The following is a 47332-nucleotide window of genomic DNA, read 5'->3' on the forward strand; positions in this document are numbered from 1 at the left end:
ACCTGTGCTGTACCCGATTTACCGGCGCTGGTGTACTCGGCTCCCTGAAATGCTCGTCGGGCTGTTCCTCTCGGACCGTTATTCACTAGATACATGCCATGAATAGCAATATTCCAGTATTTCTCTGGTACATTCTCGATCGGCGGGAATGTCTCAACACTTGATGAAACTTGAGCAGAGAATGGCTTTCCATTATCGATAGTCGCTTTCAAAAAGTGCGGTGCGAGTACTTTCCCGTGATGAACTAAAACGGATGTTGCTTTGGCAATCTGCATTGGCGTCGCCGTCCAGTAACCTTGACCTATCCCTACAGGAATTGTATCTCCTTGATACCAAGGGGTTCGATGGCGTGACATTTTCCATTCTCGTGTTGGCATATTCGCTTCACTTTCTTCGAAAATATCGATGCCCGTATATTTGCCATAACCAAACTTGCTCATCCAGGTCGATAATCTATCGATGCCCATGTCATAAGCGACCTGATAGAAGAACGTATCGACAGATTCCTCGATTGCCTTGGTGACATTCACTTTGCCATGGCCCCAACGTAGCCAGTCTCGATAAGGTTTCGCAGCCTTCGCGTTCGGTATACGCCAATAGCCAGGGTCATTTCGGGTTGTTGATGGGGTAATCACGCCTTCTGTTAACGCAGAAACGGCGATGAGTGGTTTTACGGTCGACGCTGGTGGGTAAATACCTAATGTGGCTCGGTTTACCAATGGCCGGTCTTTATCATTGAGCAAGGAGCTATATTCCGCACTAGAAATACCGTGAACAAACGCATTAGGGTCATAACTGGGGTTGGAAACCATTGCCAACACACCATTATCTTTTGGATCGAGTACAACGGCTGAACCGCGATAGTCTTGGAGTAACTGATGGACATAGATTTGGAGATTGATATCGATGTTAAGAACCAAATCTTTACCGGGTACCGGAGGGACGTATTTCAGCGTACGAATAACACGACCCCGGCTATTAACTTCAACTTCCTGATAACCGGGCATACCGTGAAGAATTTCCTCATAGTATTTTTCTATGCCTAATTTCCCGATATCACGAGTTGCTTTATAGTTTGCGGACTTTCCTTCCCGATCGAGCCTTTGTAAATCTCTGTCGTTAATACGCGAAACATACCCAATAGCATGGGTTAGTACTTCACCAAAGGGGTAATAACGCTTCAGTGTCGCCGTTACTGCAACACCTGGGTAACGATATTGATTCACCGAAAACTTAGCCACTTCTTCTTGGGTTAATTGGGTAAGTAATGGTACGGAGTTAAAACGCCGTGTTTGACGCAGCTCTTTCTTAAATTGTGTAATCTTGTCATCTGAAATATCGAGAATTTTTTTCAGACGTTCAATCGTTTCATCGATATTATCGACTTGCTCTGGCGTGATTTCTAAATTGAATACAGGGCGGTTTTCAGCTAATAGTACGCCATTACGATCATAAATAAGGCCACGATTCGGAGCGATTGGGACGATTTTAATGCGGTTATCGTTAGAGCGGGTTTGATAATCCTGATACTGAACAACCTGGAGGTTATATAAATTCAATATTAATACGCCGACTAGGATAACAATCCCTAGAAAAGAGAAGACAGCTCGATTACGAAATAATCGAGCTTCTGCAGCATAATCTCGAATAGGACTGCGCTTACCTAACATTCACCTATTCCCTGTGATATGGGTGATTAGTAGTCACACTCCAGGCACGGTATAAACTCTCTGCCATAATAACTCTTACCAGCGGGTGCGGAAGAGTTAGAGGGGAGAGAGACCAGCTCTGTTCTGCGGCTTGTTTACATTCAGGAGACAGTCCTTCCGGTCCGCCTATAAGAATAGATACATCTCTGCCATCAAGTTTCCAGCTTTCAAGCTGACTTGCTAATTGGTGGGTATCCCAAGGTTTCCCCGGAATATCAAGAGTTACAATGCGGCTTCCTTTGGGAATGGCTGCCAGCATGGCTTCTCCTTCTTTGTTAAGAATCCGAACTATATCAGCATTCTTGCCACGCTTACCCGCAGAAATCTCCACCAACTCGAGTGGCATATCGCTTGGGAAGCGACGCTGATATTCTTTGAATCCTTCTTCCACCCACTTGGGCATTTTTGTACCCACGGCGACGAGCTGTATCTTCAATGTCTAGCTCCAGAGTTTTTCGAGTTGATACGTGTCACGAAGTTCTTCCTGCATAACGTGAAGCATTGATGAACCCATGTCCAGTACAACCCATTCTCCTTCGTTTTCACCTTCGATACCAATTGGTGCCATGCCCAGTTTTTTTGCTTCAATAGCAACATGACTGGCAATAGATGATACATGACGTTTAGAGGTGCCAGTGCAGATAATCATGTAGTCAGTAAGTGACGATTTATCTTTCACGTCAAGAGTGATGATGTTTTCGGCTTTCATATCATCGGCTTTATCGGCCAGAAATTCTTTTAACTCGTGTTGCTGCAAGGGAGTTGTTCCTCTAAAACTAAATAAAAAGGGTTAATTAATTATATTAAACTGATTATACCACGATTGTGCGAAGTGTCTTATCTTGGCTGTGTCGCTGTACTCATTTCGACACTCAGGTTCTTTATGAGTAACCATGGCTCATCTGAATACTGCGTTTTGGACAGTATCTCTATTTGGGCCAGCTCATGAAGTAGTGCTTTGAGGCGACTCTGAGAAAGGCGATTTAAAGCCTGAGAGTAGTACGGTCTGCGGTTTTGCCACACTTTAAACTGATCAAATATTTCGCGGGTAGAGCGAGTTGATTGTAAAGCTTTCATTTGCCATAGAAGCAGAAGTTCTTTTTGAACCGTTCTTAGCAGAATAATGACCTCAACACCTTCCGATTCGAGCTGGCGTAAAATTCTCTGTGCTCGATTGGCTTTACCCTCTAACACTGAATCGATCCAATGGAACGCCGTAAAGTGATTATGTCGATTTAGCGACTCTTCCAATCTGACAAGAGTAAGTTGACCATCGGAATACTGTAGAGCGAGCTTTTCAAGACTCTGAGTCAGCGCTAAAAGATTACCTTCATGCCATTGTGCGAGCATTTGCAATGCTTCGGAATCCGGTTTGAGACCGAGTTTTTGACAGCGCATGAGAACGAACTGAGGGAGGCGCTGAACATCCGGCGTTAGACAGTTAACGACACAAGCAGACGAGGTTAGCGATTTAAACCACTGAGTGTTTTCTTGTGCACGAGTCACTCTTGGCCCCTGAATAATTAAAATAATATCGGGGTTATTGAGTGCCAAAAGTTCGGAGATTTGCTTACCAAACTGGGCATTTAAACCGCTATCCGGGACAAACAATTCGATCACTTGGCGAGATGAAAATAAGCTCATTGACTGAAATTGATCGTAGACATCATTCCAATCGAGTGAATTATCCGCCGTATAACGGTGAATTTCATCGAATCCACTTTTCTTGGCCGATGTCTCGACTAAATTTCGGCTTTCTTCCAGCAACAGCGGTTCGTTTCCAACCAGTAAATATAGAGGATGGAACTGCTTAGATAGAGTGTCAGCTAGCTTTTCAGCATAAATGCGCATAGAAATAATCGTCTATCTCAATACTATTCAGACTGAGTTTCTTTAGTTGAAACCTTATATTGTTTTTCCATGTCGTGTACTTCGTCTGCGGCATCCTTCTGTTCGAAGTCCACTTTTAGACGTGCCATTTGACGAATAACTTGCTGTGCTGCCAGCTTACGCATTTCGTCGGTAATCATCGATTTTTCCATTGATTTTGCGAGCGCTGCCAGAGGGTTATCCAAATAACTGCGTGTTACGCTGGTCGTGAAATGACGTTGGCCAATATTCGGGATAGTAATACGATAATTAATAGTTAAGGTCAGCTCGGTTTCTGCTGTTCTTGTGTTCTGATACACAGACAATGTACGGGAACTAAGAGACTCAGAACTTAAATGCAAATTCGGTGTGTTTTCCGCTGGCGATACAATGTCAACGTTACTTTGAGTCAACTGCTTTTTCACAAGTCGGGTAAACGTACTGTATTGGTCGTAACTGGTTACTGATAGCTTATCTAGCTGCTCTGGGACACTGTAATCACCACGCAAATGAAAGCCACATGCACTGAGTAGTGATGTAACAAGTGTAATAAACAGAAACTGGCGAATATAGGATACGTTTAATTGCATTCGTTCTAAATCTCGTTATGACTAAAAACTTATCTAAATCAGTTTCGAATAACTGACTTAGATAAGTAAACAGGAGTGCAATCCTGTTTACTTGATAGTTGGACATTATTGCGTGAATTAGTTCGCAACAATATTCAAAAGTTTACCCGGAACATAAATCACTTTACGTACGGTTAGACCTTCCGTGAATTTCTTCACATTTTCATCGTCAAGTCCAAGTGCTTCGACTTGTTGTTTCGAAGCATCAGCAGCTACCGTTAGCTTACCACGAAGTTTGCCATTTACTTGAAGCACGATGAGTTTTTCATCTTCAATGAGTGCTTTCTCATCGAAATTTGGCCATGCAGCGTAGTCGACATTCTCTATCGAGAGTGCTTGAGCCATTTCAAAACAAACGTGAGGAGTAATTGGGTATAGCATTACTACGATCGCTTTCAGGGCTTCGTCCATGATCGCGCGGTCTTGCTCTTCAGTCAGTGGTGCTTTCGCCAACTTATTCATCAACTCCATAATCGCCGCGATTGCTGTGTTGAAAGTTTGTCGACGAGCAATATCGTCTGAAACCTTGGCGATTGTTTTATGAATTTCACGACGAAGATCTTTTTGTGCTGCAGAAAGCGAGTCAACATTGACCGCAGATGCTGGACCTTGTTCGCTGTGTTGTAGTACCAGTTTCCAAACACGTTTTAAGAAGCGGTTGGCACCTTCTACACCCGACTCTTGCCACTCAAGTGTCATGTCTGCTGGTGATGCAAACATCATGAATAGTCGAACAGTATCTGCACCGTATTTATCAACCATCTCTTGTGGGTCAATTCCGTTGTTTTTAGATTTAGACATTTTAATCATGCCTGAATGCTCAACAGCTCGACCTTGGTCATCAACGGCTGACGTAATGCGGCCTTTACCATCGCGTTCTACGCTTACATGTGTCGGAGAAACCCATTCTTTGGTGCCTTTCTCGTTTACGTAATAAAACGCGTCAGCCAAAACCATGCCCTGACATAGTAGTTGTTTGAATGGCTCGTCAGAGGTCACGTAGCCAGCATCACGTAATAGCTTGTGGAAGAAACGAGAGTACAACAGGTGCATACAAGCGTGCTCAATTCCGCCCACATATTGGTCTGCTGGTAGCCAGTAGTTTGCCTGCTCTGGGTCAAGAATGTCATTTGCTTTTGGCGAACAGTAACGAGCGTAATACCAAGACGATTCCATAAAAGTATCAAAAGTATCGGTTTCGCGTAGCGCTGGCTCACCATTAAATGTTGTCTTTGCCCATTCCTTATCGGCTTTGATCGGGCTAGTTACGCCGTCCATAACCACGTCTTCTGGCAGAATAACAGGTAACTGCTCTGCTGGTACCGGATGAACCTGACCATCTTCCGTTGTGACCATAGGAATTGGAGCACCCCAGTAACGCTGACGAGACACACCCCAGTCACGAAGACGGAAGTTAACGGTTTTATTGCCTTTACCTTCTGATTCCAATTTGGCTGAGATAGCATCAAAGGCGTCAGAGAAGCTAAGGCCATCAAATTCACCTGAATCGAACAGCACACCTTTTTCTGTGTAAGCCGCTTCACTGATATCGACATCTGAACCATCTTCAGGTTTGATCACAGGGATGATGTCCAGACCGTATTTGGTAGCGAATTCATAGTCACGTTGGTCGTGAGCTGGAACGGCCATTACAGCGCCTGTACCGTAGTCCATCAACACAAAGTTGGCGATATAAATTGGCACTTCACGTCCGTTAAGAGGATGAATGGCAGTTAGACCCGTGTTGATGCCTTTCTTCTCCATTGTTGCTAGTTCAGCTTCAGCAACTTTGGTGTTTTTACATTCTTCGATGAATTTCGCTACTTTAGGATCGTTGTTACCTGCGATTGTCGCAAGTGGGTGTCCGGCAGCAATACCTACGTAAGTCACACCCATTAATGTGTCTGGGCGAGTGGTATAGACTTCAAGGTCTTGGTGACCTTCCACTTTAAATTTAAGCTCAACACCTTCTGAGCGGCCGATCCAGTTGCGCTGCATGGTTTTTACCATTTCAGGCCAACCTTCAAGGTTGTCTAGATCATCAAGTAATTCCTGAGCGTAAGCAGTAATCTTAATAAACCACTGAGGAATTTCTTTTTGTTCTACAGGCGTATCGCAACGCCAGCAACAGCCGTCTTCTACCTGCTCGTTCGCTAGAACGGTTTGATCGTTCGGACACCAGTTTACTGATGATGTCTTTTTATAAACCAACCCTTTCTCATAAAGTTTGGTAAAGAACTCTTGCTCCCAGCGATAGTATTCTGGAGTACAAGTGGCAAATTCACGAGTCCAATCGTAGCCAAAACCAAGCAGCTTAAGCTGGTTTTTCATGTATTCAATATTTTCGTAAGTCCAAGGTGCTGGAGCCGTGTTATTTTTGACTGCCGCATTCTCAGCAGGAAGACCGAATGCATCCCAGCCAATAGGCTGCAGCACGTTCTTACCTTGAAGACGTTGAAAACGAGATATAACATCACCGATAGTGTAGTTACGCACATGACCCATGTGCAGACGACCACTTGGGTATGGGAACATGGAGAGACAGTAGAATTTCTCTTTGTTTGGGTCTTCAGTGACTTCAAATGTTTTGTTTTTTTCCCAGTACTCTTGAACTTTCTGTTCAATTTCCTTTGGATTATATTGTTCTTGCATCGATGATTTCCGGTTATCTTGGAATTTGTGAGTTCAATTAGAACAGATACTAGTAGATCCGCATAGAATACCTAAAGCGGGACAGCACAACAATAGCCAATATAGATTGTGGGAGATCTGTTATGTCAAAACGTCAAAGTCAATACGAAAAATTAGTATCGGAAGTGATAGAAGCGTTGAAACAAGGTCCTAAAGAGATCGAACGCATTCTTGATACGTCAGAGAAAGTAGCAGAAGCAGCTTCCGATATGACCAAAGATGAGTTAGCACTGATGTCCGCCTATATCCGGTCAGACTTAAAAGAGTTTTCCGATAGCTTTGAAGAAGGGAAAAATGGACCCTTCTACTTGATGATTGAAAACTCTTTGTGGGAAGGACTAACTTCGATTTCGGATACGACTCAACTAGAGTGGAATGAGGTTTTCAGTGAACTCGAACAACGTGGAGAGTACAAAGTCGGTGACCTGATTAGTCTCGGTACTCTGATATGTGAGAAATGTGGTCACAAAGAAGAATACAATCACCCTTCAGAGGTGATTGCATGTACCCAATGCGGCCACGACACATTCAGCCGCATCGGTGTTAAAAAACGATAGGGTGAGTCGTGAGTAACACGCTATCGTTTACTTAGTGGCTCTACGATGAATCAGAAGAGCCACTATCAGCAGTAACCCAGCCCATAAATAAAGTGGTATCGAGCCGAACATCCTGTACGGAGTGCTTCCTGTCGATGAGGTTACTGTTGCCTTTAAAACCGCGGTCTCAAACTGAGGTAGTTGTTTGATAACGTACCCTTTGTCATCGGTAATTGCTGTGACGCCATTATTGGTGACTCGAATTAGAGGCTTGCCTAATTCTAACGCTCTCATACGTGCAATTTCCATATGCTGAAGTGGGCCATTCGAGTGACCAAACCATGCATCGTTGGAAAGGGTGAGTATAAAATCTGTTTGGTCAGTAGTATTGGCTCTAACTTGCTCACCAAAAGCGATCTCGTAGCACAGTGCTGATACAAAGCGACGACCATTGACGTTTAGGTTCGTTTGAATATAAGCGCCTTCCGAAAATGCGGACATCGGTAAATTGAACAGTGGTGCGATTGGTCTTAACCATTTCTCGAACGGAACAAACTCACCGAAAGGTAGAAGGTGATGTTTATGATAGCGATGATTGATATCGAGCCGGTAAGGATGCTCAGCGCCCTCTCCGAGAGTCAACACACTATTATAAAGTGCATTGCTGTCCGTCCGGTTCAATATACCAGTTATAAAGCCCGTGTTGCTCTCTCTTGCTGAAGAATCTAGATCAGACAAGAAACTAGGAATTTGATATTCGAAAGCTGGAATAGCCGCTTCAGGCCAAATAATGATGTCGGCGTCCCAGTTTTTCTGAGTCAGTTCGGCGTATTTGATGATAGTAGGCCAACGCTCACTTGGCTTCCATTTGATCGCCTGGTCAATGTTACCTTGAATAAGAGCAAAGGTTGTTTTTTCTGAGTTTGGTTTTACCCAATCAACCTTTTGCAACAAATCCCCACCGCTCCAAAGTACCAGCGGAAGCGCAATCCAAACAAGTTTTCGGCTTAATATTGCGTATGCAAGCGCACCGGAAACTAGCGCTATAATATAGCTGATTAACTCAACCCCGCCGATAGGGGCGAAGGAAGAGAAAGAAGAGTCAATTTGGCTGTATCCGACCCACAGCCAAGGAAAACCAGTAAATACCCATCCCCTAAGCCATTCATTTATCAGCCATAAAGCGGGGCCGGCAACAATGAGTTTTACGAATAGGCTCTTATTGAAAAATCGGTTTATTGTCCAACCAAATAAAGCAGGGTAGAGAGCTAGGTACGCGGAAAGTATTAACATCAACGAGAAGCTGATGAATTTAGGAACCCCACCGAAAGTGTCGATACTGACATGCACCCACGAGATGCCAACGCCGAAGTAAGCTAAAGCCCATAGAAAGCTGAGTTTGAATGATGACTTAGCTGGGCGGTTGTGAATTAGTAACAAAAGTCCGGCCAAAGAAATGAAGATCACTGGCCAGTAGGAATAGGGCGCAAAAGAGAGCGGGGCACTCGCACCTAAAAGAACGGCCAGTATAGGCCGTTGATATCGTGTTATTTTCTGCATAAAAGACTGAGCTAGTACTGGGAATGAGCCAAACTATATCAGTCGGGTGACACTTCTGTCACACTTTCTGTGTCAGGAATTGTCACCTGCAATTGAATAATTCTGCGGTTGTCTGCACTAGACACTTTGAACTGATATTCACCGATGTGGACCACTTCACCACGACTTGGCAAATGGCCAAATGCTGTCATAACAATGCCACCAATGGTATCCACTTCTTCATCGGAGAATTCAGTGTGGAATACTTCGTTGAAGTGCTCGATCTCGGTGAGAGCATTAACGGAGAAGGTATGTTTACTGAGCTGACGAATCTCTTTTGCTTCCTCATCGTCAGTTTCATCTTCGATGTCACCTACGATTTCTTCGAGAATGTCTTCAATTGTCACCAAGCCAGATACACCGCCAAACTCATCGACAACAATGGCCATGTGGTAGCGTTCTTCGCGGAACTCTTTGAGTAAACGATCTACACGCTTACTTTCCGGGACTACCACGGCTGGACGAATGACTTCTTCGATGTTAAATGGGGTAGATTCTGAACCAAGATACTTGAGTAGATCTTTTGCTAGTAGAATACCTTCTACGTGGTCTTTATCTTCACTAATGATTGGATAGCGGGAGTGTTGGGCATCGGTAATTAACGCAATTAAGGAATCCAGACTGTCGTTTCTATCGATAGTGACCATTTGTGAGCGCGGTATCATAATGTCCCGAACTCTCATATCAGCGATTTGCATGACGCCTTCAAGCATACCTCTGGTATCGTGGTCTATTAAGTCGTTCACTTCGGAATCGCGAATAACTTCTACAAGTTCTTGTCTATCTTTAGGGTCACCTTGGAACAGTTGACCAATACGTTCAAAAAACGTCTTTCGACTCGGACCATCCGAATTTTGCGAATTATCTTCGTTCATTTTTACTCTATGAAATAGCGCTATCAAAAGTGTGATAGCTCACATCGTAAATCGGATAACCGCTTGACCGTTGCGGTTTCTTCGACGATTTACAGTTTCTCTATTAAATATGGGTCTTCAAACCCCATTTTCAATAAAATTTCTGCTTCGAGAGACTCCATTTCTTCAGCTTCATCGTCTTCGATATGATCATAACCTAGCAGATGAAGACTACCATGTACAACCATATGAGCCCAATGTGCCATCAACGTCGTATTTTGTTCCAGAGCTTCTTTCTCTACAACTTGTCGACAAATGATGAGATCTCCCAATAAGTTGAGTTCAACACCAGGAGGGGCCTCAAAAGGGAAAGATAACACATTTGTTGACTTATCTTTGCCTCGATATTGATAATTTAGCTGATGACTTTCTTCTTCATCAACGATACGAATGGTAACTTCTGCTTCTTCTTGGAATGGTTTTATCGCCGAAGAAAGCCACAATTCAAATGATTCAAAGGAAGGCAAGCCTTCCTCTGATCGTGATGCGATTTGTAAATCCAAATCTATACTCATGATTCGCTGGACTCTTTTTCTGAACTTGCGTTAGCAAGCTCGGTTTTCTGAACATCCATTACTTTAGCTTCGCGTTCTTCTCTGCGGCGCTGCTCATAAGCTTTACGCTCTTTTTGATCCTGGAGCTCCCACTTTTCATATGCCGTAATAATACGAGCAACAACAGGGTGACGGACCACGTCGTCAGCCTGGAAAAAGTTAAAGCTGATTTCCTCAACATCACTTAAGACCTCAATGGCATGGCGCAAGCCTGATTTCGCACCACGAGGCAAGTCTATCTGAGTGACATCTCCGGTAATTACCGCACGGGAGTTAAAGCCAATACGGGTTAGGAACATTTTCATCTGCTCGACAGTCGTGTTCTGACTTTCGTCTAAGATGATAAAGGCATCATTTAACGTACGACCACGCATGTAGGCCAGAGGTGCCACTTCGATTACATTACGTTCAATGAGTTTTTCAACACGCTCAAACCCGAGCATTTCAAATAATGCATCGTACAAAGGACGGAGGTAAGGGTCGACTTTCTGGCTCAAATCACCAGGTAAGAAACCTAACTTTTCACCTGCTTCAACCGCTGGACGAGTCAACAAGATACGACGAATTTCCTGACGCTCTAATGCATCAACCGCGGCGGCTACTGCCAGATACGTTTTACCTGTACCAGCAGGGCCGATACCAAACGTAATATCATGTGTCACCATGTGCATCAGGTATTGAGCCTGATTGGGTGTCCGCGGTTTTATAATGCCTTTCTTCGTTTTCACGAAGACTTCTTTACCGTGGGTAATGGTTGATTCAGTACTTTGTTCCAGAACACCACTTTCTTTAATGGCAAGATGGATTTGTTCTGGTTCGATATCAGGGATATTGCCACGAACGGGTGCTGTATCCACGTAAAGTGTCTTGAGGATATCAATTGCAGCGCTCGCTGTATGAGGTTTACCCAAAACAGTAAAAAAGTCGCTACGGTGATTGATCTCTACACCAAGGCGGCGTTCTAGTTGCTTAATGTTGTCATCGAAAGGACCGCACAGACTAGACAGACGGCGGTTGTCGGATGGTTCTAAAGTAACTTCTAGAGTAACGATTTTATTGCTCAAATTAGCCTCTCTGTTTTGTCATTATGGAAACCCGATTACGACCGGGTCTCCAATGACAATGTATCGCAGATTAAGGAGTAAAGGTAGCTACTCCTAGTTCATCTTCACGTTTTGTTTTCTGCATCATTTCAGCAGGACTTACGACAACACGAAGATTCATGTCTTTTTCTGTTCGGATTAATTCACCGCGTAGTGAGTTCGGGAATACATCGACAATGTTAACATCAACGAATTGGCCGATAAGCTCTGGTGAACCTTCAAAGTTTACAACCCGGTTGTTCTCAGTTCGTCCACGTAACTCCATCACATTTTTCTTCGACGGGCCTTCAACCAGAATACGTTGAGTCGTACCCATCATAAGGCGTGAGTAGCGCATCGCTTGAGAATTAATGGTTTGTTGTAACTCGTATAAACGCTCTTTTTTCACTTGCTCAGATAAATCACACGGATAGTCAGCAGCAGGCGTTCCCGGACGCGGTGAAAAGATAAAGCTAAAGCTCATATCAAAATCAACGTCGCGAATTAGTTTCATCGTATCTTGGAAGTCTTTGTCAGTTTCTCCAGGAAAGCCGACGATAAAGTCAGAGCTGATTTGAATATCTGGTCTTGCTTTGCGTAGTTTACGAATAATGGACTTATATTCGATAGCCGTATGAGGGCGTTTCATCATCGTAAGAATACGGTCTGAACCACTTTGAACCGGTAAATGAAGGAAGCTTACGAGTTCTGGAGTGTCTTCGTAGACTTCAATGATATCATCAGTAAATTCTAGTGGGTGACTGGTTGTAAAACGAATACGGTCGATACCATCGATTGATGCTACTAGACGTAATAACTCAGCGAACGAACAGATGTTGCCGTCAAACGTTGGGCCTCTGTAGGCATTAACGTTTTGACCCAGTAGGTTAACTTCACGAACGCCTTGCTCTGCAAGCTGCGCGATTTCGTAAAGCACGTCATCCATTGGACGACTGACTTCTTCACCACGGGTATATGGAACAACACAGTAAGTACAGTATTTAGAACAACCTTCCATAATGGAAACGAATGCAGTTGCTCCTTCCGCTTTTGGCTCGGGAAGACTGTCAAACTTTTCAATTTCTGGGAAAGAAATATCCATCACAGGACTTTCATTAACCTGAGACTGTTTAATCATTTCTGGAAGACGGTGCAATGTCTGTGGACCAAAGATAACGTCGACAAAAGGTGCACGTTCTCTAATGTGATCGCCTTCTTGTGTCGCTACACAACCACCGACACCGATAACAACGCCTTCCTTCTTATCTTTTAAGGTCTTCCAACGCCCGAGCTGATGGAAAACTTTCTCTTGCGCTTTTTCTCGGATCGAACAGGTGTTGAGTAGTAGGACATCTGCTTCCTCTGGCTCTTCGGTCAGTTCATAGCCTCCTGCTGCGTTGAGTAGGTCGGCCATTTTAGATGAATCATATTCATTCATCTGGCAGCCCCAGGTTTTAATTAGCAGTTTCTTACTCATCTCACTTTCGCTCGTTCAATTATTTTCAAGTTAAAGAGCCTTTGCTCATAGTATATACGTTACACCGACATTTCGGTAAGCGGCGTATTGTACTGCTTTAAAAGTCGGCTGACTAGTCGATCACTTAAATCTATTCCGGGTTAAATTAATTTTGTTCTAACCCTTGATTTATTTAGGGTTAAAGAGAAAACATAGTCGCAATTATTATCTGATAAAGTACAATTTACTCTTAACAGAGATAACCCTTTGAGCAGTGGTCATAAATGAAAGAACATCAGATTGTCATCGTGGGCGGAGGTATGGTTGGTGCGGCAACGGCGCTTGGGTTTGCCCAGCAAGGGCTAGACGTCGCGATAGTTGAAAATAAAATACCGCTACCATATGAACCAGAGCAAAAAGTGGATTTACGAATCTCTGCAATATCTATGGCGACAGTCAACCTATTGCAAGATCTGGGTATATGGTCCACGCTTGAGTCGATGCGGCTTTGTCCGTATCGACGCTTAGAAACTTGGGAACATCCAGAGTGTCGTACACGATTTCATTCTGATGATATTGGTGAAGAACAACTCGGCTACATGGTTGAAAATCGCATACTTCAATTGGCGCTTTGGGAGCATATGCAGAAGCTGCCATCACTTTCTTTATACTGTCCGGACAGTTTGCAAGATATTATCGATGATAGACAAAGTGATGCGGTGATAGTCTCGTTAGATTCAGGTGAAAAAATTCGTACTCAATGGGTTATCGGGGCCGATGGGGCAAATTCTAAAGTACGACAGTTATCTGGTATCGGTGTTACGGCTTGGGATTATCGTCAACATTGCATGCTAATTAACATTGAGACTGAAAGTGATCAGCAAGACATCACCTGGCAACAATTTTTCCCATCTGGCCCTCGCTCGTTTCTTCCTTTCGTTGGTCATCAGGGGTCGCTAGTTTGGTACGATTCTCCAAATAGAATTAAGCAGCTGATGGCGATGAATAATTTGCAGTTGAAGCGAGAAATAGAATCGTCATTTCCTGATGAACTTGGGGCTTTTACAGTATTAGATAAAGGGTCCTTTCCTCTGACACGGAGACATGCGCAGACCTACTACAAAGGAAGAGTGATTATTATCGGAGATGCCGCACATACTATAAATCCACTCGCAGGGCAGGGAGTGAACCTTGGCTTTAAGGATGTGTCTGTGCTACTTGAAGAGTTTAGAAAAGCTGGCGATGTTTCTGAAAGCGTGGCTCGTCAGTATTACCGACGTAGAGTCGTGGATAACCTTGCGATGCAAAGTGGTATGGATTTCTTTTATAAGACGTTTAGTAACAATTTACCACCGCTGAAGTTTGCAAGAAATGCGTTGCTTAAACTGGCTGAGTTGTCTGGTCCGGTAAAAAAAGAAGTACTTAAATACGCGATTGGACTGAAGTGAGTTGTTATTTCGTTTAGTCATTAAAAAAGGCGCTATACGCGCCTTTTTTAATTGGGTAAGCAAGTAAGTCGATTACTTAGTTACACGCAGAACTGGAGTTTCGCCAACAACAACTTGACCAGAAAGTTTATTCAACTCTTTGATTTCGTCCATGTTAGAGATAACAACTGGAGTCAATGTTGATTTTGCTTTTTCTTGTAGAAGTGCAAGATCGAATTCGATGATTGTATCACCAGCTTTAACAGTTTGACCTTCTTCAGCAATACGTTTGAAACCTTCGCCTTTAAGTTCAACAGTGTCGATACCGAAGTGAACGAATAGTTCAACGCCGTCTTCAGATTCGATAGAGAAAGCGTGGTTAGTTTCAAAGATCTTACCGATAGTTCCGTTAACAGGAGCCACCATCTTATCACCAGATGGTTTTACAGCAATGCCGTCACCAACGATTTTCTCAGCGAAAACAACGTCTGGCACGTCTTCAATATTCACAATTTCACCTGAAAGAGGTGCGATGATTTCAATTGCACCTGCTTCAGTACTCTCGTCTGAAACTAGCTTTTTAAGTTTGTCGAACAGCCCCATTAGTTCATGCTCCTAAAAGTTAGAATAATTGTGTGGTTATAGTATACCAGTCATATGCAATAGACGAGTAGTTTTCTCGTCTATTGCCTTGCTGAATATATCTTATTGTGATTTTTCAGCGATAAATTTGTCAACACACTCTTGGATTTCGTCCGCAGTTGGCAGAGACAGGGCGTGTTCCGCCATTGCCTTCACTTCTGCGAAGTTAGAGTTGCGGATAATTTTCTTAACTTTAGGGATAGAAATACCGCTCATTGAAAACTCATCAAGACCCATACCTAATAGAAGCAGAGTTGCTCGATCGTCACCAGCAAGTTCACCACACATACCAGTCCATTTACCTTCAGCGTGAGAAGCATCAATAACCTGTTTGATTACTGACAGAACAGCTGGAGAGAGAGGGTTGTAAAGGTGTGAAATCATTTCGTTACCACGGTCAACCGCCAGAGTATACTGAGTCAGGTCGTTTGTACCGATAGAGAAGAAGGCCACTTCTTTTGCTAGGTGATGAGCAATCGCAGCGGCTGCAGGAGTTTCCACCATAACGCCAATTTCGATGTTTTCATCAAATGCAAGGCCTTCAGAACGAAGTTCTTCTTTGTATTGCTCAATTGCCGCTTTAAGTTCACGAATCTCTTCTACAGAGATAATCATTGGGAACATAATGCGTAGTGTACCGTGAGCAGATGCACGTAGGATACCACGTAACTGGTCACGTAAAATTTCACGACGATCTAAGCTGATACGCACTGCGCGCCAGCCAAGGAATGGGTTCATTTCTTTAGGCAGGTCCATGTATGGTAGGTCTTTGTCACCACCGATATCCATGGTACGGATAATAACTGCCTGATCACCCATTGCTTCTGCAACTTCTTTATAGGCTTCGTACTGCTCTTGCTCTGTAGGAAGAGAGCTACGATCCATAAATAGGAATTCAGTACGGTACAGGCCAACACCTTCACCACCGTTACGGATCACACCATCACAGTCTTTAACGGTACCAATGTTACCGCAAAGTTCTACTGTGTGACCGTCGGTTGTTTCTGCATGAAGGTCTTTTAATTTAGCTAGTTCCGCTTTTTCTTCCAGAACATCATTGCGTACTTTTTCTGCTTCCGCTAATTCTGCTTCTGAAGGATTTATAATAATTTTGTTGTTGATCGCATCAACAATCAGGGTGTCGCCATTCTTAACTTGCTTAGTGATATCGTTGGTACCAACAATAGCAGGAAGTTCTAGTGAGCGAGCCATGATAGAAGTGTGAGACGTTCTACCACCGATATCTGTTACAAAACCAAGCACGAAATCAAGGTTGATTTGCGCCGTTTCTGATGGTGTTAAATCATAAGCAACGAGAATAACTTCTTCGTTGATAGAGCTTAAGTTAACAACATTGATGCCTAGTGCATTCTTAACAAAACGAGAACCGATATCACGGATATCAGTTGCACGCTCTTTAAGGTACTCGTCGTCTAAAGATTCTAGTGCTGCTGCTTGCTCTTCAATCACAGTATGAATTGCGTTATCAGCAAACAATTTGTCGTCTTTGATCAGAGTAATAATTTCTTCTTCTAGCTCTTCATCTTCAAGAAGCATGATGTGGCCTTCGAAGATTGCTTCTTTCTCTTCACCGAAAGTTTCTAAAGCTTTCTGCTTAATTACTTCCAGCTGATCTTTAGATTTGTTACGCGCGTTGTAAAAACGCTCAACTTCAGTTTCAATCTGACTTTCAGAAATAGAGCCTGTGTTTAATACAATTTCATCTTCTTGAAGTAGTAGTGCTTTACCAATCGCAATACCTGGAGATGCTAGGATGCCTGAAATCATAGCTTTACCTTAAAATGGTCAACTTTAAATCGTTTTATAAAAAAATAAGTACCAAATTTATCATTCGGCAAAAATGAAAAATGTCATTTATACACAAGGCCATGTAGCAGAGCTATATGGCCTTGTAAGTATAGGACATGAATTACTCTAAGTGGTCCATAAGGGCAACTAGGTGATCAACTGCTTGTTGAGCCTGTGCACCTTCTGCAGAGATAGTCACAACTGTGCCTTTAACAAGACCTAGAGTTTGTAGTTTAAACAAACTCTTTGCACTTGCGCTTTTGCCGTTAGAAGTAACAGTGATTTCTGCATCGAAACCTTTTGCTTCTTTAACGAACTGAGCCGCTGGACGAGTGTGAAGACCGTTTTCTGCAGTGATTTCTACTTGCTTCTCGTACATTTTATATACCCCAATATAATTTATTTTTGTTTATTTTAAGTTCGCTAGACTAACCGATTAGTGGGTAAGTTGCTGTTTGTCAAACCTACTTGTCGTATCCGTGAACCTTTAACTCTTCCGCCAGTCATCATTTTCGTGACTGTGTCCGGATATTGAATATTGAATCTTTATTTTGAAGCTTAAAATAAAGTATGACGATATTACCAAAGGTGTGCCAAGGATCAACAAAAAAGCCCCTGAAAGGGGCTTTTTTTCGTGGAAATTTGATTTGACCACATATTACTGTTGGTTTTCTTTCTCTGTAAACAAGCCAGCAAATAGGGCTGTACTAAGGTAACGTTCACCTGAGCTAGGAAGGATAACAACGATGTTTTTATCTTTAAATTCAGGTAGTTCAGCGAGACGATTTGCTGCAACAACAGCTGCGCCTGATGAGATACCAGCTAAAATACCTTCTTCTTCCATCAGACGACGAGCCATTTCAATTGCATCGTCAGATTTAACTGGTTCAACGCGGTCAATCAGGCTTAAGTCTAGGTTACCCGGAATAAATCCAGCACCGATACCTTGAATTTTATGAGGAGCAGGTTTGATTTCTTCACCAGCGAGCGCTTGCGCAATTACTTGAGATTCTGCTGGTTCAACAGCAACAGCTACGACGTCTTTACCTTTGGTTTTTTTCAGGTAACGAGTTGTACCAGTCAGAGTACCACCCGTACCTACACCCGCGATGAATACATCAACATTACCGTCAGTCGCTTCCCAGATTTCTGGACCTGTTGTTTTCTCATGAATTTCTGGGTTTGCTGGGTTATCGAACTGTTGAAGCATTAGATATTTCGCTGGATCACTTGCAACGATTTCTTCCGCTTTAGAAATAGCGCCTTTCATGCCTTTAGCCGCTTCGGTAAGCTCTAATTTAGCACCTAGTGCTTTCAGCAGTTTACGGCGTTCTAAACTCATAGATTCAGGCATTGTTAAAGTCAACTTGTAACCACGTGCTGCAGCAACAAACGCTAAAGCGATACCAGTGTTACCACTTGTTGGTTCAACCAGCTCTACACCTGCTTTCAATTTGCCTGATTTCTCAGCATCCCAAATCATGTTAGCGCCGATACGACATTTAACACTGAAGCTAGGGTTGCGTGATTCAACTTTAGCAAGGATATTTCCTTTGCTAACTTTGTTTAAACGTACTAGTGGAGTGTTACCAATTGTTAACGAGTTATCTTCGTAAATCTTACTCATTGTTATATTCCTTCATTACACGTAGATGCCTTGAAATCAGGCTTAGTGTTCACTGTAGTGAAAACTCAGTCAATTCACACCACAGTGAACACCTATTAAATTCTAATTGTAGAGCTTAGGCGCTCGGCAAAAATCGTAAAGGATTAAAAAGTTATATCTTATAGGAACAGAGGATACCAAATCACATAACTTTTATGATGCATGCTGCTTTTTAAATACTTCAACCCACATTGCTGTTGCGCCACATACGGCGACTGGCATAACAAACAAGTTTATGAAGGGAACTGTAGTAAAGAAAGTCACCAACATCCCGAAGCTATATGCGCAGCCCTGTTTTTGTTTCAAATTATTTCTCATATCATTGAAACTAACTTTGTGGTTATCGAACGGGTAGTCACAATATTGAATGGCACACATCCACGATGCAAATAAGAACCAAACGATAGGTCCAATAGTCTGACCAAGCCCTGGGATCAAAAGTAAAATAAACAGGCCAATCATTTTGGGTAGGGTGTATATCAACTTGCGCCACTCGCGGGCAAAAATGCGCGGCATGTCTTTAAAAAATGCAGCAAGTCCTTCATCTTCAGGCGTGTGTCCATCCAGCATATTTTCAACTTTCTCTGCCAAAAGGCCATTAAATGGAGCTGCAATAAAGTTTGTCAGTGTTGTGAAGTAGTACATAGAGACAACAAGGATAGCGATAACCATCAATGGGAATAGTAAGTAATGCAGCCAAGAGAGAAAGTCGGGTAGTAAGCTCATGATATCATTCACCCAAATATCCATTTGGCTAAGTACGTAATATAAGCTAGCGCCGATGAGAATAATATTGGCAAGCAATGGAAATAATACAAATCGGCGAAGTCCCGGAGTGGTTGCGAGTTTTATCCCGTAGAAAAAATAACCAAACCCCGAACGTTTATTCATCGACATCCCTAAATTCCTATAGATAGATTAATTAAAGAAAAACAGTCTAGCGTATTCTATAACACTCAAATGGGATTAAAAGTTAGAAAAATATAAACTTATACTTAAGTTCTTACATTAAATTGTTCAAATCTGGGCTGAAATTTTGGTAAAGTGAACAGATCGATAAAACAGATGCTTAGGTTATACTGTTTTACATAATTATGTTGATCTTAATAAATCATCGGAAACTGAGAGTTTAAAATGCAGGAATTGCGATTCGTACTCATCGTCGTCGGCTTGTTAGCGATTGCAGCGTTACTTTTCCATGGATTATGGACAAGTAGAAAAGAAGGCAAGTCGTCGAAGTTTAGCGATAAGCCACTAGGCAAAATGGAAGAAAAGAGAGCCGCACGAAAATCAGCAGAGAAAGAAAAGCCTTCTCGCTCTTTCTTCTCTTTTAAAAGTAAAGACGAATCCGAAACTCCTAAAATTAAGAAGAAGAGAAAAGAGCCAGGGTTTGAAGTTGAAGAACAAACTCATGATCCTTTAATCGACCCTTCATTTGATAATATTGATGACCCTCTTTTATCCTCATCAAGCCGCTCAGAAGACAATTATCTGGCGAAAACTGTAGATGAAGTAGAACATGAATTAGATGAAGAAGATGTTGTTTCGGAACCTGTTGCCAGTACTAAGACTGTTCAACCTGAACCGCATCAAGACGTTGAGACTCCGGAAGATGACGAAGGATTTGAAGTTATTGTCTTAAGTGTCCATTGTTCAGGGAATACGCCTTTTGTTGGAACGGAGCTGTTCGATAGTATGCAGCAAAATGGATTATTGTACGGCGAGATGGATATCTATCACCGCCATGCTGATTTGTCGGGAACAGGAAAGGTACTGTTTAGCGTAGCGAACATGATGCAACCTGGTACTTTGAAACATGATGATCCTGAGACGTTTACCACCAAGGGTATTTCTTTCTTTATGACGTTGCCATGCTTTGGCGACCCAGAACAGAATTTCAAACTGATGTTGAAAACGGCGCAGCAAATTGCCGATGATCTTGGAGGAAATGTCCTTGATGAGCAGCGTAATTTGATTACTCCTGATAAACTGGACAAGTGCCGTAGACAGATCCAACAGTTTAAAGCCCGATCCGCCAAATAATGATTAGGTGTTTAAATTAAGGCTCCGGTTTGGAGCCTTTTTTCATCATCTCAAGAGAAAAAAGATGTCAAACGCAGAACAAAGAATTCAAGAATTAAAAGATACACTTCATCATCACTCAATTCTTTACTATGTCGAGGATAACCCTCAAATACCTGATGCCGAGTACGACAGGTTAATGCGTGAGCTTATTGAACTGGAACACCAACATCCAGAATTTATGACGGCAGATTCTCCTACTCAGAGAGTTGGTGGCGCTCCGTTGTCTGGTTTTTCTCCAGTTCAACATGAAATTCCCATGCTTTCTCTTGATAACGCCTTCGATGATGAAGGTATTGATGGATTTTTCCGTAGAGCATCAGACCGATTACGTGGGCAGAAGATTGATTCTTATTGTTGCGAGCCGAAGCTTGACGGGCTAGCTGTTAGTATCTTGTATGAAGATGGGGTTCTCACTCGAGCGGCGACTCGTGGTGATGGTGCAACTGGAGAGAATATTACTGAAAACGTTCGGACAATCAAATGTATTCCTCTTAAGCTCCGTGGCACTGACATTCCCCAAAGAATTGAGGTGCGTGGCGAAGTCTTTATGCCCAAAGCAGGATTTGATGCCTTAAATGAAGCGGCTGCTAAAAAAGGTGAAAAGACATTCGTTAATCCACGTAATGCTGCTGCAGGAAGCTTGCGTCAGTTAGACTCAAAAATTACCGCTAAGCGTCCTTTGAGTTTTTATGCGTATGGGGTCGGTGTGGTAGAAGGCGTCGAATTAGCTGATTCTCACTTTGGCCGCCTGGAACAGTTGAAGCACTGGGGATTACCTATGTGTCCCGAGACCCAAAAGGTTACTCATAATGACGATGTAAAAGCCTATTACAAGGCAATAGGCGAAAGGCGCAATTCGCTGTCGTATGAGATCGATGGTGTTGTTATCAAAGTCAACGATATTGGGTTACAGGAAGATTTGGGATTTGTATCTCGAGCTCCTCGTTGGGCTATCGCCTATAAGTTCCCTGCTCAGGAAGAAATGACGTTGCTTAACGATGTTGAGTTTCAGGTCGGACGAACAGGGGCGATAACTCCAGTGGCTAAATTGAAACCCATATTTGTTGGTGGTGTTACCGTCAGTAATGCGACCTTGCATAACGCGGATGAAATTGAGCGTCTGGGCGTTAAAATTGGAGATACAGTCATAATCCGTCGAGCTGGTGATGTTATTCCTCAGATTGTGTCAGTTGTGACTGAACAGCGTCCAGAAAACGCAAAGGACATTGTTTTTCCAACGCATTGCCCGGTTTGTCAATCAGACGTTGAACGTGTTGAAGGTGAAGCTGTTGCGCGCTGTACTGGCGGACTGGTATGTCAGGCTCAGCGTAAAGAAGCATTAAAACATTTCGTATCTCGTAAGGCTATGGACGTCGATGGACTGGGGGTTAAAGTCATAGAGCAGTTGGTTGATAAAGAAATGATTAAGTCACCTGCAGACCTCTACCGTCTTTCTGCAGGGCAGTTGACTATTCTTGAGCGAATGGGTCCTAAATCGGCACAAAACGCCGTTGATGCCCTCAATCAATCAAAAGAAACTACGTTGCCACGTTTTTTATATTCTTTAGGTATTCGTGAAGTTGGAGAGGCGACCGCAGCGAACCTAGCTAAGTATTTCGGAACGCTTGAAGCTATTATGGATGCTTCGCTAGAACAACTAGTCGAAGTTCCGGATGTCGGTAATATTGTTGCCAGCCATATCACAGGCTTTTTTGCAGAAGAAAACAATCTTGCAGTCGTCAACGATTTAATCAGTCAAGGGGTTCATTGGAATGACATCCGTATAGATGAGAAAGATGATACTCCGAAACCATTGGATGGTATGGTGGTGGTATTGACAGGATCTCTATCCCAGTTATCCAGGAGCGATGCAAAGACCGCTCTCGAAAACTTAGGTGCAAAAGTGACAGGCAGTGTCTCGAAGAATACAAATATTGTATTTGCGGGTGAAAACGCAGGCTCAAAACTCACGAAAGCCGAAGAGTTAGGTATTGAAGTCAGAACGGAACAAGATTTGCTGGACTTAATGAGTTAATTGCAATTTGTCTCATTTGGAGGTGGTGGAAATGAATATTAGTGAAGTCTCGAAAGAGACCGGATTAACGGCAAAATCGATTCGTTTATATGAAGAGAAAGGCCTCATTACACCACCATCCAGAGAGCTTAACGGCTATCGTGCCTATGGACGTTCTCATATTGAAGAGCTTCAGCTTATAGCACGAGCGAAACGCGTTGGATTTAGTCTTGAGGAATGTCGTGCTTTGGTTAATCTTGCAAAAGATCCCACGAGGAAAAGCGCGGCAGTCAAAGAGAAAGCCCAAGAAAAACTCGATGAAGTAAAAACTAAGCTAAAGGAACTAGAGCAGATAAGAATACAGCTGGAACACTGGGTCGATGAGTGTCCCGGAAATGACGAGAGTGAGTGTCCAATTATTGATGAGCTAAAAGGCTGTTGCCATCATACCAACGAGTCGAATTAGCTGGACTTAACAATTAACCTAAATCCATCATGGTCATAAACCGTGACAATAGAACCTGCGAGTATTGGCGTCTGAGTAATAGCCAACCACTTGGTTTGCTCTATCTCAACGTTGAATTCACCCTCGAGTACACTTTCTTCCAAACGAAAGGTTTGTCCCAGCAATTGCTCTGGGTTAATTCTCTGATAGGCCTCATTTTTTACTGGCTTACGGTAAAAGTTTTTCTTCCAACATAACCAGCATGTTAAAAAAGCAAAACCACAAAATGCCTGCCATTGAATATCCCAAGGCACATCACGAATGCAGAGCACAATACCAATCGATAACGCTGAAAATCCGAGCCACAAAAAATAACCGCCAGTACCGATCAGTTCAAGAGTGAGTAGAACGAGTCCCAGACTTAGCCAATGAAGAAAATTAATTTGAGCAAGAAGTTCGGTCATATACATTCTCCTTATCCCAAACGAAGGCTACCGCCTAAGCGGGCGCTAAAGTAGGTAGTAAAGGAAAATGGGGGAAAGATAATATTTGCTGTTCTGTAACTAAGATTATTCATGCTTCACTTCAAATGCGATCTGACTATTATGAAATTTTTATTATTTGGATAGGCACATTCTCTTAGATGATGAGTGAAAGGTACATATTCAGAATTGAGACAGGGCTAAATAAAAAGCCAGTAATCGAAGAATTGATACTGGCTTAACTTTATCGACCTAAATGTACTAATAAATGAGTTAGTACATCATGGAATATAATTGGCGACGGTATTTACCGGAAAGTGGATTCCCTTGACCAAGCGCACTCAGAATGTCCATGAAGACTCGCTTCATTTCACCATCTAATGCGTTCAGGTCTCGACTCAGGAATATCCATAACATTTCCAGAGCTTCTTCATCTCTGTTGACCTCATGATATTTAGCGGCCAGTTCTTTTGCCAGAGAAGGATCATTGTTGGACTGTTGAAAGGCTGTTTCTAAAGCCGTGATTTCTGGACTGTTCGCGGCTTCTTGATGCAGTTCCAATTTTGCGACAAGCCCTTTGTAATAATTATCTTTGTATTCAAGAGGGATGTTTTGTAATTGTTGCTCGGCGAGTTCAAACTGGCTAGTTTCAAGATAACATTCAGCGAGAGCGAGCTTTGTTTCACCTTTCGTTTTTAGCTCGTCGGGTAGAGCATTGAGTAAGGTCAGAGCATTGGCAAAATCACCCGAGCCGACTAATGTGAGAGCTTGAGTAAGGTTCATTTCATCGGCACTTGGTAAGTGCTTATCTAGCATACTTTTTACTGCTTCTATGGGTTGCGGGCCGCCAAGGCCATCAACAGGCTGACCATTAGAAAATAGAGCTAAGGTCGGCAGCTGTTGCACACCACATTGCATCGCGATAGCCTGATCGGCTTGGCAATCCAGTAAAGCCAGTTTAAATGCCCCATTATATTGCTCGGCTAACTGTTTCAGCGGTCCAATTAAATGCTGACTTTCTTCACTCGCTGGAGCCCAAAAATACAATAAGACAGGTTTTTGCAGAGATTCAGTAATAACAGCACGGAAGTTTTCTTGATTCACTTCCACATAATTTGCACCATGTTGAGGTTGCATAGAGGCTCCTTGGGATCTTTTAATCTTTCTATTAGCCATAAAGTATGGGCGGAATGTGCTGATTTCAAGAGATAAAAAAGCCGTCTATATGACGTAGACGGCATTAATGATAATTAGTTTGTAGTGCGAACGCTTTATAAAGCGATTATGACAACGATCGCTATAAAGAGCCCCAACCAATTCAATTTATTTAAACTCATTGGGTCAATCCGAAAATGATTCTGACTAAAACATCATCAATATAACGGAGAAATATGAAAGATTGATGACGTTTTAGGCTGCTTTGAATAAAATTTTATCTATGACTCTTGTCGGTAAGATGCGTTTTAATACAGCGAAAACCTTAGTCGGTGTGGTCACACGATAGCGAATTTTGGGCTTAGGCGACTCTAATGCGTGTATCAGCGGTTCCATACAGGACTCAGGTGGCAAGGTAAATTTGTTGGACGATTTATCTTTGCTAAGTCTGGCCAGTTGTTGTTCATACTGACTTTTATGAACGCTATTCTCTACGTCGATCCATCGCTGAAACTCTTTTAATGCATTGGGACGAAACTGAGTCTCTATAGGACCAGGTTCAATAAGTGAGATGTGAATACCACTTCCCATCAGTTCCAGTCTCATGGTATCAGTCCAACCTTCCAAAGCAAATTTAGACGAGTTATACGCGCCACGATACTTCATTGCAGCGAAGCCCAGTATTGAGCTGTTTTGTATGATGCGACCCTGACCTTGTCTTCTGAAATGAGGAATTAACTTGGTCGTAAGTTCGTGCCAACCAAAAAAGTTGGTTGTAAACTGAGCCTTTAATGCCTCAATCGGTAAGTCTTCTAAAGCACCGGTCTGTCCATAAGCACCGTTATTAAAAACCGCGTAAAGTTGATTGTTTGAGCGCTGTAAAGCGTCTTCTACACCTTGTTTTATACTCTGAGAGTCCGCTAGATCAATCTGAATACAATCTATTCCCAGACTAATCAGCTTATCTACATCCTTTTGTTTACGGCATGAGGCGATGACCTTGTAGCCTCTTTCCTTTAGTGTCAACGCGGCACAAAGACCAATACCGGATGAGCACCCCGTGATCAGAATATATTTCGACATAATCGTTGCCAGTGTTATTTATGATTTCTCAGGATATCGTCTAAAGCGGGTCTAAGTCTAGGGAAGTCGAACGTAAAACCTAAATCAGTCAACGCCTTAGGCTTTGCTCTGGCACTATCAAACAGTAATTTAGATGATTCTCCCATAACCATTGAAATAAGCCACTGAGGTGTTTTTAAAAAATGAGGTCTATTTAGAGAATGGGCTAAAGATTGGCTGAAGCATTTGTTGGTCACCGGGTGCGGAGCACAAAGATTAAAAGGCCCGTGAGCATAGTCCGTATTCATTAGAAACAAGATGGCCTTAACCATATCGCGTATATGAATCCATGGAAAGTATTGTTCGCCGTTTCCCAAGCTTGAGCCCAGACCCCATTGATAAGGGAGGAGCATTTTTTTTAGCGCCCCACCTTCAGCAGATAATACTACACCCGTTCTCAGCAGGCAGACTCGAGTTTGATCGGATGCGGCATTAAGTGCGATCTTCTCCCACTCAATGCATACCTTATGTGCGAATTCGTTATTATGAACTCGTAAGCTCTCATCGAAGGGATGAGATTGCTGATCTCCATAATAGCCGACCGCTGACCCACTGATAAAAACCGTAGGAGGATTAGTGCTGGCATGTATCAGAGAGACTAACTGCTTGGTTATATCCCAGCGACTATTGCAAATTCGCTCCTTTTGTTCATTACTCCAGCGTTTATCTGCGATTGGCTCTCCTGCCAGATTAATAACGACATCGTAGTTATTTAGGTCAGATAAACTTTGCAGGTCATCCAAAAATGACAACGTGGCTGAGGGCAAATGGCGTAGCGTAGATTTAGCTTTACTTATATTACGAGTAACCACACAAATATCATTGGGGCTGAGTAACTTTAATAGTGCCGACCCTATGAGGCCAGTTCCGCCAGTAACCAGAATTTTCACGCCGTTATCCTTACTGCAAATCGATTAATTATAAGAATAATGGATCGTGCATTATCTACCAAATACTAGTTTTTATGATCCTGATTTTCTTTTATTAATTTTAGATCACACCCTATCTAAATATCGTTTGCCATACTTTTTTTGCTAAATGCTAAATGCTAAATGCTAAATGCTAAATGCTAAATGCTAAATGCTAAATGCTAAATGAGATAGGAAGCGTGTATTGGCAATGAATAGGGGAGGCTGATGAGACCAATAATTGCTCTTTTTTCTGCCATGATTGGAAGTTTGAGAGATTTACTCCCGATTATTTTCGTAGTGAGTTTTTTCCAGTTGGTAGTTTTGCAGCAACCCATGCCTGATTATTCAAAGATTTTGGTTGGTATCGTACTGGTAGTAGTGGGTTTAACTTTTTTTATCTTTGGACTAAACATGGCACTTTTCCCTATTGGTGAGACCCTAGCTCATGGGTTAGCGCGAAAAGGCAGTGTCACTTTTTTACTCCTGTTTTCATTCCTCTTGGGATTCGGGACTACGATTGCTGAGCCAGCACTGACATCGATTGCAGAAAAGGCTGCAGAAATAGCCGCGGATGGGGGCATGATTGGCTCAACGTTGTCTGCACAAAAAGACTACGCACAAGGATTAAGATTTACGGTTGCGTTATCCGTTGGGGTAGCAATAGTGCTTGGTGTTATGCGTATATTAAAAGGATGGCCAATCCATATCATTATTATTGGTGGTTATGTGTTAGTGGTCGTATTAACGGCCTTTGCTCCCCCGTCCATCATTGGTATTGCATATGACTCAGGCGGAGTAACCACATCCACCATTACCGTTCCTTTAGTGACCGCATTAGGCGTCGGTCTTTCTTCGGTGATTAAAGGAAGAAATCCGCTCGTCGATGGGTTTGGGTTGATTGCCTTTGCATCTTTATTGCCTATGATCTTTGTGATGTTGTATGGGATGACTGTATGATTTTGGGATTAGGCGAATTTTTGGATACACTGGTTTCGACTCTGTCGGATATTTTACCCATTGCCTCGGTTTTATTCATTTTTCAGCTCATTATTTTACGTAAGCCAATTCATCAATTTCCCAAGATTTTACTGGGATTTATCTATGTTATCCTTGGCCTAGCACTATTTCTCATGGGGCTTGAGGTGGCTTTATTTCCGTTAGGTGAAGCAATGGCTCAGCAGCTTACACATCCCGCTTTTTTAGCTGAGTTCAAATTAAGCGAGGGACCGACTATTACCTGGTTAGATTACTACTGGGTTTACTGCTTTGCTTTTTTTATTGGTTTTAGTACGACTATCGCTGAACCTTCTTTAATTGCAGTTGCGATAAAAGCTAATCAGGTTTCGGGTGGAGCAATTGGGACGTTGGGCTTGAGACTCTCTGTTGCTATGGGTGTTGCTGTCGGTATTTCTTTGGGATGTTATCGGATTGTCGTTGGTGATCCGATTCAATATTACATCATCGCGGGGTACTTGGTTGTGGTGATACAAACTCATTTTTCACCTAAATCTATTATTCCATTAGCTTACGATTCTGGTGGAGTAACCACCTCAACTGTCACGGTTCCTATTGTTGCTGCACTGGGACTTGGTCTTGCTTCTACTGTTCCAGGTAGAAGTCCACTACTAGATGGCTTTGGATTAATCGCTTTTGCTAGTCTGTTCCCAATCATTTCAGTCATGGGGTATGCGCAAATATCACAGTGGATTAATCGGCAAAATAAAACTGAAGAGGAGAACAATGATGCGATTTAAATTAATTATCGCGTTCGTTGAAGATACGAAAACGGAACAGGTATTGGATGCTGCAAGGGAGGCGGGTGCAACTGGTGCTACGGTTATTAATAACGCGAGAGGTGAAGGTGTCAATAAGAAGAAAACCTTTCTCGGTTTAACATTGGAGGTTCAGCGTGACGTCGTACTATTCGTGGTCGAAGAACACTTAGCAAGGCACATTTTAGAGACTATTGATAATGTCGGTGAGTTTGATTCTGAGTCAGGACAGGGGATAGCGTTTCAAATTGATATAGAGGATGTTGTAGGTATTTCTCATCAGGTAAAAAAACTAACTAAAGTTGTCGAGGATGAACTATGACTGATCACTCCAAAATTAAAGTGCGCGATGTAATGACTGATACTTATGCCATTATTGATGGTTTAACCACAGTCCATGAAGCGATTAAAATTGCACGGCAAACGTCAGTGAAAGCGCTGATTGTTAGAAAGCGTCACGAGGATGACGAGTTTGGCATCGTGCTCATGAACGATATAGCAAAAAAAGTTCTCGCGCAAAATCGTTCGCCAAAAAGAACAAATATTTATGAAATCATGACGAAGCCTGCTTTGTGTGTTCAGCCTGATATGAGAGTGAAGTATTGTGCTCGTCTGTTCGAGCGATTCGGTATCAGCCGTGCCCCAGTGGTAGAAAAAGGCGAAATCGTCGGTATGGTCAGTTACAACAATATCGTAATGAACGGCATGATAACGGATGACGAGGAGAACTAATTCCCATACAATATTTATGGTTTTTTTGGGTGTGGGTATTTTTATGAAATTGTTGATTGCCTCAGATATTCATGGTTCTTTGCCCGCAGTGGAAAAAGTGCTGGCGGCATATACTGCGTTACGGGCTGATTATCTGGTCTTGCTTGGGGATTTACTAAATCATGGTCCAAGGAACTCGATTCCGCTGGGGTATGACCCTGCGAGTGTTGCTGAACGGTTAAACTATTTTTCCGACAGAATCGTTGCGGTTAGGGGAAACTGTGATAGCGAAGTTGACCAGATGTTGCTCGAATTTCCTGCACTGTCTGATTTCTCATGGGTGCTTTTAGAATCTGGTCATCGTTTGTTTCTTACTCATGGTCATATATACAATCCATCAAACCATCCGAGATTGGGTGAGACCGATATATTAGTGCATGGTCATACCCATATTCCGGTTGCAGGTAAGGTAAACGATGTAACGGTTTTTAACCCTGGCTCTCCAACTTTTCCTAAAGAGAATCATCAGCCAAGCTTTGGATTCTATAGTGACGGAGCATTGGAAATCCTAGATTTTGATTACCAGCATTTGATGGGGCTAGAGCTAACAAACTGACCATTATTTTCGGTCTGAATGGCCTAGATCTCTCTCTGGGTCGATAATGTCCCTAACTCGTTGTTTAAGAACTTTCGCTTCAGGGAAACCGCCATCAGTCTTTCGTTCCCAAATTCTCGTTCCGTTGCAAAAGATTTCAAAACGTCCGCCTGTGTCTGGGTGAAGACTAACTTGAGAAATTTCTTCACTAAATGTTTGTAATAACTCCTGCGCCAGCCAAGTCGCGCGCAACATCCAATTACATTGACGGCAATAGTATATATCGATGTTTGCTTTATCCATCATTACACCAACAGTTTTATTCCAATAACGAACGTGAGAATTTCAAAGGCAATTTTTATAACACGATTGCTCAATCGTTTAACTAAGTATGCTCCCAGACTTCCGCCTAAGAATGAACCCGCTAATAGTATAGGCAACCACGGCCAGTAGATATGGGCACCGGCTACGGTAACGGCAATTCCACCGATACCGTTCCAGAAAAAACCGACACTAATCATTGTTAAAGCGATTGCTTGTTTGTAGCTGAATCCAAACCAACGAACGAGAAAAATGGTGACGAGTAACCCTGAGCCAGCAGCAATAGACCCGTTGATAATTCCAATGATGATCAAAATGATCGATCCAACGACATAACCTATTGGAGTTCGATTCAATAATAATGATTCCTGACCTAGCTGCTTTTTAAAGCGGGAATAAATCCCAAGGCCCAGAATAATGATGCCTAATAATTTTCTTGCGATTTCATCAGGTACCATAACGATAACATGAGCGCCAATAATAACGCCGATTGTCCCAACTAAAACGAGATAAAGGGTGAACTTAAATGGAAATCGTCCCGTTCTCATATGGGTTACCGTTGCTCCCAGTCCAAGAGCCACACTGGCCACTTTATGCGTTGCCAATGCTACGGAAAAAGGTAAACCAAGAAAAATTAATAAAGGAAACTGTATTAGTCCAGCACCGCCGCCTGACATCGCTGCCAACGTGTTTGATATAAGAGAGCCAATAAATAGCCCTATAGAGCTCAGTATGTCCATGATTATTCAGAATAAAGTAAAGTGGAGTCGTGATTCAGACTTGTGAGCAGCATGGTATGATCATCGACAATATCAACTCGTCTACTCTGCTGAGCATCCATTTTGAAAAATTGAGTAACTAAGTCGAGCTGCTCTGGAGTGAAGTCCTTACTCTGTTTAGACGAAATATCTTTGAATTCCGTAGGAGAAATTAAAAGATAATTTTCACTGAGTTGCCACGTTCCTGACTCCGAAACATCAATAGTCGTCTCTGGATCTTGACCCGCTTCATCAGAATACAGTTTGAGCACAGATACTCGTATATAGGTTTCATTGGGCAAATACTTAACGTTTGATGTAACGTCGACACGTTTCAGAGGGCCTACTGACTCTGCATCGTTACTGTGCTCTATGAGTGTGACAATTCTTGATTGCCATTCTCTAGACGTAACAAGCTGTTTTAACTTGTAGTTGCTACCCCAGTATAACCAGCAACTGAGTCCAAGCGAAATGAGTAAGAGTGTGGCTGCTATCTTTTTATTCATCATTCCTACCGACATAGTTTAGACAGATCGCTTTGAGTCCCGAGAACACTAATGGTTACATTACGTTCTTCGTCCTGCTGGTCGAAAATATAATTTAGGTTCAACTTATCTTCGACTCCGCCAGTTGCAATGATACGGACAGGCATCCCTTGATTAGGATGGCGCTCTTTATATTTACCAAGGCATAGTTTGATCGTTGGTATCCATTGCGACAAATCTGGGTGGTTCACCGGTGTTTCGATTGCGACATTTTCATAAGTAGCGAGAGTATTAAACTCAGTTATTTTGGGTTGATCAGATATAAAAGCAACAACAGGAATCAATAGGGTCAGTAGGAGACACAACTTGATACTCAAAGACCACTTCTTTATCGGAGAAACGGTACTGCTACTGCTTTCTTGCGGACTTACATTATTGCTAGTTATCACGGGCTCAACCGATGACACTTGAGCTAAGGCCTCAGTGGTGTCAAGTTCGGAGACTGTGTTCTGTTCTCCGGAAGATAGCTCAACATCACTAGTTTGTTGCTCAGAAGTAAGCGGTGTGACGTCTTCTTGCTTCTCTTTTGCCTGTAACGTCCCTTTTGCGGCTGTTGTTTTCTCAACATCCGAAATAAACTGATATCCACGTTTAGGAACAGTTTTTATAAACTGTGGTGATTTAGTGGAGTCATTTAGGATTTTACGTAATGTTGATATAGCTTGAGTCAAACTCGAGTCATCGACCTCAAAGCCTTGTTGCCTCCAAACAAAGTCATGTAATTCATCTCTTTTTATGACTTCTGATGGGTGGAGAACAAACATCAAAAGTATACGACTTTCATTGCTGCCGAGTCGCACAGATTCGTCACTGCTTCTATCAAACAACGTATTGCTGTTCGGATCGAATACATACTGGTCTGCTAAGATGAACTTGGTGCCTAGTGTATTCATCAATATCTTCTTTTTGTTCTTGTTGTCAAACTGACTAATTATGAATTAATTATGCTGGGTTATGAGTTAAGGACGAGTTAATAGTCGATGTTTACTGTCCATTATTGAGAGATATCATATTACATGCGTATACAGGATACTGATAAAAATTAAAAAAAACAGCGTTTTTTAACTTTTCTAGCTTGAAATCCATATTTCCAACCTCATCTTACTAGCAACGGTACGTTGTCACTAAGTAAAAGTTTGACGATGTCATCCAAACGAGAATAGTTATGGAGTACAAGATGAGCGAAACTGCTGCAAACAACAAAGAAACACGTGGGTTTCAATCAGAAGTAAAACAATTACTGCATTTAATGATCCACTCTCTTTATTCGAATAAAGAGATATTTTTACGTGAGTTGATTTCAAATGCGTCTGATGCTGCTGACAAATTACGCTTTCAGGCGCTTTCTAACCCTGATCTGTATCAGGGTGATGCCGATTTATCGGTTAAGCTTTCTTTCGATGAAGAAGCAAACACGCTGACCGTTTCCGATAATGGTATCGGTATGAACCGAGAAAGTGTTATCGAAAACCTGGGTACCATTGCGAAATCTGGCACCAAAGAGTTCTTCTCCCAGCTTTCGAATGACCAAGTCAAGGATTCTCAATTGATCGGTCAGTTCGGTGTTGGGTTCTATTCAGCATTTATTGTGGCTGATGCGGTTACTGTTCGTACTCGTGCTGCAGAAGACAGTGTCGATCAAGCTGTGCAATGGCACTCTCAGGGAGAAGGTGAATACTCTCTTGAAACCATTACCAAAGAAAGTCGTGGTACTGACATTATTCTGCATATGCGCGATGAAGGTAAAGAATTCCTGTCAGAATGGCGTCTTAAAGAGTTAGTTTCGAAATATTCTGACCACATCGGTATTCCTGTTTATATTCAGAGCATCAAACGCGATGAGGAAGGCAAAGAGACAGGTGAGAAAGAGTGGGAAAAAATCAACAAAGCGGAAGCGCTTTGGACCCGCAGCAAGTCAGAGATTACAGACGAAGAGTATCAAGAGTTTTACAAGCACGTTTCCAACGATTTTGGTGACCCATTAGTTTGGAGTCATAATCGTGTTGAAGGTAAAAACGATTACACGAGCCTACTTTATATCCCTGCTAAAGCACCTTGGGATATGATGAATCGCGATCATCGCCGCGGATTAAAACTCTATGTTCAACGTGTCTTTATTATGGATGACGCTGAGCAGTTCATGCCTTCTTACTTACGTTTTGTTCGCGGGCTAATCGATTCGAATGATCTGCCTCTAAATGTCTCACGTGAGATTCTCCAAGACAATAAAGTGACGCAATCTCTGCGTAATGCATGTACTAAGCGTGTTCTAACCACGCTGGAGCGTCTAGCTAACAATGATGAGGAAAAATACCAAAATTTCTGGAAAGAATTTGGTCTGGTCATGAAAGAAGGCCCAGCAGAAGACATGACAAACAAAGAGAAAATCGCTGGTTTGTTACGTTTCGCTTCAACTCACAATGATAGCTCTGAACAAAATGTAAGCCTGAAATCCTACGTTGAGCGTATGAAAGAAGGGCAGGATAAAATTTACTACATCACCGCAGATAGCTATGCGGCGGCGAAAAACAGTCCTCACCTAGAGCAGTTTAAGTCAAAAGGCATTGAAGTTATTTTGATGTTTGATCGCATTGATGAGTGGTTAATGAACTATCTCACTGACTTTGATGGTAAATCTTTCCAATCTATTACCAAAGCAGGCCTTGATTTATCAAAATTTGAGGATGAAGCGGAAAAAGAAAAGCACAAAGAGACTGAACAAGAGTTTAAGTCTGTTGTAGAAAGAACCAAGTCCTATTTGGGTGAGCGAGTTAAAGAAGTCAGAACGACCTTTAAGTTAGCGTCGACTCCCGCCGTTGTCGTTACAGATGACTTTGAGATCGGTACTCAAATGGCAAAACTGCTTGAGGCTGCAGGTCAGGCGGCGCCAGAGGTTAAATATATTCTCGAACTTAACCCTGAGCATACGCTAGTTAAGAAAATGGCTGATGAGCCTGATGAAGAACTCTTTGGTCGCTGGGTTGAGCTTCTGCTCGGTCAGGCGATGCTTGCGGAGCGTGGTTCTATGGACGACCCTTCTCAGTTCTTATCTGCGGTTAACGATTTACTCGTTAAAGCTTAATAAGTTAAGGTCAATACCTAGAAAGCTCGCCGGTTAGCGGGCTTTCTTTTTTAGGGCTCGAAATAAATTGGGTAGCATAAATCTGACTTTATAAATGGAATCTTTAGTCTAATTTCGATCCGAAATGATTTTTTTTATGATAGTATTCGTGCCCTGAATTTCTTTGTTTTACAGAATTCGATTTTCTGTAGAGATGATTCGTTGCAATCTCTGTTATACCGAAACTTATCGTTTTTCATTTATTTCGCAGTGAGCTTCGGTATAAAACAATATTTTCTTAAAGAGGATTTAACATGCGCATCATTCTTTTAGGTGCTCCAGGTGCAGGTAAAGGTACACAAGCTCAATTCATCATGGAAAAGTACGGCATCCCTCAAATCTCAACTGGGGATATGTTACGTGCTGCAATTAAAGCTGGTACTGAACTGGGTAAAAAAGCGAAAGCTGTAATCGATGCAGGTCAACTTGTGTCAGATGATATTATTCTGGGTCTGATTAAAGAGCGTATCGCACAACCTGATTGCGAAAATGGTTTCTTGCTAGACGGTTTTCCTCGCACGATTCCTCAAGCTGATGGTCTCAAAGAATTAGGTGTTAACGTAGATTACGTTATTGAATTTGATGTTGCAGATGACGTTATCGTTGAACGTATGGCTGGTCGTCGTGTTCACTTGGCATCAGGCCGCACTTACCACGCTGTTTACAATCCACCAAAAGTGGAAGGTAAGGATGACGTGACAGGTGAAGAACTGGTTATTCGTGAAGATGATAAAGAAGAAACTGTTCGTGCACGTCTAGACGTATACCATAATCAAACGGCTCCACTTATCGAGTACTATGGTAAAGAAGCTGCTGCGGGTAATACCACTTATTTGAAATTCGATGGTACTAAACCTGTTGATCAAGTGAGTGCGGATCTGGAAAAAGCACTTTCTTAAGATTGATTTGCTCAATAAAAAAGCGACCGATACCAGGTCGCTTTTTTTATATCTCAAGCATGATATATTTTCTCTTAAGAGTCCGTTGAATCGGGGTTTTTACTCACAGGAGCATTTATGCAGCCAGGCAAGACCGGTGTTTTGATTGCTAATTTAGGAACACCAGAACAACCAACACCTAAAGCAGTTAAGGCCTTTTTGGGGCAGTTTCTACATGATCAGAGAGTGGTGGATCTAACGCGCTGGCTTTGGTGTCCAATTTTACATGGTATTATTTTGCCTATCCGTTCACCTAAAGTGGCAAAATTATATCAGTCCATCTGGCTAGATGATGGATCTCCCCTGATGGTTTATTCTCAGCGGCAGAAGGTGAAGTTAGAAAAGCAGCTTGATATCCCAGTAGAATTAGCCATGACTTATGGCTCACCGTCGGTCGAGCAGGGGATGAAAAGATTAGCTGAAAAAGGCGTCGAATCCGTCGTTGTATTACCGCTCTATCCGCAATATTCTGCTTCGACAACGGGGTCTGTGTTTGATGCTCTTGCAAAAGTGTTATCAAAGCAAAGAGTGATTCCAAATATTCACTTCGTGCGTGATTATCATGATCATCCACTTTATATTAGAGCATTAGCCCAGTCAGTTCGTGAGAGTTGGCGTCTCAATGGACAGGGTGATTATCTGTTGTGTTCTTACCACGGTATCCCCCAACGATATGCGGACAATGGTGATATTTACCCCCTACATTGTGAACGTACAACGGAGCTACTAGCTAAAGAGTTAGGTTTAGGTTCGGATAAAATTGGTCATACTTATCAATCTAGGTTTGGGCGTGAAGAGTGGTTGCAACCCTATACGGATAAAACGTTAGAAGCTCTTCCCTCAAAAGGCGTAAAAAAGCTGGATGTAATTTCACCTGCGTTTTCAGTCGATTGTCTTGAAACATTGGAAGAAATCGCACAGCAGGGGAAAGAGTCGTTTATCGCAGCTGGAGGTGATGATTACCATTTCATTCCGTGCCTGAATGATAACGAAGCCCATATCAAGTTAATGGAGCATATTGTAAAGACAGCGCTCGTATAGCCTGTTAGACATAAATTTAAAGTAGATAGACATTTAAGAATCGGTTGGCGAAATAATATGAAAAAGTGGTATTTGTTATATTGTAAACGAGGGGAACAAGCCAGAGCTAAACAGCATTTGAGCAATCAGGGTGTAGGCTGCTTTTATCCTGAGATATCTGTTGAGAAAATTTTGCGTGGTAAAAAACAATTAACCCGCGAGCCACTATTTCCATCCTATGTCTTTGTAAATTTTGATTTTGAAGCGGGTCCATCGTTTACCACAATTCGTTCGACGAGAGGGGTGGTTGACTTTATTCGCTTTGGGAGTCACCCGAAAGAGATTGAAGAAGCACTCATCAACGAATTACAAGAACTTCAGCCAGAGCTCGATAAGGCGGCGACAGAAATGTTACCCAAGAAAGGGGAAAAAGTTCGGGTTAAAAGTGGTCAGTTTGCTGGTATTGAAGCGATATATCAGGAACCGGATGGAGAAACTCGTTCTGTCATGCTGATCAAACTGATTAACAGCCCTGTCACAATGAGCATCAGTAATAAAGATCTCGAATTATAGAAAGATATAAAAGTTCGGGTGGTAAAAAAGGCGATGAACCGTTAAATTCATCGCCTTTTTACATACTAAGAAGTCATTTCAAAGCAAATTAATAAGCGTCTTTGTGAACACTTTTAACTGCTCGACCTGAAGGGTCGGCCATGTTTTTAAATGACTCATCCCATTCAATTGCTTTTGCAGATGAACACGCAACAGATGGACCACCAGGTACACAGTGAACAGCAGACTCAAGAGGGAATAGCTCCTCAAAAATCTCACGGTATACATAACCTTCTTTTGTTGTTGGCGTGTTGTATGGGAAGCGGAATTTTGCCGTTTCCATTTGTTGATCAGTGACTTTCTCTGCAGCAGTTGCTTTTAGAGTGTCAATCCAGTTGTAACCTACACCATCAGAGAACTGTTCTTTCTGGCGCCACGCGATTGATTCTGGTAGGTAGTGTTCAAAGCACTCACGAAGGATGTGTTTTTCCATTTTACCATTGCCACACATTTTATCTTTCGGGTTCAGGCGCATCGCAACGTCAATAAACTCTTTATCCAAGAATGGTACTCGGCCTTCAACACCCCAAGCGGCGAGAGATTTGTTTGCACGAGCACAGTCAAACATGTTCAAAGCAAGCAATTTACGTACGGTTTCTTCATGGAATTCTTTCGCGTTTGGTGCTTTATGGAAGTATAAGTAACCGCCAAAGATTTCATCAGCACCTTCTCCAGAGAGCACCATTTTAATGCCCATAGCTTTGATTTTGCGACCCATCAAGTACATTGGTGTAGACGCGCGAATGGTGGTTACATCATATGTTTCGATATGGTAGATAACATCACGTATCGCATCCAAACCTTCTTGGATTGTATAAGTCATCTCATGGTGAACAGTACCGATTTGCTCTGCAACTTCACGAGCGGCTTTAAGGTCTGGAGCACCTTCTAAACCAATTGCGAATGAGTGAAGTTGTGGCCACCATGCAGCAGATTTTTCATCGTCTTCAATACGCATTGCAGCATAGCGTTTTGCTACTGCGGATGTAATTGATGAGTCAAGACCACCAGAAAGAAGCACACCGTATGGTACGTCTGTCATAAGTTGACGTTTAACTGCTGCTTCAAGTGCTTCAGTTAACTCTTCTTTACTCGTTACGTTATTTTCAACAGCTGCAAATTCATTCCAGTCACGAACATAGTAACGCACAGGCTCTGCATCTTTAGAACCATAGTAGCTACCTGGAGGAAATTCACTGATTGTTTTGCAAACAGGAACAAGTGCTTTCATTTCTGAAGCAATATAGTAGTTACCGTGTTCATCCAAACCTTGGTACATTGGGATAATACCAATATGGTCGCGACCAACAAGATATTCGTCTTTTTCTTCATCGTAAAGAACGAAAGCAAAGATACCGTTCAGTTCTTCTAGTAGATCCGCGCCCATATCTTCATAAAGAGCTAGGATTACCTCACAGTCAGAATCTGTTTGGAAATCGTATTTTCCCTCGTAACGAGCACGAATTTCTTTGTGGTTATAAATTTCACCATTAACGGCAAGAATGTGTTTTCCATTTGGGCTGTATAATGGCTGCGCACCACTATTTAAACCAACAATTGCCAAACGCTCGTGAGCAAGGATTGCTCTATCCGATGCGTAAATTCCTGACCAGTCTGGACCGCGGTGGCGTAGTTTTTTTGACATTTCAAGTGCAACAGGTCTTAGTGCTGCTGCGTCGCTCTTAATGTCTAGAATCCCAAATATCGAACACATACTCATTCCTTTATTTATATTATTTAACTTGATGGCCTAAATTTGCCACTTTCATTAAAAAAAACAACCCAAAAATAGTAAAAATCTTAAATAAACTTGTTGGTGTTAAATATTTTCTAATTTTTTCAATGTTTGAGTTGATGGTTTTTAAAAGTAGGTAAAAATTAGCCAGTTTCCTTACACCACATCGCCATTTTGGTTATCAAAAGATGGCTCTAATTCTCGGCAGACATGACGAGCAAAACCACTACCAGCTTCGCTGTAGACGTTAAATGCTGCGTGAGCTCCCGATTCTAACAGAGTATCTATCTGATCCGGATAGTCAGCGATTGCTGCAATTTTACCTTCAAATCCGAGGTTTTTAAGTTGCTGTAAAGCTATCTCATTAGCTTGATGATGAGGCATTGCAAGTAATACAAGCTTTACATTACCGGTGTCGATTATGCGTGACCAAAAGTCACTATCCATCGCATCACCGGCTATGACGTTTTTACCATTTTCTCTATGTTCTGCGACTGTATCGTCACGAACTTCAATTCCCAAACATATTTGTCCGTAGCGTCTTTCTAGCTCTTCGTACGCGCCAGCACCGATACGTCCCATACCTAGAATCAGTACCTGAGCTTTTCCTGGACGGATAAGCTGATCTTTACTGTGAAGTCTATCTGCGCTCACTTCATGCAAAAACTTCCGGTTATTCTGATAAAGAGCGTTGCTCAATTTATTCAATGGGGCTGAAACTAAAAATGACAGTGGTACCGAAACAGCTAGCGCAACCAGAAGGTCTGTATTAATCCATCCCGACTTATAGGCCAAACCACCGACAATAAGACCAAACTCACTGAAGTTCAAAAGAGTAAGTGTCGTCAAAAAGCTAGTTCGAACACGAAAGTGAAAGCGATTAATAACCCAGTAATACAGAACGGCTTTCAGAGGGAGGAGCAGTAGTAGAACGAAAGCGAGTATAATGCCGGCTAATGTCAGTTCCGCATCTAAGCCAATATTCAAGAAAAAGCACACAAGGAATAGCTCTTTCAAGTTAAAAAGAGATTTTGAAAGTTCAGACGCTTTTGTGTGACCAGCGAGAAGCATTCCCATCACAATAGCACCGAGGTCGGGTTTCAGGCCAACTAGCTTAAACAGACCGGCTCCAACCACCAGTGCGAAGAAAATACCAAACAGCACCAACATTTCACCATGTCCAACACTATCTAATAGTTTGTAGAATAATGGACGTAGAAAAGGCAGAACAAATAACGCGATAGCGTACCATTCAGGCAGCTTGCCCGTGGACGCTGTAAGGAATAGAACAGCGAAAATATCCTGCATTACGAGAATACCTATCGCTAAGTTACCGTAGGTAGAATTGATTTCGCCTTTCTCTTGTAGAGATTTAACCGCGAATACTGTACTTGAGAACGAGAGTGCAAAGCCAACGATAGCTAGACTTTCGAGTGAAAGTCCTGACAAGCTGGAAATACCAAGTAGTTGCAAGCCAAAGAGTAGAGCAGTTAGCACCAATGTTGATAGGACATTATGTATCGTCGATCCTAACCATACCTCTTTTGCCAGCAGTGTTTTGATATCGAGTTTAAGACCTATTGTAAATAGAAGTAGGGTGACACCCAAGTCTGATAAGGTAGTGATAGTCTCGGATGACTCAACACCATAAGTATGCAGCGCAAAACCGGCAAGTAAAAAACCTACCATTGGAGGCAGTTGAAGTTTGAGCGCTATAATTCCAGCGATAAACGCTGTCGTTAAAACAAAAAGATCCATTTTATCTTTTAATTATCATTAAATTGAAGGCGACAGGCATATTACCATATCACCTTCAGATGTATGCAGTGCGTCGATTATTCGCCGAGTAATTTTTGTAACAATACACCATTAAGCATGGCTCGTTTAATCATAGCAAACGCAGCAATAGTTGGTTGTTTATATACTTGTGAAGCCACAATCGGTAGGTTGTTGTAAAATGCTTTAAGCGATTGGCTTTGAACATTACGCTCTATTGCAGGAAATATCAGTTCTTTCGCTGTTGTCACTTGACCAGCGATGACAATTTTCTGAGGATTAAATAGATTGACGGTAATCGCGACCGCTTTACCAACATGGTTACCCACATTGATCAGAATCTGGCGAGACAATTCATCCCCCAAGTTTGCGTGAGCACAAATATCATCAATACCAAAGCTGTTTAACTCGCTGAGAGAGGATGGGTGACCTTGCTCAAGTAATCGGTGGACTCGACGTAAAATCGCGGGGTTTGATGCTACTGTTTCAAGACAACCGAAATTGCCACACTGACAGCGATCGCCTAAAGGGTCAATTTGCACATGCCCAATTTCACCTACATTCCGGTTGTAGCCTAGAAAGATTTGACCGTTAACAATCATGCCAGCACCGGTACCGCGCCCGATACTAATAAGAATAGAATCCTGAGTGTCCTGGCTTGCGCCAAAATAATGTTCAGCTAACGCGAGACCTCGAATGTCATTACCTATAAAACATTCGACGCCAAAGTGATCTCGAATAATGTCACCGAGCGACAGTGCATCAATTTCAACGTTATGCATGTATTCGACAACACCCAACTCTGGGTTAACTAAACCAGGTAGTACAACACCAATTGCGATAAGGTGTTCAATTAAACGACTGTGCTGGGTGATAAACGTGCGAATATGATCAATCAAACCCTCGATAAGTTCACTTTGATGCAGATAATTAAATTCGTGATACTCTGACACAATCTCAGTCGCACCAAGATCGTAAAGAGAAATTTGCACATAGTCTCTGCCTAGGCGAACAGCAATCGAATGAAAGGGTTGAGTTTCGGTTTTTAATGATATGGCGCGCCTGCCACCTGTAGATGCCTGTTGGGCGACCTCTCTAATCAGGCCTTTTTCCAACAATTGCCGCGTTATTTTTGTTACACTGGCTGGAGCGAGCTGACTGAGCTCTGCCACTTGAATACGAGAAATCGGTCCTTTTTGATCGATAAGCCGATAGACCGCTGCACCATTTAATTGCTTAACTAAATCGACATTACCTTTTTGTGCGCCATTCATTACTAATTTGCTCGACTAAATACATGCTTGGGGAGCGTAAATGCAATAAGATTCGTGCTCCATTTCTGTTTGTGAAGTAATGATTCGACGTAGTTGAGCCATAAAATGCGTAAAGAAACGATTTAAACTACCAGCGACTTACCATGGTGAGGAAATTTTATATTTACTTCACCGTGTTACCTTCAACAACTTCAACGGTTAATATACTTTTTTGATTGTAAAAATAAAGTCGTGTTCTTGAGTTATAAGTCCATCGTGTGGGATAGGTCACTTTATTTGGTAACGTTATGGAATATGAGCGCTTAAATCGAAAGCGATCTGTTAATTAGTGACCAGATAGATAGGAATATCTGGAGAAAAAACGAAATATTGATAAATATTCGAGAGATAATATTGTGCATTGCACAATAATTGTGGATCATTACGGTCAATTAAGGTTTGTGCTTGTCACTATAGATACAAGTACTCTGGCAATACTAACGTTTTTGAGGTGATATAGATGAGTGAAGCTGAGGCTCGTCCATCGAATTTCATCCGTCAGATCATTGATAAAGATCTTGCGGAAGGTAAACATACAAGTGTTCATACTCGATTTCCACCAGAACCAAATGGATATCTTCACATAGGCCATGCGAAGTCTATCTGTTTGAACTTTGGTATTGCACAGGACTATCAGGGGCAGTGTAACCTTCGTTTTGATGATACTAACCCTGAAAAAGAAGATATTGAATACGTTGAGTCTATTAAGAAAGACGTTAACTGGCTTGGCTTTGAATGGGCAGGCTCTATCCATTATTCTTCCGATTACTTCGATAAGTTACACGGATATGCGGTTGAGCTGATTCAAAAGGGGTTAGCTTATGTTGAAGAGCTTACACCAGAGCAAATTAGAGAATACCGTGGTACGTTAACTCAACCAGGTAAAGACAGTCCTTATCGCGATCGTTCTGTGGAAGAAAACCTTGAGCTATTTGAAAAAATGAGAGCGGGTGGCTTTAAAGAAGGTGAAGCGTGTTTGCGTGCCAAAATCGATATGGCTTCTTCTTTTATCGTGTTACGTGATCCTGTGATATATCGTGTTCGTTTTGCTACGCATCACCAGACGGGTGATAAGTGGTGTATTTATCCGATGTATGACTTTACTCACTGTATTTCAGATGCGCTCGAAGGTATCACGCACTCATTGTGTACCCTTGAGTTCCAAGATAACCGTCGTCTTTACGATTGGGTCTTAGACAACATTTCTATTGGTTGCCATCCTCGCCAGTATGAGTTTAGTCGTCTAAACCTCGAATATACTGTAATGTCAAAACGTAAGCTCAATCAATTAGTGACTGAAAAATTGGTTGATGGCTGGAATGACCCACGTATGCCAACGATTTCCGGTCTTCGTCGCCGAGGATTTACGGCCGCATCTATTCGCGAGTTTTGTAAACGTATTGGTGTGACAAAGCAAGATAATACGATTGAGTTTAGTTCTTTAGAGTCATGTATTCGTGATGATCTGAATGAGAATGCGCCAAGAGCAATGGCAGTACTTGATCCAGTAAAAATCGTCATCGAAAACTTTGATGCAGACAAAGTAGAATATGTATCTGCGGCCAATCATCCTAATAAGCCAGAGATGGGCGAACGTGAAGTACCATTTACCCGTGAGCTATGGATTGAACGTGAAGACTTTCGTGAAGAAGCTAACAAGAAGTATAAGCGCTTGGTGTTAGGTAAAGAAGTTCGGTTACGTGGTGCCTACATTATTAAGGCTGAGCGTATTGAAAAAGACGACAACGGCGAAATCACGACTATCTACTGTACTTATGATGTGGACACTTTAGGCAAGAATCCTGAAGATGGTCGCAAAGTTAAGGGCGTTATCCACTGGGTATCGGTTGAGAAAGGTCTTCCAGCTGAGATTCGTGTTTATGAGCGTCTGTTTACAGTACCAAATCCTGGAGCTGCAAAGGATTTTGCATCGACAATCAATCCAGACTCGCTAGTGAAATTGCAAGGCTTCGTTGAACCAAGCTTACAAAGCGCAGAACCAGAAAAAGCATTCCAATTTGAGCGAATGGGCTATTTCTGCGCAGATAGCATTGATTCTAGTGCTGAAAAACTTGTCTTTAACCGTACTGTCGGTTTGAGAGATACATGGGCAAAAATTGAAGGAAAATAATCCTTTATTGGAAATGCTCATCTATACTTTACAAAAGCCAGCTTTGCTGGCTTTTGTCACTATAAAAGCAAAGAAAATACAACAAAATATGTGAGAAAAGAGAAAATATTGAAGTCAAAACACATTTTTTCTTGTTCTACTATAGTTTTGCTCACGTATTCCGATATATTTAACAGATTATTAATTTTATATTATCAAAAGCACGTAGCTGAGCCTTATATGCGTCATTTTTTAAAACGTCTGCTAGTTGGTATGACTTTAGCAGTCGTGACACAGAATTCTTTTGTCAGTGCAGCGGGTATTCGTCTAGTTGGTCCGCAGGGACAAGTGCAGGATGCACCTCAATATAACCAGTCTGTTGGCGGGAATACTGCGCTTCCTGATAACGGACAACCTTCGCGTTTTTATGGTCCTACAGGACAAAACGAAACATTGTGGTCAATCGCCAGTCGATTAAGACCAACGAATCAAGTCACAGTACAACAAACACTACTTGCGATTTTTGAACTAAATCCAGAAGCCTTTGAAAATCAAAATATACATACGCTAATACCAGGGAGTACGCTGCGTGTTCCTTCTTTAGAGCAGGTTTCAAGTGTTTCAACGGCTCAGGCTGTGGCGGTTATGAAAGCTCACCAAGCTCGCTTGGATCGGCAAGTCGCATCGCAAAGAAGAGCTACTACTCCATCTCAAAATGCGACATCCACTGCGCCTGCTAAACCGCCAGAACAAGCGTCTCAGACTGCAAGTAATCAACCTCAACAACCGACGACACCAGAGCCGGAGTCTCCGCCTACCGATACGGCTAATAACCTGCAAAGTAAGCTCGCAGAAATCACTCAGCCTGATGTTCCTAACTTAAGTTCTGTTAATCAGAACGACAGCGAAAACCTACTTGCATTAGAAGAAAAAAATCACCGTCTGATGCTCAAGTTGTCAGAGGTTCAGTCTGAAGTTGATAACTTGAAATCGAACTTAGATGATGAAGCTCGTATTCGTTCAGAAGTTGAAAAACTGCTTGCTGAAGAGAAAAGGAAAGCTGAAGAAGCGGCTAAGCTCGCACCATCAACGCTAGATAACCTTTTATCGAAATGGTGGGTTGTGGCGGCTCTGGGAATTATTCCCGGTGCCTTGCTGGCGTTCCTGATTACGTTGTTCATGCGTAAGCGTAATAAAGAAGATGCTGAACCTACTCAGCCAGTTGTTAATCCAGAGCAGCCAGAATCTGTCAATATCGGTGACCCATCGTCCTCTTCTGACGATGTCGATGATTTGATGCTCGACGATGACTTATTCTCAGCGGATGACAATGACGAAGACTCAATTAATACCGATGACGTGTTTGCTGAGTTGGATGATGACGACCTAGATTTAAATCTCGAAGATGAATCTGCCGATGATCTGTTCTCCGCTATTGACGATGATGGCGATTTTACAGGTGCTCCAATTGATGACGAGTTAACGGAAAGTGCTAATGGAATTAGCGTTAACGATGACAAAGCTCTCGGTTTGGAAGAAATGGAGAAAGCATTGGATGAGGTTGCTAATGACCTTGATGATGACTTTGACCTTTCTGACGATGATAACGAGTTAATTTCGCAAGATGATCTGGAAAGCTTGCTGGCTGGAGCTGAGGAACTGGATGAGTTAGATGATCTAGAGGATAAACCGTTATCTGGAGACGAAAGTCTAGACGAATTCGATGTAGGTGATGCTGCTATTGCCTCTGATGATGATTTAGAAGACCTGTTCAGTAGCATTGAATCCCAAGCAGATCTCGACGAGTTAGAAAAAAATGCGGTTGATGCCGATGATGTGGAATTGTCGGAAGAACCAATGGAAGAAAGCGATATCGCTCTTCTCGATGAATTGATTGAAGAAGATGAAGCTGAAAACGCCGATTGGGATAAGGAACTTGAAGAGCTCTCCGGATTTGATCTTTCTAGTGATGATGACGATTTTGATGATGAATTGCTCTCTTCTTCGGACGCAACCCTAGATGAAATTCTGGAAGAAGACAAAAAATCTGACGTTGAGACTGAGTCAGATGATGAAGAACTGGATGACTTTAGTAACGATCTTGATGCTCTAGACGAGTTATTCGAATCGACAGTTAGTCAAGAAGAACAACCTGATAATACATTTGTTGATGATCCTGAGCTCCCAGCTGATCCAATCGATGATGGTACGGAATTCCTTGATGAACTAATTGAAATCGAACAAAGTGCGCAGGAGCCCGAACCATCGGCTGAAGTTGTTGAAGACAATGAAGAGACCACAGCGTTTAACAGTGACGATTTCATTGATGATCTCATTGACTCGATTCCTGAGAATGATCCGCTCCTAGAAGATATCGACCTTGAAAATGAGCAGGGAGAGGATTTTGACTTTAATCCGGAGATTGAAGGACAGGATAGTGATTCTGATGACGATATTGAATCAGGGCCGGAGCACGAAGTTGAGCGCGAAACGGCAACACCAAACGAATTCGGTGTTCCCCAAGATGAAGACTGGTTGATAGATGAAGAGGACGCTTCAGAGAATATCGAGGCCGATGAAATAGCTGAGATTGAAGAGCCTCAAGAAGTTCAGAACGAAAATGTTGCAGAAGAGCCATTAACTCAAGGCGCGGACGTTGTTATCGAAAATGACGATGTCATTGAGAGTGACAATTTACTTCAAGAGCCTGACGTAGACTCAAGCGTGAGTAATGATGTACTCGAGAGTCCTGGTGAAGCCTCTATCACTGAACCTGAACTCGACGAAGCGATAGCCGAAGACGAGGTTGAACCTGAGGATACTCTGGCTCAGTTTGAGGACGCTGAAGCAGAAGATGAAGAACTCCCTGAGCTAAGTGAAGACGATTTACTCGAAGAAGCGGAATCAGAGTCATCTAAGATCGCGGATGCTGACGAGAGTGGCGAGCCTGGAGACGCTGAGCCGGAAGGTGTGCTGGCGGAGCTTACTGATGATGAGCTTCCTGAATTTGACGAAGACGATACGTTAGTCGAGTCACAAGCAGAGGAAGAGACTGACGAAGCCACTGCTGAAGACGTTGATGCTATCGCGGGTGAAGAGCTACCAGAATTAAGCGAAGACGATCTACTCGAAGAAGCGGCATCAGAGCCATCTGAATTAGCGGATGCTGACGAGAGTGGCGAGCCTGGAGACGCTGAGCCGGAAGATG

43 protein-coding genes (1 of these 43 cut by a window edge) are annotated in these 47332 nt (G+C 42.4%); 16 read left to right on the plus strand and 27 right to left on the minus strand.

The window, feature by feature from the left end; genetic code table 11:
- The 6 genes from mrdA to leuS all read right to left on the minus strand — a co-directional run.
- Positions 1-1670: the 5' portion of a penicillin-binding protein 2 gene (mrdA, locus tag EES38_RS14875; protein ID WP_124937999.1), read on the minus strand. 235 nt of this gene lie to the left of the window's left edge; only the first 1670 of its 1905 coding nucleotides appear in the window; the start codon lies at positions 1668-1670; its stop codon lies off the left edge, out of view.
- A 4-nt stretch (positions 1671-1674) separates the two neighbouring features.
- Entirely contained in the window at positions 1675-2145 is a 471-nt protein-coding gene (gene rlmH / locus EES38_RS14880; RefSeq protein ID WP_124938000.1) for a 23S rRNA (pseudouridine(1915)-N(3))-methyltransferase RlmH, read from the minus strand.
- A gap of 3 nt (positions 2146-2148) precedes the next feature.
- On the minus strand, positions 2149-2466 hold the full coding sequence (gene rsfS, locus EES38_RS14885) for a ribosome silencing factor (protein ID WP_124938001.1): 318 nt from the start codon (positions 2464-2466) through the stop codon (positions 2149-2151).
- Positions 2467-2546: 80 nt separating this feature from the next.
- Positions 2547-3560, minus strand: a complete 1014-nt coding sequence (gene holA, locus EES38_RS14890) for a DNA polymerase III subunit delta (protein ID WP_124938002.1) — start codon at positions 3558-3560, stop codon at positions 2547-2549.
- 23 nt (positions 3561-3583) lie between these two features.
- On the minus strand, positions 3584-4168 hold the full coding sequence (locus EES38_RS14895; protein WP_124938003.1) for an LPS-assembly lipoprotein LptE: 585 nt from the start codon (positions 4166-4168) through the stop codon (positions 3584-3586).
- A gap of 117 nt (positions 4169-4285) precedes the next feature.
- A complete protein-coding gene (gene leuS / locus EES38_RS14900) occupies positions 4286-6859 on the minus strand; it encodes a leucine--tRNA ligase (protein WP_124938004.1) in 2574 nt (857 codons plus the stop codon).
- A gap of 122 nt (positions 6860-6981) precedes the next feature.
- Between leuS and EES38_RS14905 the strand changes: the two genes are divergently transcribed.
- Complete coding sequence (locus EES38_RS14905; protein WP_124938005.1) at positions 6982-7455, plus strand: zinc ribbon-containing protein; 474 nt, start codon at positions 6982-6984, stop codon at positions 7453-7455.
- A 27-nt stretch (positions 7456-7482) separates the two neighbouring features.
- Here the strand turns inward: EES38_RS14905 and lnt are convergent, their stop codons facing one another.
- From lnt to miaB, 5 genes are all read right to left on the minus strand, one after another.
- Positions 7483-8994 (minus strand): apolipoprotein N-acyltransferase, encoded by a 1512-nt coding sequence (gene lnt, locus EES38_RS14910; protein ID WP_124938006.1) that lies wholly within the window; start codon positions 8992-8994, stop codon positions 7483-7485.
- A gap of 38 nt (positions 8995-9032) precedes the next feature.
- Positions 9033-9908: a CNNM family magnesium/cobalt transport protein CorC gene (gene corC, locus EES38_RS14915; protein ID WP_124938007.1), complete on the minus strand. Its 876-nt coding sequence runs from the start codon at positions 9906-9908 to the stop codon at positions 9033-9035.
- 89 nt (positions 9909-9997) lie between these two features.
- Complete coding sequence (gene ybeY / locus EES38_RS14920) at positions 9998-10462, minus strand: rRNA maturation RNase YbeY (protein ID WP_124938008.1); 465 nt, start codon at positions 10460-10462, stop codon at positions 9998-10000.
- Positions 10459-11565, minus strand: coding sequence for a PhoH family protein (locus EES38_RS14925; protein ID WP_124938009.1), 1107 nt, complete (start codon positions 11563-11565; stop codon positions 10459-10461). The genes ybeY and EES38_RS14925 overlap by 4 nt, the downstream gene beginning before the upstream one ends.
- Positions 11566-11635: 70 nt before the next feature.
- Positions 11636-13060 carry a tRNA (N6-isopentenyl adenosine(37)-C2)-methylthiotransferase MiaB gene (gene miaB, locus EES38_RS14930; RefSeq protein ID WP_124938010.1) on the minus strand — a complete coding sequence of 475 codons (1425 nt, stop codon included), beginning with the start codon at positions 13058-13060 and terminating at the stop codon, positions 11636-11638.
- Between the two features lie 263 nt (positions 13061-13323).
- Between miaB and EES38_RS14935 the strand changes: the two genes are divergently transcribed.
- Entirely contained in the window at positions 13324-14487 is a 1164-nt protein-coding gene (locus tag EES38_RS14935) for a 2-octaprenyl-3-methyl-6-methoxy-1,4-benzoquinol hydroxylase (protein ID WP_124938011.1), read from the plus strand.
- Between the two features lie 72 nt (positions 14488-14559).
- Here the strand turns inward: EES38_RS14935 and crr are convergent, their stop codons facing one another.
- The 5 genes from crr to cysZ form a co-directional block, all read right to left on the minus strand.
- Positions 14560-15069 (minus strand): PTS glucose transporter subunit IIA, encoded by a 510-nt coding sequence (crr, locus tag EES38_RS14940; protein WP_124938012.1) that lies wholly within the window; start codon positions 15067-15069, stop codon positions 14560-14562.
- A 102-nt stretch (positions 15070-15171) separates the two neighbouring features.
- Entirely contained in the window at positions 15172-16896 is a 1725-nt protein-coding gene (gene ptsI / locus EES38_RS14945) for a phosphoenolpyruvate-protein phosphotransferase PtsI (protein WP_124938013.1), read from the minus strand.
- 142 nt (positions 16897-17038) lie between these two features.
- A complete protein-coding gene (locus tag EES38_RS14950) occupies positions 17039-17296 on the minus strand; it encodes an HPr family phosphocarrier protein (protein WP_124938014.1) in 258 nt (85 codons plus the stop codon).
- A gap of 279 nt (positions 17297-17575) precedes the next feature.
- On the minus strand, positions 17576-18544 hold the full coding sequence (gene cysK / locus EES38_RS14955) for a cysteine synthase A (RefSeq protein ID WP_124938015.1): 969 nt from the start codon (positions 18542-18544) through the stop codon (positions 17576-17578).
- A 192-nt stretch (positions 18545-18736) separates the two neighbouring features.
- Entirely contained in the window at positions 18737-19480 is a 744-nt protein-coding gene (cysZ, locus tag EES38_RS14960; RefSeq protein ID WP_124938016.1) for a sulfate transporter CysZ, read from the minus strand.
- A 237-nt stretch (positions 19481-19717) separates the two neighbouring features.
- Between cysZ and zipA the strand changes: the two genes are divergently transcribed.
- The 3 genes from zipA (at position 19718) to cueR (ending at position 23148) form a co-directional block, all read left to right on the plus strand.
- Positions 19718-20626 (plus strand): cell division protein ZipA, encoded by a 909-nt coding sequence (gene zipA, locus EES38_RS14965; RefSeq protein ID WP_124938017.1) that lies wholly within the window; start codon positions 19718-19720, stop codon positions 20624-20626.
- Positions 20627-20690: 64 nt separating this feature from the next.
- Complete coding sequence (gene ligA / locus EES38_RS14970) at positions 20691-22703, plus strand: NAD-dependent DNA ligase LigA (protein ID WP_124938018.1); 2013 nt, start codon at positions 20691-20693, stop codon at positions 22701-22703.
- Between the two features lie 31 nt (positions 22704-22734).
- Complete coding sequence (cueR, locus tag EES38_RS14975; RefSeq protein WP_124938019.1) at positions 22735-23148, plus strand: Cu(I)-responsive transcriptional regulator; 414 nt, start codon at positions 22735-22737, stop codon at positions 23146-23148.
- On the opposite strand, the gene EES38_RS14980 is transcribed toward cueR, so the two are convergent.
- The 4 genes from EES38_RS14980 to EES38_RS14995 all read right to left on the minus strand — a co-directional run bounded on the left by EES38_RS14980 (position 23145) and on the right by EES38_RS14995 (position 26776).
- Entirely contained in the window at positions 23145-23591 is a 447-nt protein-coding gene (locus tag EES38_RS14980) for an NfeD family protein (protein ID WP_166434285.1), read from the minus strand. The two genes, cueR and EES38_RS14980, sit on opposite strands and share 4 nt — an antisense overlap.
- A 291-nt stretch (positions 23592-23882) precedes the next feature.
- The gene (locus tag EES38_RS14985; protein ID WP_124938021.1) at positions 23883-24746 is read right to left on the minus strand and encodes a co-chaperone YbbN; all 864 of its coding nucleotides are present in this window, start codon (positions 24744-24746) and stop codon (positions 23883-23885) included.
- Positions 24747-25019: 273 nt separating this feature from the next.
- On the minus strand, positions 25020-25847 hold the full coding sequence (locus EES38_RS14990) for an SDR family oxidoreductase (protein ID WP_124938022.1): 828 nt from the start codon (positions 25845-25847) through the stop codon (positions 25020-25022).
- Between the two features lie 14 nt (positions 25848-25861).
- The gene (locus EES38_RS14995; RefSeq protein WP_124938023.1) at positions 25862-26776 is read right to left on the minus strand and encodes a TIGR01777 family oxidoreductase; all 915 of its coding nucleotides are present in this window, start codon (positions 26774-26776) and stop codon (positions 25862-25864) included.
- A gap of 246 nt (positions 26777-27022) precedes the next feature.
- Here EES38_RS14995 and EES38_RS15000 point away from each other — a divergent pair, with 246 nt between their 5' ends.
- From EES38_RS15000 to yfcE, 5 genes are read left to right on the plus strand one after another with little or no spacing between them, the layout of a single operon-like run.
- Positions 27023-27754 (plus strand): DUF1538 domain-containing protein, encoded by a 732-nt coding sequence (locus EES38_RS15000; RefSeq protein WP_124938024.1) that lies wholly within the window; start codon positions 27023-27025, stop codon positions 27752-27754.
- Positions 27754-28551 carry a DUF1538 domain-containing protein gene (locus EES38_RS15005; protein WP_439333261.1) on the plus strand — a complete coding sequence of 266 codons (798 nt, stop codon included), beginning with the start codon at positions 27754-27756 and terminating at the stop codon, positions 28549-28551. The genes EES38_RS15000 and EES38_RS15005 overlap by 1 nt, the downstream gene beginning before the upstream one ends.
- Complete coding sequence (locus EES38_RS15010) at positions 28541-28891, plus strand: P-II family nitrogen regulator (protein ID WP_124938048.1); 351 nt, start codon at positions 28541-28543, stop codon at positions 28889-28891. The genes EES38_RS15005 and EES38_RS15010 overlap by 11 nt, the downstream gene beginning before the upstream one ends.
- A complete protein-coding gene (locus EES38_RS15015) occupies positions 28888-29301 on the plus strand; it encodes a CBS domain-containing protein (RefSeq protein WP_124938026.1) in 414 nt (137 codons plus the stop codon). Before EES38_RS15010 ends, EES38_RS15015 begins: the two co-directional genes overlap by 4 nt.
- A 43-nt stretch (positions 29302-29344) precedes the next feature.
- Positions 29345-29896, plus strand: coding sequence for a phosphodiesterase (gene yfcE, locus EES38_RS15020; RefSeq protein ID WP_124938027.1), 552 nt, complete (start codon positions 29345-29347; stop codon positions 29894-29896).
- Positions 29897-29899: 3 nt separating this feature from the next.
- Here yfcE and EES38_RS15025 read toward each other — a convergent pair whose 3' ends face one another.
- Genes EES38_RS15025 through EES38_RS15040 form a run of 4 tightly spaced genes read right to left on the minus strand, consistent with a single transcriptional unit; the run spans position 29900 to position 32392 of the window.
- Positions 29900-30178: an Rdx family protein gene (locus tag EES38_RS15025; protein WP_124938028.1), complete on the minus strand. Its 279-nt coding sequence runs from the start codon at positions 30176-30178 to the stop codon at positions 29900-29902.
- 2 nt (positions 30179-30180) lie between these two features.
- Positions 30181-30936 carry a sulfite exporter TauE/SafE family protein gene (locus EES38_RS15030; RefSeq protein ID WP_124938029.1) on the minus strand — a complete coding sequence of 252 codons (756 nt, stop codon included), beginning with the start codon at positions 30934-30936 and terminating at the stop codon, positions 30181-30183.
- A gap of 2 nt (positions 30937-30938) precedes the next feature.
- The gene (locus tag EES38_RS15035; protein ID WP_124938030.1) at positions 30939-31463 is read right to left on the minus strand and encodes a regulatory protein ToxS; all 525 of its coding nucleotides are present in this window, start codon (positions 31461-31463) and stop codon (positions 30939-30941) included.
- 2 nt (positions 31464-31465) lie between these two features.
- On the minus strand, positions 31466-32392 hold the full coding sequence (locus EES38_RS15040; RefSeq protein ID WP_124938031.1) for a winged helix-turn-helix domain-containing protein: 927 nt from the start codon (positions 32390-32392) through the stop codon (positions 31466-31468).
- Positions 32393-32676: 284 nt separating this feature from the next.
- On the opposite strand from EES38_RS15040, the gene htpG reads away from it, so the two are divergent.
- The 4 genes from htpG to rfaH all read left to right on the plus strand — a co-directional run bounded on the left by htpG (position 32677) and on the right by rfaH (position 37151).
- Positions 32677-34581, plus strand: a complete 1905-nt coding sequence (gene htpG, locus EES38_RS15045) for a molecular chaperone HtpG (protein WP_124938032.1) — start codon at positions 32677-32679, stop codon at positions 34579-34581.
- Between the two features lie 293 nt (positions 34582-34874).
- Positions 34875-35519, plus strand: coding sequence for an adenylate kinase (adk, locus tag EES38_RS15050; protein WP_124938033.1), 645 nt, complete (start codon positions 34875-34877; stop codon positions 35517-35519).
- 117 nt (positions 35520-35636) lie between these two features.
- Entirely contained in the window at positions 35637-36599 is a 963-nt protein-coding gene (gene hemH / locus EES38_RS15055) for a ferrochelatase (protein WP_124938034.1), read from the plus strand.
- A 57-nt stretch (positions 36600-36656) separates the two neighbouring features.
- Complete coding sequence (gene rfaH, locus EES38_RS15060) at positions 36657-37151, plus strand: transcription/translation regulatory transformer protein RfaH (RefSeq protein ID WP_124938035.1); 495 nt, start codon at positions 36657-36659, stop codon at positions 37149-37151.
- 88 nt (positions 37152-37239) lie between these two features.
- Here the strand turns inward: rfaH and asnB are convergent, their stop codons facing one another.
- From asnB to nagC, 3 genes are all read right to left on the minus strand, one after another.
- Entirely contained in the window at positions 37240-38904 is a 1665-nt protein-coding gene (gene asnB, locus EES38_RS15065; RefSeq protein WP_124938036.1) for an asparagine synthase B, read from the minus strand.
- Positions 38905-39081: 177 nt separating this feature from the next.
- Positions 39082-40683: a cation:proton antiporter domain-containing protein gene (locus EES38_RS15070; RefSeq protein ID WP_124938037.1), complete on the minus strand. Its 1602-nt coding sequence runs from the start codon at positions 40681-40683 to the stop codon at positions 39082-39084.
- Between the two features lie 77 nt (positions 40684-40760).
- The gene (nagC, locus tag EES38_RS15075) at positions 40761-41975 is read right to left on the minus strand and encodes a DNA-binding transcriptional regulator NagC (protein ID WP_124938038.1); all 1215 of its coding nucleotides are present in this window, start codon (positions 41973-41975) and stop codon (positions 40761-40763) included.
- A 499-nt stretch (positions 41976-42474) separates the two neighbouring features.
- On the opposite strand from nagC, the gene glnS reads away from it, so the two are divergent.
- Positions 42475-44145 (plus strand): glutamine--tRNA ligase, encoded by a 1671-nt coding sequence (gene glnS / locus EES38_RS15080; protein WP_124938039.1) that lies wholly within the window; start codon positions 42475-42477, stop codon positions 44143-44145.
- 219 nt (positions 44146-44364) lie between these two features.
- A partial coding sequence (locus tag EES38_RS15085) for a FimV/HubP family polar landmark protein (protein WP_279432218.1) occupies positions 44365-47332 on the plus strand: 2968 nt, incomplete at its 3' end.

Source organism: Vibrio viridaestus, assembly GCF_003856525.1.
GTDB lineage: Bacteria > Pseudomonadota > Gammaproteobacteria > Enterobacterales > Vibrionaceae > Vibrio > Vibrio viridaestus.

Excerpts from the sequence above, each read along its gene's own strand:
- cysK (WP_124938015.1), bottom strand. The coding sequence starts at position 18,544 with ATGAGTAAGATTTACGAAGATAACTCGTTAACAATTGGTAACACTCCA.
- EES38_RS15015 (WP_124938026.1), top strand. The coding sequence starts at position 28,888 with ATGACTGATCACTCCAAAATTAAAGTGCGCGATGTAATGACTGATACT.
- zipA (WP_124938017.1), top strand. The coding sequence starts at position 19,718 with ATGCAGGAATTGCGATTCGTACTCATCGTCGTCGGCTTGTTAGCGATT.
- EES38_RS14895 (WP_124938003.1), bottom strand. The coding sequence starts at position 4,168 with ATGCAATTAAACGTATCCTATATTCGCCAGTTTCTGTTTATTACACTT.
- rfaH (WP_124938035.1), top strand. The coding sequence starts at position 36,657 with ATGAAAAAGTGGTATTTGTTATATTGTAAACGAGGGGAACAAGCCAGA.
- EES38_RS15025 (WP_124938028.1), bottom strand. The coding sequence starts at position 30,178 with ATGGATAAAGCAAACATCGATATATACTATTGCCGTCAATGTAATTGG.
- adk (WP_124938033.1), top strand. The coding sequence starts at position 34,875 with ATGCGCATCATTCTTTTAGGTGCTCCAGGTGCAGGTAAAGGTACACAA.
- EES38_RS15030 (WP_124938029.1), bottom strand. The coding sequence starts at position 30,936 with ATGGACATACTGAGCTCTATAGGGCTATTTATTGGCTCTCTTATATCA.
- EES38_RS14950 (WP_124938014.1), bottom strand. The coding sequence starts at position 17,296 with ATGTACGAGAAGCAAGTAGAAATCACTGCAGAAAACGGTCTTCACACT.
- cueR (WP_124938019.1), top strand. The coding sequence starts at position 22,735 with ATGAATATTAGTGAAGTCTCGAAAGAGACCGGATTAACGGCAAAATCG.
- asnB (WP_124938036.1), bottom strand. The coding sequence starts at position 38,904 with ATGTGTTCGATATTTGGGATTCTAGACATTAAGAGCGACGCAGCAGCA.
- glnS (WP_124938039.1), top strand. The coding sequence starts at position 42,475 with ATGAGTGAAGCTGAGGCTCGTCCATCGAATTTCATCCGTCAGATCATT.
- hemH (WP_124938034.1), top strand. The coding sequence starts at position 35,637 with ATGCAGCCAGGCAAGACCGGTGTTTTGATTGCTAATTTAGGAACACCA.
- lnt (WP_124938006.1), bottom strand. The coding sequence starts at position 8,994 with ATGCAGAAAATAACACGATATCAACGGCCTATACTGGCCGTTCTTTTA.
- holA (WP_124938002.1), bottom strand. The coding sequence starts at position 3,560 with ATGCGCATTTATGCTGAAAAGCTAGCTGACACTCTATCTAAGCAGTTC.
- ybeY (WP_124938008.1), bottom strand. The coding sequence starts at position 10,462 with ATGAGTATAGATTTGGATTTACAAATCGCATCACGATCAGAGGAAGGC.
- EES38_RS14985 (WP_124938021.1), bottom strand. The coding sequence starts at position 24,746 with ATGCAACCTCAACATGGTGCAAATTATGTGGAAGTGAATCAAGAAAAC.
- crr (WP_124938012.1), bottom strand. The coding sequence starts at position 15,069 with ATGGGGCTGTTCGACAAACTTAAAAAGCTAGTTTCAGACGAGAGTACT.
- EES38_RS15010 (WP_124938048.1), top strand. The coding sequence starts at position 28,541 with ATGCGATTTAAATTAATTATCGCGTTCGTTGAAGATACGAAAACGGAA.
- corC (WP_124938007.1), bottom strand. The coding sequence starts at position 9,908 with ATGAACGAAGATAATTCGCAAAATTCGGATGGTCCGAGTCGAAAGACG.
- EES38_RS14905 (WP_124938005.1), top strand. The coding sequence starts at position 6,982 with ATGTCAAAACGTCAAAGTCAATACGAAAAATTAGTATCGGAAGTGATA.
- EES38_RS14935 (WP_124938011.1), top strand. The coding sequence starts at position 13,324 with ATGAAAGAACATCAGATTGTCATCGTGGGCGGAGGTATGGTTGGTGCG.
- EES38_RS14990 (WP_124938022.1), bottom strand. The coding sequence starts at position 25,847 with ATGTCGAAATATATTCTGATCACGGGGTGCTCATCCGGTATTGGTCTT.
- EES38_RS15040 (WP_124938031.1), bottom strand. The coding sequence starts at position 32,392 with ATGAATACACTAGGCACCAAGTTCATCTTAGCAGACCAGTATGTATTC.
- yfcE (WP_124938027.1), top strand. The coding sequence starts at position 29,345 with ATGAAATTGTTGATTGCCTCAGATATTCATGGTTCTTTGCCCGCAGTG.
- miaB (WP_124938010.1), bottom strand. The coding sequence starts at position 13,060 with ATGAGTAAGAAACTGCTAATTAAAACCTGGGGCTGCCAGATGAATGAA.
- cysZ (WP_124938016.1), bottom strand. The coding sequence starts at position 19,480 with ATGTCGATGAATAAACGTTCGGGGTTTGGTTATTTTTTCTACGGGATA.
- EES38_RS15035 (WP_124938030.1), bottom strand. The coding sequence starts at position 31,463 with ATGATGAATAAAAAGATAGCAGCCACACTCTTACTCATTTCGCTTGGA.
- EES38_RS14980 (WP_166434285.1), bottom strand. The coding sequence starts at position 23,591 with ATGACCGAACTTCTTGCTCAAATTAATTTTCTTCATTGGCTAAGTCTG.
- htpG (WP_124938032.1), top strand. The coding sequence starts at position 32,677 with ATGAGCGAAACTGCTGCAAACAACAAAGAAACACGTGGGTTTCAATCA.
- EES38_RS15000 (WP_124938024.1), top strand. The coding sequence starts at position 27,023 with ATGAGACCAATAATTGCTCTTTTTTCTGCCATGATTGGAAGTTTGAGA.
- EES38_RS15070 (WP_124938037.1), bottom strand. The coding sequence starts at position 40,683 with ATGGATCTTTTTGTTTTAACGACAGCGTTTATCGCTGGAATTATAGCG.
- ptsI (WP_124938013.1), bottom strand. The coding sequence starts at position 16,896 with ATGATTTCAGGCATCCTAGCATCTCCAGGTATTGCGATTGGTAAAGCA.
- leuS (WP_124938004.1), bottom strand. The coding sequence starts at position 6,859 with ATGCAAGAACAATATAATCCAAAGGAAATTGAACAGAAAGTTCAAGAG.
- ligA (WP_124938018.1), top strand. The coding sequence starts at position 20,691 with ATGTCAAACGCAGAACAAAGAATTCAAGAATTAAAAGATACACTTCAT.
- nagC (WP_124938038.1), bottom strand. The coding sequence starts at position 41,975 with ATGAATGGCGCACAAAAAGGTAATGTCGATTTAGTTAAGCAATTAAAT.